This is a genomic window from Streptomyces sp. NPDC046900, from assembly GCF_040644975.1.
GTDB lineage: Bacteria > Actinomycetota > Actinomycetes > Streptomycetales > Streptomycetaceae > Streptomyces.
Window position 1 is genome coordinate 1 of the sequence record NZ_JBEYXD010000072.1, and the last position, 41,422, is coordinate 41,422.

A 41,422-nucleotide genomic window follows, 5' to 3' on the forward strand; every position below is an offset into this window, starting at 1 on the left:
CATGTGCGACTGAGGCGGGTTGCACGGGCACAGCCTGCGTGGGGACGGCGGGCAGACCCACGCCGACCGCAGTATCGGCGAGGACAGCACGGCGCACACGGTCGGACCCCGGCCCGTCCGATGCGGCGAACCCCAGGGACTCAAGGTCTTGACCCAGCAACCGGGTGAGCGCCTGGGCAACGTCTGGCTGCGGCCACGGCGGAGTGTCGGATTCCCACCTGCGGACCTGCCGAACCCCCACCTTAAGGGCGTCCGCGAGAGCCTGCTGCGAGTGGTAACCGGCCGCCATACGGGCCGACTTGAGCCGTGTGTTACCTGCGGGGCGTGCCACTGGTCTCACCTCCGTCTTGAGAACTGACACAAGTGTCAGCCGAGGCCCTCTATTTGACTAGCCATCACCATGGGAGACCACATAAAGTCCGCTTCTGCGTCGCAAAAGACCTATTGAAGTCCTCGGATCAGCTCTCGTAGAGGGCCATGGTGGTACGCACCCTGATCACCGTTGGTGCCGAGGAGCCGCACGATGCCGACCACACGATTCCCGACCGCTGGCCCGCGCGCAGTGACACCCAGCTGCCACCGGCGCGTGCCCACGCGTGGTAGGCACAGGTGGGCTCCCGCCTCGACGCCACCTCGTAGTGCACGCTCTGTCCCACCAGCACAGCACACCACCAGGGCCGGACTCTTATCCCCGTCGGCCAAAGGCGCCAACACCCGGAAAACCAACGGCATCCCCGCTCTTACACCGCGTATCCCTCCCCGAGCGTCTTGGAAGAAAGCAGAGCGCCACCGCCGCCTCCACCCGTGCTGGGGCACACGGCTGGTGCCACCGGCAGCCGTCGCACAGGCCGTCCGCCGCGTGCCCGGACCGCGCTGGGGATCGGAGAAGTCCCGGTGACCACAGCAGCCCTCACGCAGCCCGTCGACATCGACACCATGCGCCACAGCATCAGCCGCCTGATCGGGCCGGACACCGAATCACCGGAGGGCGAGGAACTGGCAGGGCTGACCGGTCTGCTGCGCGGCCACATGCAGTTGATCATCCCCGAAATCGAGCAGGCAGCCGGGAATCTGCCCATGGATGACGTGCCCCGGTACTGCGCCCTCGCCTGCATTGGCGAGGCCCGCGTCAAGCTCCGGGCCGCCGCCGGCGACGGGCCGCACCGGGCTGTGGCCCACGCCCGGAAACTCGCGCGCTCCCTTACGGCGTTGTGTGACCACTACGAGGCGCTGACCGGCGTGGAGATGTGCCTGGCCTGCGATCGGCCGATCAGAGACCGTGAGGACTCGGTTTCGTACGGGGATGTCAGTGCCTCCGGTGGAGCCGACTACGCAGGCCGCATCCACACCCGATGCGTCCACACGCTGCGCCGCCGCTGACGAAGACCCGTCGCCCCGGGTGAACACAGGCCGGAACCCCAGGGCGGCCGCGGCGGGGCAACGCCGTACCGGCACGCCCGCCCGCCGCAGGTCGCGGCACTGCCACGTCGGCGATCCCGCTGAGAGCGTCTCAAGCAGGGCCGCGACCGGCGGGCCCCCACACGCCCGCCCCAGATCCCCACGCCCCTGGACAGGTCAAGCCTGGGGCGGGCACCTCACCACACCCTTCACACACCCTCACGTCGATGGGAGTCGCCCGATGAGCGCGAGTACAGCCAACGCAGCGAACCCGGCCACGAGCCGGCTCGTGCCCTACATCACCAGCCGCGCCGGCGAGCGCCCCGACCTGCTGCTGTCGCTGCGCACCCAGCGCGGCCCCGACGGACGCCTGCAGTTGGGCTACTGGGATGAGCTCACCGAGGACCGCGACCTGCGGGGCGTGCTGTGGGGCCGCTGCTCCCAAACGATCGGCGCCGACGGCCTGCCCCTCGGGCGGCCGCGCTGGCGGATGGTCCACCCCTCCCGCCAGCGCGAGTGCATGGAGCAGCTGCGCTGCCAGGTGTGCGCCCAGCCCGCCCGCACCCGCCACGGCATGATCTTCCTCGCCGGACCGAGTGAGGTGCGGCCGCAGGAGGCGGTGGTGCGTACCGCGCAGCCCCCGGTCTGCCCCCAGCACGCCCGAGCAGCGGCGGAGCAGTGTCCGTACCTCGCTGGCCTGCCGACCGTGTTCCTCGTGCAGAGCGCACCGCTGTACGGAGTGATCGGTACCCCCTACCAGTACGGCGACGGCGGGCTCCAGGCGTTATCCACCACCGACGAGGCGCTGTCTTACGGGCATCCGGGACTGCGCTGGTTTCTCGCCTCGCAGATGGTGCGCAGGCTCCGTACGTACACCGTCATCACGCTCGACGACCTCCCCGGCCCCTGACCGCGCAGCTTCCTCAAGCCCCCGCCCTCTTGCCCTGGCAGCCCCCGGCCGGACGCAGGGGGCGGGCCCCCACCCCGGTGCCGGGCCACTCCCCCACCCCCACCCGGCCCGGCACCGGGGACTCCCCTATCCGACGCCCGGGGCTGCAGGAGTGCTTTCAGTGGTCGGCAGTGACCAGATCTTCGAGCTGGCGGGCGAGCTCCGCGCATGGCTGCGGAGTGGTGCCAAGACCCTCGACCTGGTCGACATCCAGGTCCTCGACTGCGTCCCGGACGGCGTCCTTCGGCACGGCCGCAGCCGCAACTGGCAGGGCAAGGCGGACTTCCACTCCACCGGGCCCGGCTGTGGCGTTGACGACCTCATGGGGCACCGGCGCGTACTGGCAGGGTTCGTCCTCGAGAGCTTCAACCTGTTTGGCCCAGTAGCGGGCGTCGCGCCATTCGCCGCGGCGTAAGTCCGCGTTCGCGTATGGCCTCCAGATGGCGGCCCCGGGCGATGAAGGTGACCTCGTGGCCCGCTGCGGCAAGCCTGGCGCCGAAGTAGCCCCCGACACCGCCTGCCTCCACGACGGCCAAGCGCATAGCGTGTTCCTTTCCCGTACGGGACATGGTGTGAATCGTGCCGGGTCCTGGCAGGACCGTTGGTTACTCGCCTGCTGGCGCAGCCGCGCCCCGTGTCGTCGACCTGCCGCAGGAATCAGGAGTGCCTACCAGAGTTGTCGCCGGGATCAGCGCGGCGACGACGCCGGCTTCGCAGAGAAACAGGACGGCGGGCGGCACCCAGCCCTTCACGGTAGTCACCAAATAGGGGGCCACAAATCCGAGGTACGTCAGGCAGTAGAACGCTGCTGCAGCGCCGACGAGCTCGTGCGGCGGACATGGCGAGGACCGCTCGAGTCATCCTGAGCCGTCCGTATCGCCGGGCGACCGGCACGGCCAGCAGCAGCGTCGGGATGAGGCCGATCGCGTAGGCCGCAAACGCCATGGTCACCACGGACTCCGAGACCGCTCCTCCGCGCCGGTAGACCAGCAGAAGCGGGAAGAACTAGTTGGCTCCCCAGGCCACGACGAACATCGCCAGGGTGACGCGCATCCATGACCTCACCTTCCTCTTAGTAACCTCATAATGGGTTACTATAGCCGTATGACCGAAGGAGTACAGGAGGGCCGCCGTACCCGGGTTACGGCACAACTCCGCGAACTGCGCTTCGACGCCGGAACCCCGTCGCTGAACCTCATCGCCACGATCGGGCGCCGCCCGAGTGCACCGATCGAGCGCATCGGTGACATCGACCGACTCAGGGCCTGGTGTGAGGGAGTAGGTCTCACCGTCCACCCGGATGAAGACCTGGCGGCGCTACTCGACGCTCTCCACGAACTGCGGGCCTGCGCGTACGACGTCACCGCTGGATACCTCCACCGCCACGCCCCCCAAGAGGAATCGGTGCGACTGCTCAACCAACTGGCCCGGGTGAATCCGCCAGCCCCCCAGCTCAAGACCGACGCCGACGGTCTTCCCGCCGCAGCAAGCACTCCAGGCCTGTCGACTCCCGCACTGCTCTCGCTGATCGCCCGGGACATGATCACGCTGATCTCGGATCCCAAGCAGCGGCAGAAGCTGCGCGAATGCGACTCCGAGCTCTGCAGGATGATCTACCTCGACGCCGCCCAGGGAAGGCCCCGGAAATGGTGCTCGATGCAGCGCTGCGGCAACAGCACCAAGGCAGCCAGGCACCGCCACCACCGCCAGAAGACCGGTGACCTCCCTCTGGCCTGAATCACCTCCCCTCCCGTGCGCTCCAGTCGGCAGTGGTTCAGGACACCGCACCCCTCACGGCCGAACACCCGGCAAACCTCATCCTGGGAGCACACACGTGGAATGAATCATGGACAGTTCTATGCAAACGGAAATCACTGCAGCTCAGACGGCATTCCACGCGATGGGCCTGGCGATAGCCCTGCTCGACGCGGAAGGCACGGTCGTGGGGTGGACGGAGTCTGCTCAGCGGCTTCTCGGCTACTCGGCCCAAGAGGTCGTGGGCCGGTCCGCTACGCTCCTGCTGGCAGCCGCCGAAGACCGGGCGACAGCCTCGGCGTTCTCGGAGGCCGACGGTGCCCCGCGTCACTGGTCCGGCTTCACCAAGGTCTCTCACCACGATGGCCACAGCGTCGATGTGCTCCTAGAGGCACAGTCGCTGGCCGGACCGGACGGCCGGGCCCAGTGGATCGTAGCGGCGACCGACAACGCCCTGCGACTGCCGCGCAACCTGCCGGTCGGTATCGTGATCCGCGACACCCGGCTGTGCTGTCCCTGGGTGAACGACACCCAGGGATCCAAGGATGGCATCCCTCTCCAGCAGCGGCTGGGCCGCACGCTGAGCGAGGCAGCGCCAGGCACGGAGGCCGAAACGCTCGAGGCGCTGATGCGCCAGGTACTGGAGAGCGGCGTCCCGGCGATCGACGCGGAATATCACCCTTTCGCGCCCACGCAGGTGCGAGCGGACCGTACGTTGAAGGCCTCCTACTTCCGCCTTGCCGACGCAGAGGGCTGCGCGCTGGGCCTGTGCGCCGTGAGTGTGGATGTCACCGACGGCCAGCGAGTGCGGGAGCGTCTGGTGATCCTCAGCGAGGCCCATACGCGGATCGGGACCACTTTGGATGTCATGCGGACCGGGCAGGAACTGGCCGACCTCTCGGTGCCGCTCCTCGCGGACTTCGCCACCGTGGACCTGACGGAATCGGTTCCGCTCGTTGAGCAGCCCCTGGCCTGTATCGGCCCGCAGGGCGGACACATCCCGGCCTTCCGCCGCGCAGGCTTGGCCTCGATCAACCAGGGGGCCCCGGAGTCCCTGTTCGCGCCGGAAGAACCAGTCCTCGTCTCACCGGCGTCGCCTTGGATCGAAGTCCTGCGCTCGGGAAAGTCCCACTTCGAGCCGATGCTGGACACCTCGCCCGGTACGTGGCTGGACCATTACCCGACGCGAGCGGAGAAGATCCACGAACACGCGATGCACTCGTTGATAGTCGTCCCGATCCATGCGCGGGGCGCTTTGCTGGGCGTGGCGGCGTTCGTACGGATGGGCGATTCTATGCCGTTCGAGGAGGACGACCTGCTGCTGGCCGAGGAGCTGGTCAGTTGGGCCGCGCTGTGTTTGGACAACGCCCGCCGGTACGCGTGCGAGCGCTCCGCGGCCCTGGCTCTGCAGCGTCACCTGCTGCCGCACCGTGCCACGGGCGGGAGCGCCGCCGACGTGGCTTGGCGCTACCTGCCGGCCGACGACCACCATGGCGTCGGGGGCGACTGGTTCGATGTGATCTCACTGCCCGGTGCCCGGGTGGCTCTTGTGGTCGGCGACGTGGTCGGACACGGCATCAACGCGGCGGCGACCATGGGCAGACTCCGCACCGCCGTGCGCGCCCTGGCCGGCATGGACATGCCCCCGGACGAACTGCTGGCCCACCTCGACGACCTGGTCATCAGCCTCGCCGAAGAAGACGCCGAACCGCGGGACCTGGCCAGTGCGACGATGGCCGCCACGTGCCTGTACGCGGTCTACGACCCGGTCACCCGGCGCTGCACGATGGCGCGGGCCGGCCACCTCCAGCCAGCGGTTGTCGACCCGCACGGCGGGGTCACCTTCCCCGATCTGCCCACCGGAGCCCCGCTCGGCCTCGGGCTGGTCAGCTTCGGGTCCGTGGAGCTGGAGCTGCCCGAGGGTACCGTGCTCGCCCTCTACACAGACGGTCTGATCGAGTCCCGCGACCAGGACATCGACGTCGGCATGGACCGCCTGGGCACCGCCCTGGCTCGCCCCGGACTGCCGTTGGAAGACCTCTGCTCCTCGGCAATGGACTCGTCTCCGGCCAAGGCGCCGAGCGACGATATCACCCTGCTCCTCGCACGGACCCGCGCGCTCGGCCCGAGCCAGACCACCTCCTGGAGGCTTCCGGCCGACCCGGCCGTTGTCAGCCGCGCCCGGGCCCAGGCCACCCGCCAACTGAACCAGTGGCAACTGCAGCACCTGGTCGAGACCACGGAACTGATCGTCAGCGAACTGGTCACCAACGCCGTCCGCCACGGCAACGGCAACGGCAACGGCAACGGCAACGGCAACGGCACGATCGGCCTGCGCCTCATCCGAGACAAGGTGCTGACCTGCGAGGTCTCCGACACCAGCAACAGCCGCCCCTGCCTGCGCCACCCCCGTACCACCGACGAGAACGGCCGCGGCCTCCTCCTCGTCTCCAAGCTCTCCCGCCGATGGGGATCCCGTTTCACGCCCGACGGCAAGCTCATCTGGGCCGAACAGCAACTGACACCCAGCCCCTCAGGTCCACCGCCCGAATCCACCGCACGCGTCAGTGCCCCGCACGCAGCCCACGTCCGTAAGGGCCTGCCGCCCGGACGAAGCCCGACATCAACCCAGGTTGAACACAAGCAATCATCAGGGAACCCTCTGTAGGAGCGCGGGACCGGCTCGATCCCCCATCCTCGATCCGTCGCCATTCGTCAACGAGGAAAGGCGCGTTCCCTGTCCGAGATCCCTGATGACCTGCGGTACACCTCCGGACATCTATGGACCCAGACCCAGGAGGGCGATCCCACTATCATCCGGGTCGGCATCACCGACTACGCCCAGGACCAGTTCGGCGACGTCATCTCGGTGACTTTGCCGGCGGTCGACACCCTTGTGGGGGCCGGTGAAACCTGCACGAACGTCGAGTCGACCAAGAGTGTGTCCGACATCGACGCGCCAGTCCCGGGCACCAACACCGCCCTGGAGGAGGCCCCGGAGACCATCAACGCCAGCCCCTATGGGGAGGGCTGGCTCTTCGAGATCAGCCTCGATGCGGAACCGGGCGCCGCCGCCCTCGAACGGACGGCGAGCTCGGCCTCCAGCTCCACGATCCGACTGCGGGCCGCGACCAGTTCGGCCTGCTCGTGGGTGGGCACACCGGTTACCTGCTCGCCCTTGCCCTGGCTCGGCTCCTGGTTTTCGGTACTCGGCGTGGCTGTGATCGCCGCGTTCGTTCGCTGTTACTGGCCGCCCATCGAAGGCGAGATCGAAAGGGCAAAGCGTCGTACTGGCCGTGGTTGTCAGGCGTGACTCCTGGTGTCCCTCCTGCCCGTCGGTGGCCTTTCACAAGCTGTATCGAGTGACTGGACCTTCGTGTGGAGGGGTGTGGCAGGCAGGGGTGCCGTGCCCGGGGGCGGGCCAATGGTTCTGTTTCTTTCCCGCGGCTGCTGCGGAGGTTTGGTGGGCAGGCCCGAGTGCCGGTGGATTTGCTCGCCGGTTAGAGATCGAGGACGACTGCGGTGGTGGGTTCGCTGCAGCAGACGAGGATGGTGCCGGGTTCAGGGGGAGCGAGGGGTGGGGTGGTGTAGGTGATGTCGCCGGCGACGAGTTGGGTAATGCAGGTGTGGCAGACGCCGGTGCGGCAGGACCAGCGGGTGGGGATGTCGCAGGCCTCGGCGAGCTCGAGGAGGGAGGCGTGAGCGGGAGACCAGGTGGTGGTGATGCCGCTGCGGGCGAAGGTGATGAGCGGGCCGGTGCCCGGGGGGCCGGGTGGCTGGTGCGGCCGGACCTCGGCCCTGGGCGTGATGCCGGGGTTGATGGCGGGAAGAGCGCTGAACTGTTCTGTATGGATCTGCTCGGGACGTAGGCCGAGATCGTGCAGGATGTCGCCGACGTTCTCCATGAAAGCAGTCGGTCCGCAGAGATAGGCCTCCGCGTCGGTGGGAATGCCCAAGGCCGTCAGCGATCGGGCGGTCGGCCGGCCACAGGTGATGTGGGGATCGTGGGGACGTGGGCCTTCGGCCGTGTAGTAGATGTGCTCGTGGGCGCCGGGGAGCTGCTTCAGAAGCGTGTGGGCCTCCTCCGCGAAGGCGTGGTGGGCGCGGTCGTGAGCAGTGTGGATCCACCACACGGGCCGTGGATCATGTGTGGCGGCGAGTTGGTGGAGCATCGCCAGCACGGGGGTGACGCCGATGCCCGCCGAGATGAGGACAACCGGGTTGGCGCCTTCTTTGAGTACGAAGGCCCCGCGGGGGCTTGCGATGTCCACGAGGTCGCCGGGGTGGAGGCTGGTGTGGAGGTAGCCACTGACCCGGCCGTGGGGCTCGTGCTTGACGCTGATGCGATAGGTGCCGGTTGTGGGTGCGGAGGAGAGTGAGTAGCTGCGCACGGCGGGGGCGGCTTCGCCGACATTCAGGCGGATGGACAGGTACTGGCCCGGCCGGGCTTCGGGTAGGGGTGTGGCGTCGGGGGTGTCGAGGTAGATCGAGGAGACGGTGGGGGTCTCGCGGACGATGCGGGCGATGCGCATGGTCCTGAAGCCTGACCATGGCGGTGCCTCTTTGGGTTGCTGGGCGCTGGCGCGTTCGCCTGGCCATCCCGGTTCCTGTGTGGGCTGCTGGGCGGCGGCGAGCTCGTGGAAGGACTGCTGCCATCCGGGACTGAGAGCGGGGATGTTCAGTGCCTTGCGTAGCTTTTCGGGGTCACGGTCGGGAAGGTAGAGCAGGGCGTCGATCTCGGCGACGCTGAGTTGTTCGGGACCCTTGCGGGTGAGGGCGATCTCGTCGCCGGCTTCGACGTGTCCCTCGGTGATGACGCGCAGGTAGAAGCCGGGCCGGTGGTGGGCGACCAGCAGGGAAGCCATGGTGGGTTCGCCCAGGCGCATGCCGACGCGGTAGCAGGTGACGCGGGGCTGGGTGACTTCGAATTCGGCGTCGCCGATGCGGTAGCGGTCGCCGATGCACACTTCGCTGTCGGGCAGGCCGTCGACGGTGAAATTCTCCCCGAAGATCCCGAAGGTCAGGTCGTCACGACCGAGCTGCTTTTGCCAGTACTGGTAGGACTGCAGTTGGTAGACGAGGACGGCCCGCATCTCACCGCCGTGCCCAGCCAGGTCGCCTTGGCCGTCGCCGTCGATGTTTAACCGCCGCACCATCCGGGGGCCGTCGACCGGGGCCTTCCACACTCCCGTATGGACGGTCCTTCCCTGCCAGGTGACGTCCTTGGGCATCCCAACGTTGACGGACAGCAGCGTCGCCATTGCGGACCTCCTGCGGGGACGGGCGGGGGCAGTCCCTCATGGCGCTGTAAAAGGGTGTGCTGGGCTTGATCCTAGTTCTTGGCCTGCGCCGCCCGCTATTCATCGATCATGAGCCTTTTGAGGCATGAGCCGAGATTTTCTGAATGCTCGAGAGGCGCGGGGATTTTGGCTGGTCATTCGCTTTTCCGTGTCTGATCATTCAGATCACGCATGATTGCGCGGGTGGCGGGGCGGTGCTGCGCTGGACCAGAATGATCACATGGAGTACCAGCTCGAGGTCGTCATCCTGCCCGTGAGCGATGTCAATCGTTCATTGGCCTTCTATCACGAGCAGCTCGGTTTCCACCTCGACGTGGATTTCGGACCCAGGCCCGATTTCCGGGTCGTGCAGCTGACGCCTCCTGGCTCCGCCTGCTCAGTCCAGATCGGGGTGGGCATCACCGATGCGCAGCCTGGTTCGGTGAAGGGCCTGTACCTGGTGGTTGCCGATCTCCAGGCTGCGTGCGCCGAGCTGGCGGGCCGCCGCGTCGACGTAGACGAGATCCGCCACAAGGCGCCGGTCGAGACGTGGCAGGGAGGTTTCGAGCCCGGCATCGACCCGGAGCGGCGGGACTATGCCAGTTTCGCAGAGTTCACCGACCCTGACGGCAACCTGTAGACGCTGCAGGAACGCGGTTTTCGTCCCGCGTGAGGGGAAGCCAGCGGTAACGGACCCTCTGTTCGTCTTGGATGTTCCGGGCCGCTGCCCACGCATTCCGGTCCGGTGACACGGCCGGGCGCACTCGCGTGATGATGAGGATGACGCATGGCCACATTGCGGTCGCTGGAGTGCCTAGTGGCGCTGGTAGACATATCCGGAGTTACGCAGATACAGGTTGAGGTTAAACTAACGGGCTTCCTCGGTCACCGCCAGGGTCCTCTCACACACCAGGGTGGTGGGCAGACCGGAACACGGGGCCGGTGGGCCGCCGATCGCTCGCGGGTGCTGGGAGTCACCGGCCTTTGACTTCGTCGACGTCCAGGTCGCGGTCGGCACCGTGAGGGACGACGTTCTGGCCGGGTTCGAGTTCGAGGCGTTTGCCGTCGAGATAGACCTCGACCCGGTCGGGCTCGAAGGACATCATGTCGTTGATGCGGTTGACCTCACGGTAGGCGTTGCGGTATGACCAGGCGGCGCGGTGGGTGTCGCCGATGTCGTAGTAGTCGCACAGGCCCTTGTAGGGGCAGAAGGTCTGGCCTTCGACGGGCTTGAGCTGGGTCTTGTCGATGTCGGCGCGGGGGACGTACCAGCGCGGGGCGAAGCCGGACTCGTAGAGCGCCTTGGGGTGCTCGGTGCGGGCGATGACCGTGTCGCCGAGGCGGACTTCGAGGGTGCGGGAGGTGTCGCGGATGTCGATGCGGTGGTACGGGTCGGAGGCGTGGCCGAGGATGCGTTCGTTCTCCTCGTAGAAGGCGTCCATCGCTCGCCAGGCGAAGGCCATGCGGCCCTGGAGGTCGGCGGCGTGCTTGGGCAGTGCGGTGTATTCCCAGGCGGCGCGTTCGGTGGTGCGGTCGCCGACCTGTACGGCGTACCAGGCGGTGTCGCCGAGGTCCTTGTGGTGGGTGGTCTTGTCGCTGGGGACCAGGGTCTGCTCGTCGACGTCTTCGCGGGGGAAGTAGGCGACGGGGTAGCGGCCCGGTTCGTGGAGCAGGATCACGTTCTCGCTGTCGGCGATCCAGGTGTCGTTGAACTTCACGCGCATGTGGCGGCGCAGCCGCTCGGCGAACAGGAGGCGTTCGGGCACGGGTTCGGGGGTGAGGAAGTGTCCGATCGCGCCGGTGGAGAGGGGGCCTTGCTGCCAGGACAGTCCCATGGTGTGTTCCCTTCCGGGTGCGGGGGTGCGGCGTGGAGCCTGCATCCCAAGGGGGGTGGGTGGGTGGTAGTTCGGCGCCGGTCAGGGCGTGCGGGAGCAGCGAGAGACGGCTGCTTCGGGCTGGCGGAAGCAGATCCAGACGACCATGCCGTCGTGGTCGGCATCGTCGGACTTCTGCACGCCCCGGTCATCCCAGAGCTCCCGGATGATGTGCATGCCTCGCCCTTCTTCAGCGCTCAAGGAGAGAACCGGAGTGCGGACGGCGGCGCGGCGGGCGCTGTCGCGGACTTCGTGGTAGACGCAGTGGGGGTGGCGGATGAGGCAGACCAGGCAGGGGTGGCCGTCTGGGCTTCCGTGTAGCAAGGCGTTGTCGGCCAGTTCGAGGTGTGGCATGGCGGGTCCCTTTGCTGGCTGCGGCGGGAAAAGGGATGGTCCGCGGCTGCTCCAGCCGGCCTGCGTGTCAGGCGAGGACGTGGTCGAGGAAGTCGCGGATGTGTTCGGTGATGGTGTCGAGGTGGCTCTCCAGGGCGAAGTGTCCGGACTCGATCAGGTGGATCTCGGCGTCGGGCAGGTCCTGGGCGAACGCCCGGGCGCCGTCGGGGCCGAAGATCTCGTCGTTGGCTCCCCACACCGCGAGCAGGGCGACCTGGGAGTCGCGGAAGTACTGGTGGACCCGCGGGTAGAGGTCGACGTTGGTGGGGTAGTCGCGGAAGAGCTTGAGCTGGATCTCGTCGTTGCCGGGCCGGTCGAGCAGCGCCTGGTCGTGGACCCAGTTGTCGGGGCTGACCAGGGTGGGGTCGGCGACGCCGTTCAGGTACTGCCAGCGGGTGATCTCGGGGGTGAGGGCGTCACGCAGGGGGGTCTCGGTGTCCGGTCCAGGTGCCTTGGCGTAGGCGAAGACGCCGTCCCAGAACGGCTTGACGAAGCCCTCTTCGTAGGCGTTGCCGTTCTGCGTGATGATCGCGGTGACCCGGTCCGGACTCCGCAGGGCCAGGCGCCAGCCGATGGGGGCGCCGTAGTCCTGCACGTACATCGCGAACCCGTCGACGCCCAGCTGCCGCAGCAGGCCCTCGGTGACGTCGGTGAGCGCGTCGAAGGTGTACGGGAAGTCCGCGAGGGCCGGCATCGCGGACTGGCCGAAGCCGATGTGGTCGGGCGCGATCACGTGGTACCGGTCGGCGAGCGCCGGGATCAGGTGGCGGAACATATGCGAGCTGGTCGGAAAGCCGTGCAGCAGCACGACTGCGGGCGCCTCAGGGTCGCCGGCCTCCCGATAGAAGACCTCCAGACCGTCGACGGTGACGGTGCGGTGGTGGACTGCGGGAGCCATATCCCTGACCCCTCTATCGAGCTTCGGTGCTGGTTCAGTCGAGCTAGCTAACCTGTCACGGAATCCTGATCGGTTGGATGCAGTTGCGGAGAGGGAGCCGCCGCGCCTGGGCGCGGGATGTCGGCCTCTTTTAAGCCTCCGTCAGTGGACGGTCATCAGCCAGCGCAGGCGACTGCGTTCGCCTGGCTCCACAGATCGAGTTCCCTACGCGCCCCAGGCCCACCAGCGCCACAGCCCTGTGCCTGCGTGCAATGCCTACCGGGTCATGGTGCGTAGCGGCCGACCGGCCACGTCGTTGGTCCCGCTCCTCAGAGACGTCACCCTCCGCCTGGAGCACCGGTGTGCAGTGGAGCAGATGATCCCGGCCGACTGCTGGTGTTCGATCGGCCGCGCCAGGGAACTCGATGACGAGGCGTCACGACAAGTACACCCGCGGCTCCCCCACCGAATGACACTCCCTTCAATTGTCTGGAAGCCGGTGAAGAGGCCGATCCACACGCCTCGCGGGAGGTGACGCCGGGGGCCAGCCATCGGCGGGTTACGTTCGGTGTCCACGGTGACGTCGACGCTGCACCGCGGCGATCTCGCCTGTGATGGGGAGCCAGTAGTAGAGGACGAAGGCGGCAATCACGGCGATGCCGAGCACGGGAAGCAGGGCGCCGAGCAGGGTTCCGGTGGCGAGCCAGACAAGGGCGAGCCGGAAGCGCCGGCTGATGGCTGCCACGTCGGCTGAATCGATGGTGGCGGTGAGCAGTCGGCGATTATGACGTACGTACCCCCAGATGAGATTGAACAGGATGGCCAGGAATTCGAAGGCTCCGCCGTGGAAGGCGACAGCGGTACGCTCCCCGTGACCGTCACGAAGCGCCGCGGCCAGCACGGAGGCGGCGAACGGGAGAAACGCGACGTCCATCAGCAGCACGGTGTTGAGGAAGAGCACCATTCGGTCGGCGCTGCGGATGTGGTCGAACATGATGTGATGGTTGGCCCACACTTGTCCGATCAACATGAAGGTAACGACGTAAGCCAGGTAGGACGGCCAGAGCGCGGTGAGGCTGCGCAACAGGTGACGGGTGTCGTGCGGCGGACGGATCTCCAGGACGAGCAGCGTGACGGCGATGGCGATGACGCCGTCACTGAATGCGACCAGTCGGGCAGGATCACGCTCCACGCCGAACGATGTCGCCCCGCCTCCTGGTCCATGGGGGCCGTGAACAGGCTCTGTCATTGCCCCAGCCTCCGCCACCGTAGGCTCCCACGCACCCGAGGAGCGTTTCACCGGGACCAACCGCTCCACCGCCGGCGTGCCCAGCCCCCTCGGCGTCCGGTGTATCTGGCGGGCCGCGCGATCGAACGTGCGGGGCTGCGGGCTCGTTGGACCGGCGCGGGGCAAGCGTGAGGCGGCCAGCGTAGGGGCGCGCCCCCGCGCCATGTCTTTCTGCCTGTTACAGGTGTTCCGCGTCGTTCGTAATCCACTGGGCTGAGCCCGCCCAAGGCCGAGTGTCTGCCTTGCCGGTTGTGGAAGATCTCCAGGCACCCGAACAGGGCAGTGGACCTCTGCAGGCGGGTGCGCCACTGGCCTGATCAAGCAGTTCCACCTGCACCGCGCCTCTTTGCCGACCGTGGAGTCCGTTCAGGCGCGTACCGGTACCGCGTCCCGCCGTATAACGATCATGGCCATGTCATCGTGCAGCCGGCCGCCAACGTGTTCCCGCACGTCCTCGGTCAGCCGTTGGACCAGCAGCCTCGGCGTCAGGTCCGCGCAGTCCATGGCACGTTCGGCGAGCGGATAGAAGACGCCGTCCGCGTCGCGAGCCTCGGTGATGCCGTCGGTGTACAGCATCAACCGGTCACCGGCGTCGAAGGGGAAGGTTGTCGGCACGTAGGTGCCCTCTCGCGTCACACCGATACCGACCGGCAGGGCGGGGTCGCACACCTGGAGGAGGGACGCGGTCGTGCCGTGCAGCAGGAGGGGCGGTGGGTGACCGCAGCTGATCACATGGACGACCGGCTTGTCGTCCGGGATGTCCAGCATCAAGGCGGTCACGAAACGCTCCGCGACGTCGTCGTCATCGCTCCCCGAGAACTCGGCGAGGACCGCGTCCTCCACGTAGGCGACCAGTTCCGGCAGCGGCATTGTGCGGTGGGCCGCTGCGCGGAACGCGCCCAGCACGATCGCCGTGTCGCCGATCGAGGCCAGGCCCTTGCCCCGGACGTCCCCGATGATCACTCGGGTGGAGTCGGCGGTACGGGCGACGGCGTAGAGGTCACCGCCGATCCAAGTGTCGGCCTCAGCGCTGCGGTAGGCGGAGGCGAACGACACCGACCCGGCTCGCTCCGGAAGGGGCCTCAGTACGACCCGCTGCGCCGTTTTGGAGACGAGGCGCGCCCTGGACAGTTCGCCCGCTCGCCGTTCCCGCATGCGGGTGAAGACCACCAGGAAGACAGCGAGCGCGGCGAGAGCGCACACCTCGACGACGACGCTTTCGGTGGTCAAGGTATAACGTTCCGCTCCGGCGGCAGTCAGGGACAGCACCGACAGACCACCAACCAGCGCGGTGACCCGGGGACCTGTACCGACGGCGGCGATCGCCAGACCCAGGACCAGCAGATGCCCGAGGTGGATGTCCGGTGGCAGGAACGCGTCCGCCACCGGAACGCCGGCGACCAGCAGCAGAGGGACCACCAGCCACCACGGCTGCGGCACCGTGCGGCGCAGAACTCGTACCCTCCGTGCTGTCGTAATGGTCGCAGCGCTCACATTTTGCTCCCTACTCGATGCCTGTCGCACCAGCAACAGCAAATCCTCCTGAGGCGTCCCCGTATCGCCAGGCGACCGGCACGGCCAGCAGCAGCGTCGGCACCCACGGTCCCATCAGTCCTTAATAACCTTCTAGAGGGTTACTATAGCCATATGACCGAAGGAGTACAGGAGGGCCGCCGTACCCGGGTTACGGCACAACTCCGCGAACTGCGCTTCGACGCCGGAACCCCGTCGCTGAACCTCATCGCCACGATCGGGCGCCGCCCGAGTGCACCGATCGAGCGCATCGGTGACATCGACCGACTCAGGGCCTGGTGTGAGGGAGTAGGTCTCACCGTCCACCCGGATGAAGACCTGGCGGCGCTACTCGACGCTCTCCACGAACTGCGGGCCTGCGCGTACGACGTCACCGCTGGATACCTCCACCGCCACGCCCCCCAAGAGGAATCGGTGCGACTGCTCAACCAACTGGCCCGGGTGAATCCGCCAGCCCCCCAGCTCAAGACCGACGCCGACGGTCTTCCCGCCGCAGCAAGCACTCCAGGCCTGTCGACTCCCGCACTGCTCTCGCTGATCGCCCGGGACATGATCACGCTGATCTCGGATCCCAAGCAGCGGCAGAAGCTGCGCGAATGCGACTCCGAGCTCTGCAGGATGATCTACCTCGACGCCGCCCAGGGAAGGCCCCGGAAATGGTGCTCGATGCAGCGCTGCGGCAACAGCACCAAGGCAGCCAGGCACCGCCACCACCGCCAGAAGACCGGTGACCTCCCTCTGGCCTGACTCGGAGTCAACCCGTCACGGCGGGGCGGTGACCCACTCCCACCAATCTGACGTTTGAAAATGGCCTGAGGCGCCCGCCCTCGTGCTGCTACACGGATTCCCGGCCAGCTCGCATATGTTCCGCCACCTGATCCCGACGCTCGCCGACCGCTACCACGTGATTGCCCCCGACCACATCGGGTTCGGCCAGTCCGCGGCAACTGCCGCGGTGAGCCGCTCGCCGAGGAACAGGACGGCGAGCGCTGCCACGCTGATCGGTTCGATGAGCATCACCGCCGACGCCGTGGTCGCTCCTCGTCGCGGCCATCAACGAGTGGCTGTGACCAGCACATTCGATACACGCCCGATCTGCGCGGGGTCGCCCGCAAGGGCGGTCCCTACCGCGACCGCCGGGGTCTGTGGTAGCCCAGGTGAGATTCCCCTGGGCTACCTGGCAGGGACACTGCGGGTGCCGGTAATTGCGTCCATGCAGTTCGAGCGGCATGCGCATGCTCATGTAGCACGCCGCTGAGTCGATCATGTCTGCGGATGTTGAGGGTGCAGCAGCGACAGGATCACCCGGGCATGATCTCAGCGAACGAGCCATGCCTTGTCCACCTGTGGCGACGACTTTTCGAGCGGCACAGCCGGCGACCACCCAGCAGTTCCCGAACCCGATCGGTTTGGGGCCCTTGACCGCTCCGTCGTGATGCCACGCTGCGCCCCGAACCGGGGTACTCACGCGGGACACGATCGGGGTTGGGGTCAGCTGTGCAGGGCGAGGTAGGACGCCAGAGCGAGGAGCGTGAGTATCAGGGCGCCCTTCAGGCGGCGGGTAGGCAGGACCCGGGCGATCTTCCAGCCGAGGAGCACGCCGGCCAGTTCGGGCGTGCCGACCAGTGCGGCCAGTCGCCAGTTGACGGTGCCGTGTGCCACGTAGCCGAGTGTGCCGATGGAGGCGATGACCACGGACTGGGGCTGCGCCGCGGCAAGAGCTTCCAGGACCGGAATACCGAGGGCGACCAGCAGCGGAACGGTGAGCATCGGGCCGCCGATGCCAACGATGCCGGCGGCAGTGGCCACGCCAAGTCCGAGTACGGTCACCACGGTCATGGGCGGATGAGTGGGCGACGCGGCGACCCGGCCGCGGCGTTCACGGCACTCGCGCCACCACACCAGGGCGGCGACCACGGCCACGAAGAGACCGAGGATCACGCCGAAGGCACCTTTGGACACCATGGAGTTGATCAGAACTCCAGCGGGCGTGCCGACCAGGGCGGTGACGGCAAGAGTCACTGCGGTCGGGCGCGTCGCGGACTCCCTGAGCTGTCCGGAACGGGTGTAGGCGGCCGAGCCCAGGGCGCCGGTGGCGATGTGGGTGACGATAGCGGTGCCGGCCACCTGCGCCGGAGACAGGCCGGTCAAGGCGAACAGCCCGATCGTCGGCAAGACACCGCCGGGGCCGATGGCCGTGATGCCGACCCCTCCCACCAGGCCGAACAGTCCCAGCCCCACGAGCAACGGTATCGTCGTTCCACTCATCGCGGGACCACCGTCCGGTGGACTCGGAGCGTCATCGGGCTGGCGAAATCCACAACAGCCTCCATACGGCGGGTCGGTCAGAGATAGGGCGTCAAAGGGGGCAGAACTCCACGATCGTTGCTTGAGTCAGGTCCCATCAGGACGCGCCGGGGCCAGGTCATCCGCCCCAGACCAGATGCGGTACATCAGGTGACAATTAGTCAGTTCATCCGATTCGACAGCGGGTCGGTTGGTCGGCGGCTGGCGGCTGGCGGCTGGCGGCTGGCGGCTGGCGGCTGGCGGCTGGCGGCTGGCGGCTGGCGGCTGGCGGTACACCGTGGCCTGCAGTGCGAGCTGGTCGGCGCGGATGTGAATCGACTCCGCGTCCACCGGGCGCCTGTCCGACAGGCGGGTGAGCCGTTCGATGGCGAACACCGGCGCCCCCACCTCGATCTCCAGCAGTGCGGCGGTATCGACGTCGGCGGCTACCGCGTGCACGGTCACCTCCGCGCTGCCCAGCAAGCAGCCCGTGGCCTGCTCGATCAGTGCGAACACGTCCGTACCAGCCAGGTCACCGCGCAGTACGTGGCGTCCGATGTCGAGAGGGAGGTAGCTGGTATCGAGTGACAGCGGCGATCCGTTGGCCCGGCGCAGCCGCTCGATACGAACCGCGCCCGCGTCGTTGGCCAGTTGCAGTCGTTCGGCGATGGCCGGTGGGGGGTGCGTGACCACTTCGGCGACACGCACGTCGTTGGTGACCGTGCCGTAGCCGGTCAGCATCTCAGCCAGGCCGGCGAGCCGGTCCAGGCCGTGGCCATACTTGGGCATCACGATCATGGTGCCCACCCCGCGTCGTCGCATAATCAAGCCCTCGGAGCGCAGCAGGTCCAGCGCCTCCCGGACCGCGTTGCGCGACGCCCCCAGCTGTGCCCCGAGGGCCCCCTCGTCGGGCAGCAGCCCGTCGCCCAGAGCGCCGGAGGTGATCCGTTGCCGTAGGACGTCGGCTGCCTGCCGTGCCCGCTGTGACCGTGACCGTGAGGTCGCCTGGCAGATCGGTGGACCGTCGGCCTGCGTATGCGTCATCTCGGCCTCCTTCCCGCGGGCTCTCCAGTGGTATCCCGGCTGTCTCGGCCGCTGAGGAAAGGTACGCCGGAAAGGTTACGCCAGAGTTACGCCACCCGCGCTGACCAGCAGAAACGCGCTACCAGGGAGATTGCGTGGCCGCGTGGCGGCTTCGCCGGTGCCATGTGCATCTACGGCGCCAAGGCCCCTGCGGTATTGGTGGCCGACAGGCAACCTTGTGGGGATAGGAGCGTGTCTCAGTAAGTGGTAGGCCGTCCCTGTGGCCATGGGTCGCGGGGGACGGCAGTGGTCAGGGTGTTGGGGCCCTTTGGGTCGACCAGCCGTGCGCAACTCATTGCCTTGACCCTGTTGGTGATCTTGTGTGGGGTGCTGACGGTGGGTTCGCGCGATGCTTCGCTGGAGGAGTGCGGGGCGGCCTCGGGTTTTGGGGTCTGGGTGCGGTGTCATTACGGTCGAGGAGCTTCCAGCGGATTCCGGTGAGGATGGTGTGCACGGTATGGGCGGCGTGCCCAAAGGGGACGCTGGCGGTGCGGGACCGGCTGGATGTGCTGTTCGAAAACGAGGAGTTCGCGGAGTTGTACCCGTCCGATGGCCGTCCGAGGCTCTCACCGGGGCAGTTGGCGCTGGTGTCGGTGCTGCAGTTCGCGGAGAACCTGTCGGATCGCGCCGCGGCGGGCGCCGTGCGCACGAGGAACGATTTCAAATACGCGCTGGGCCTCCCCGTATGACCCCGATGCGCACTACTGCTTCAAACGGGACATCGCCTGGAGCAGCTATCGGGTAACACAACAGCGGGAGCGCCGTGCCACAGGCGGGCTTTGCCCGCCGCCGCGATGGGCTCGCGGAGCGCGGCGGTGAACCACGCCAGCGCCCGATCCCAGGCGCCGGACCCGTCACGAGCGAGCAGGGCGTACGTACAGCATCGCCACATCGAGGTGGCTGCTTGAGAGCGACTGCCCGTCCCAGCGGGGGCTGTCGAGCCCATGGGTGCGCAGCCAGACAGTCCCTGCACACACCCCGGCCCAGAACAGCGAGCCAGCGCAATCACGCCTGCGCGGCCACTGCGCAGACCAGGTCAGAAGCCAACCCGGTCGGCTGCACATGCCCGCACGAGCGAGCGCGATTCGCTGAGGTGCCATTCTCCGCCATACCGTGAGCAGTTCGCGGAGGACCGGCCATGGGGAAAGGTCCCGACCACAGCAGGTCACAGCGTTGCGCAGCGCATCCGGCCAGATTGCGCAGCCCAAACGTCTCCGCTTCTGGCGGCTCCCCGCCCCTGGACCGTCGTATGTCTCCTACCGGTGATCTTTAACGAGCCGTTCTCACGGGTCTCTCTGTCCTTCACTACGCTCCGAAGGGCAGGATCGGCGCATGAGGATTCTTGTCATCGGCGGCACGTGGTTCCTGGGCAAAACCATCGCTGAGCGCGCACTGTCGAGAGGGTGGACGGTCACCACCTTCAACCGCGGCCGGTCAGGGGCTGATGTGCCGGGCGTAGAGGCCGTGCACGGCGATCGCACGGTGCACGAGGACCTGGTGAAGCTGGCACAGTTCGGCCCATGGGATGCCGTAATTGACACGTCCAGTTCGGAACTCTCCCCGCGGGACGTGCTCTTGTCCGCGACGTCCCTGCAGGACCGGGCCGCTCGCTGGGTGCACATCTCCACCGTCTCCGTCTACGCAGGGTGGCCGCACGAGCCGCTGACCGAGGAATCGCCTTTGCTGGACTGCCCTGCCAATGCCGACGAATCATTGGGATACACGGGCGAGGACGGCAGCCCCACCAAGTACGGCTTCCAGAAGGCCGGCGGGGAGCGTGCCGTGACGGAAGCCTTTGGAGACGCCGCGGTGTTCCTCCGGCCCGGCGTGATCCTGGGCCCCGGCGAGTACGTCGGCCGTCTGCCCTGGTGGCTGGAGCGGGCCAAGCGGGGCGGGCGTATCCTCGCGCCGGCGCCGGCCGAACAGCGGATCCAGCCCGTCGACGTCCGCGACGTCGCGGAGTTCACTCTCCTTCAGGCCGCCGGCTCAAGTAGCGGGGGCTTCAACGTGGCACACCCCGACGGCATCTCGTTCAGCGGGTTCCTGGACGAGTGCCTGGCCGCGACGGGCGGCGACGGCACCCCCATCTGGGCGGACCCCAGGGTGCTGTCCCAGCACGGCGTGAAGCAGTGGACCGAGCTACCGCTGTGGCGCACGCATGCCGGGGTGTGGGCAGTCGACTCTCAGCGCGCCATGGAGACAGGTCTGCGGTGTCGGCCGATCGCCGAGACCATCCGGGACACGTGGCGATGGTGGGCTGCTGACGGGCGCCCCGTGGACCACCCAAGGCGGGCGGCACACGGGATCGCTGCGGAGAAAGAGGCGAGCATTCTCACCTCGCTGTGATCAGGCCTCGATCGCCAGCAGGCCCACGTGCGGGCCGATCCGGTAGGGCGGGGAGACGCGGGTGAAGTCCTCGATCCGCTCGCGCAGTTCACGGGGAAGCTGTGCCCCGTGGTACGGAGGCTGCGATAGATGTCGCCTGATGCGGGCGGCCCGCACGACGATGCCGGTCTTGCGCTGGTCGACGGGAACCTCCCAGACCGGCGCAAGTGCTTCGGCTGCGCCGTCGACGTCGTCGGCCAGGAGGCGGGCATGTGCGAGATCCGCGGCCGCGCCCGCCCGCACGTGCGCCGACTGCTGCCCGTGCGGCTTGTGTGCGAGGAGCGCCAGGGCGCGACGGGCCGCAGTTTCAGCCTGCCCGGCGTCCCCGATGAGCAGCGCCGTGGTGCTGGTGGACATGGCCAAGCGCTCCGCGGAGAACCCGAACTCTCCACCGACCACGTCGTGCAGCACGTCGCGGAGGTCTTGATCGGATTGTCCGGAGAGCTGGATGGCGCGCTGTGACGCTGCGACATCGCCGAGGTGTGCGTAAGCGCGGGCCTGGATGGAGTAGAGGCGCTGGTGGGCGACGTCGCCGACCCCTCCGTGGGACAAAGCGCGGTTGGCCTTTGCCACGGCTTCGGTCGCGTCCCCGGTGTGATAGGCGATGTAGGCCAAGGTGCCGTCGGCGAACGCCTGCAGAGGTGCGAACCGTGAGGTCTCACCGTAGAGCGCGGCCGTACGCGCCAGGGACCGGGCGCTGGGGAAGTAGCCGAGGTCGAAGGCGGCAACCGCCAACAGGGCGGCCGTCTGCCCGTTGAGGATCATCAGTTCCTGCTGTTGGAAGGGGACTTGTGTCCTGTCCCGGTGGCTCTCGATGTCCTGGCGGAGCCTGTCGGCGTCCTCGTAGGCCTGCGCCGGCGGCCTTGTGTGATAGGTCCGGGCAAGGATCACCACCTGGTCGCGTAGTTCGTCGATGGTGTTGTCGGAGATGGACGCCGCGGCGGTCGCGTCGGCGCCGTCATGGGCTTCACGTGCAGTCATGCGGACTCGCTCTTCCAGGTCGAACGCGGGTGCCTGGGGATCGGTTTCCGGCGGCGGGCCGAACAGCTGCTCCGCGGTGTGGCCGGGCCACATGGCCTCGAGAACCTGGCAGGTGTCGGGGCCGGGCAAGCCCACGAGCTTGCCGCCCGTCCAGCGCCGGAACTGTGTCTCGCCGCAGGTGGGGTTGTTGGGGTCCCGACCGAAGAGACGTTCTGCTGTCTCGGTGAATCTCTTCTCGAACCGGCCGTAGGGAAGCCTGTCCCGGTCGCACAGCCATGCGAGCAGTGTTTTCGGAGCACTTCTCATGTCGCCCCCAGTCCCCGGCGCCACGGTTGCGTGGTGAGCCTGCGGATCGATCCCTTCTGTCGGGAAGGGGATACCGCTGCGCCCAACCGCGGCAACTCGCCTTGATTACAAGCCACTTCAAAGCTACCCCGCGGCCACATTCGTCGCTCACAAGAGGTGCAGAGGACACCCTTCACGTCATGGCGGAGCCACGGGGACTGGGTGAACGCTGATCGCCAAGCCCTCGCTGAGGGTGCAGGCCGAGCTCACCCGTGGACCAGGGAGTCCCCCATGCCCCCCAGAGATGTCGGATCGACCAGCCTGTTAGAGGCGCTCCCGCGTCCCATCGGGGAGGTGCCGACGGCTGTGCTGCCGGCCTTCGGCCTAGCCATCCGGCCCGAGCCGTGGAGCGTGGAAGTGGCCCGACGCGTCACGAGGGCGTGGATCCGCTGCCACTGCCGGATGCCGGAAGACCGCGTCGATGCCGTCCTCGTCGTGGTCTCGGAGCTGTGCACCAACGCGGTACAGCACGGTCGATGCGGGTCGATGGGTGTGCGGGGCTGGATGCCAGCGTGTGACGAACTGCGCCTTGAGGTGCACGACGGGTCGCCCTCGGCCGTCCCTGAGCCGCAATACGTTGGCCCCGAGTCGGAAAGCGGGCGCGGCCTGCGCCTCGTCGACCTCCTGATCACTGAGCTCGGCGGCACCTGGGGCTTCAACGAGGACGGAACCCTCGCTTGGTGCGACCTGCCACTCGCTCCGAAGGAGCCGATGCCTGCTCCATTGCATGCCAATCAAGCACCTGCCTCGGAGTTCTCCCGATGACTGCGCCTGCAGTGCCGATCCCAACGCGTAGGCACGACTCGACGGTGATGGCCGAGCAGCCCGCAAGGCTGATCAGTACATCGATGAGGACGGCCCAATGAGCGCATCCAGCCCGACCACCCGCCGACTCGTGCCGTACATCACCAGCCGCGAGGGCGAGCACCCCCACTACCTTTCATCACTGCGCGGCTCGTACGGTTCTGACGGGCGCCTGCAGCTCGGCTACTGGAACGAACTGCACGAAGACCGCGACCTGCGCGGTGTCCTGTGGGGTCGCTGCTCCCAAACGATCGGCGTCGACGGCCTGCCCACCGGCCGACCGCGGTGGCGGATGGTCCACCCCTCCCGCCAGCGCGAATGTATGGAGCAGCTGCGCTGCCAGGTCTGCGCCCGGAGCGCCCGCACCCACCACGGCATCATCTTCCTCGCCGGACCGAATGAGGTGCGGTCCGAGGATGTGGTGGTGCGTACCGCGCAGCCGCCGGTGTGTCTGAAGCACGCGCGAGCGGCGGCGGAGCAGTGCCCTCATCTCGCCGGTCGGCCGACCGTGTTCTTGGTGCAGAGCCGGCCGCTGTACGGAGTGATCGGCACCCCCTACCAGTACGGCGATGGAGGGCTGCAGGCCCTGCCCGCTACCGACGAGGCGCTGCCCTACGGGCATCCGGGGCTGCGCTGGTACCTCGCCTCCCAAATGGTCCGCAGACTCCGTGCCTACACCGTCATCGCCTTGGATGATCTCCCCGACCGCTAACGGCCAACACCAAGCTCCCGCCCCTTTCCCGACGCGTATGAGGCTTGGGGAAGGGCGGGCCTCAACCCGGTGCCGGGCCGCCTTCCACTCCCCCGGTGGCCCGGCACCGGGGCATCCGTCACCATCCGACTCACCCAATTGGGGGTACGTCGTGGAGGCCTTACTCCCCTCCTTCGTCGATCAGCTACTTGAACACGGGCCAGACCCTGGCGAGATCCCCGAGATCTCCGCTACTGGCAGCACGGGATGGCTCACGGCCCTTGCTTCCAGAGTCCTCAGCGTCCTCAGCAGCGAGACCCACGGTTCGGCCGACGCGTTCCTGGCTCACGGTTATGCCTACCTGCCGGTGTCGGTACCGGACCGTCACGCGGTCTATCTGCGGGTCGCGGCCCAGTCTGCTATGACGCTGTGGCTGGTGGACAGTCCCGCGGTCGTCCTCACAGCTGCGGGCACCGTGGCGCTGGAGATGTACCAGGAGCCCAGCGACATGCAGGTTGGGCGCCCGCAGTACGCGCGCAGCTTCGGGCCCGAGCAGGTGTTCGCTGTGCATCCTGGCACGCTGTGCGCGACGCAGAGCAGCGACGACGGCCTGCAGGTACTCGCCGCCCATACCACGCTCGATACCGGTGAACGGCTGTCCGGCGATGAATACGCGGCCGCTGCCTGGCGTGCTCGCTGGGTCCTCGAAGAGCTTGCCAGTGCCCCGGCGGGTGGCCGCTGATGAGGACGGCGACCACATGGCTCGACGCTGTGCCGTCACTGGATTCGCGTGACCTGCGCGACGTGCAGCGCATCAGCTGCACCCTGCTGGACCGTCTCGCCGGGGACCGAGACCTGCTGACCCGGCTGGTCAGTGAGGTGCTGCACGATCCGGATCGTTTGGCCGCCAGCCGCGTCACGCTGCTGCTGAACCGGCTGTCGCTATATCAGGCTGCGGACCGAGGCTTCGAGATCCGTCTGAACATGAACCCGCGGCCCGGTAACCAGCGCGTGGCGCACGACCACTGCTATGCATTCGCCACCCGGATCTTCGCCGGCGGCTACGTGCATGTGGTGCGTCGCCGCACGAACGGCTGGGACGGCCCGTTCACCGGGGCCGACCTCGAGCCGGGAATCGTGACCATCGAGCGGCCGGGCAGCGCGTACACGCTCGGTGAGGCGATGGTGCACCAGGCGGTGATGGAGCCGGACACCGTCACCCTGTTCGTGCGCGGCCCGCGCCGAAAGCAGCGCTCCCACGCGGCCCAGGAGCTGATGCCCGGGAAAGAGACCTGGCCGGCCCCTGCCCAGCCCGGTGAGCAGGCGGTGGAGTCGCGGCCGGTGACCGTCGATGAGTACATGCGGATGCGCGACTACCTCATCCAGCGCCGGCTCATCAACTGACGCCTTCCCGGTTTTCCCGCGCCCGCGCGCGTCGAACTCCCGTGGTGCGAGAGGCTACGGCGAACCGACCGTGCAACGTGAGGAGCATCCGATGACCAGCGTTCTGACGACCGATCACCCTGCCTGGCACACGTTCGACAACGGGGCACGCGCGCGTGCCGTTCGTACGGCCTCCGGCATCTGGGCCCTGTCCCACGACGAAGGCGGCCTGCATGTGGCCTGTGTGCACGGCACCGAGGACGTGAAGCCCACGGTCGTCACCACGGATCCCGCCCGCCTTCCCGCCGCAGCCCCCGCCGCGCTCCGCACCGCTCTGCAGGCGCTCGGCGTCTCACAGCGGCCGGCGAACCCGTGGCTGTGGGACGCGATCACCACCGCCATCCTGCGCCAAGTCGTGCGGGCCGACCAAGCCCGCAAGCTCTACCGCACCTGGTGCCGCACCTTCGGCACCACCGTCGACGGCCCGTTCGGCACGCTCGCCCTCGCGCCCACGCACGAGGAGGTCCTCGCCCTGGCCGATGACGAATTCGCCGGCGTCGGTGCGAAGTTCCACCGCTCTGCGCTGCAAGCAGCGGCCACCCACTACGGGCAGCACCACGGCGAATGGGAGGGCATGGACGGCGCCGGCCTCGTCACCGCGCTGACGCGGATCCCCCGCATCGGGCCATGGACTGCTGCTGCGGCGGCCACCGACTTCACCGGCGACTTCAGCATCTACCCGCACGACGATCTCGCCGTGCGGACCTGGGCCGCCCAGATCGCGCCCGACCACCCGTGGCCCGGCAAGAAAGACAAGGCGTTCGGCCCGATGTGGACCGGCTGGGCCGGCACCGACCGTACCGCCCTGCACACCCTGACCCTCTCCACCCTCACCTGGGGCTCACATGCCCGATGACCTGGAGGACCCATGCCGCAGTTACCGCTGATCAACGGCGCCGACGCCAGGCGCTCGCTCGACGCCTTGTTCGTGAATGCGCCGCTGCGCGACTACACCCTGCGGCCGCGCACCAACGACTACACGCTCCCCGTGCTCGGCATGGCCTACATCGCCACCTACGCGAAGCAGGCCGGTTTCAACGTCGGGCTGCTCGACGCTGAAGCGCACGGGCTGGGCCTGGAGGAGACAGCGCAGATCTGCAACGCGGCCGCGCCTCGGTGGGCGGCGATGAACCTCCTGGCGCCCACCTACGAGATGTCCGCGCGGATCGCCGCCCAGCTCGATCCGCACATCGCTTTGATGGTGGGTGGGCATCACGCCAAGGCGATGCCCGACCGCATCCTGGCCGATCCCCGCATGGCCAACCTGCAAGCCCTCGTCCTCGGTGAAGGCGAACTGCGGGTCGCCGCGCTCTTGGAGGACCAGCAGCGACGGCGGGAACTGCCCGGTGTCCTGTGGCGGGATCGATTGCTGGGCACGCGTGCAGCCGGCGTCACGGACCCCAAGACGAGCGCGACGCTGCTGGGACCCGACATCAACGCCCTGCCCTACGTCGACCGCGCTTTCCTCCCCCAAGATCCATACCGGGCAGCGCCCACTGCCGCCGACCGGCGACTCGCCGACCGCGGCCATGCCGACTGGCGTGCGGCGGCCGTCCGGGACGGGCACATCGAGGCGAACATCGTCGGCAGCCGCGGCTGCCCGTACAACTGCACGTTCTGCGGCGCCGCCGCCAGCGCCAACCCCGACGTCGCCATCCGGGTGAGGACCCCGGAGAACATCATCGGTGAGCTCGACCAACTCCACGCCGAACACGGTGTGACCGCCTTTCGCTTCGTCGACGACCTGTTCCTCGGCGTCGGCCGCGTCATTGACGAACAGATGGCGGCGTTTTCCCGACACCGGATCGGCGAGAAGTACGTGTGGGACGCCACCGGCCGCATCAACGTCCTCGACCGGCTCTCCGACCGCGACCTCGAACGCCTGGTCTCCAATGGCCTGCGGGAAGTGGCCCTGGGAATCGAATCCGGCAGCGACCGCATCCTCCAAGCGATGGACAAGCGGATCAACGCCGAGATGACCGAACGCGTTGCCCGCCGCCTGGTCTTGCACGGCATCGGCGTCAAGGGCTACTTCATCCTCGGCTTCCCCGGCGAGACCCAGGGCGACCTGGACGCGACGGTCCGCCACATCCGAAACCTCTGGGCCATCTCCGACCGGCACGGCGGCGACGTGCGCGCCAGCGTCTTCGAGTTCCGCCCCTACCCGGGCACGCCCGTGTGGCACACCTTGATCGAGGCTGGCCACACCCCGGACGCCCTCCTGGCCTACGGCGACGTCGACCTCACCGGCGACGGAGCGCACGAGTCGATGCGGCAGCGCGACGAGTTCAACTTCTCCGTCGGCATACAGTTCGGCGACGTCCCCCTGCAGCGGATCCGAGCAACGCTCGCAACGCTCACCCGCGAACAGCACGAACGGAACGAGGGCGGGCGGGCGGCCGCCGCATGACGAGCGGCCGCACAGGGTGGTTCGTCACCATCGACGGGCCCAGCGGCGTCGGGAAGTCGACCACCGTCCAGACCCTCCACGACCACCTCGCCGCACAGGGCCGCCCCGCCCGGCGTACCGTCGAGCCGACCACCAGCGACCTGGGACAGTTCACCCGCAGCCACGCCAATCAGATCCACGGCCTGGCGCTCGCCTGCCTGGTGGCCGCCAACCGCTACGAGCACATCGACACCGAGATAGAGCCCGCGCTGCAGGCCGGCCAGCTGATCATCAGCGACCGCTACCTGCCCTCCACCCTCGTCCTGCAGCAACTCGACGGCGTCCCACTGGACTTCCTGCTCGTCCTCAACCGCCACGTGCTGCTGCCGGACCTGGCCGTCATCCTCACCGCCGACCCCGGCCTCATCGCCCAGCGCATCGCCACCCGGGGCATCACCCACCGCTGGCACCTCGACCCCACCGGACCGAGCAGGGAAGCCGACCTCTACGCCGAGGCCGCATCCTACCTCCTTGCCATGGGAGTGGAAGTGCTGCTCCTCGACACCAGCAACGCCACACCATCGGACGTCGCACGCCGAATCGCCGACGCCATCCCGGCTCTGCCGCTAGCGTCGAACGCCTCCCCCACCCGTCCAACCCCCCAGGAAACATGAGCGGACAACCGGCACAGCCCGTCATCGACACCCACGTCATCCTCCGCGACGGCGACAAGATCCTCTTCTCGCAACGGGGCGGCCCCTACGGTCACGGCAGATGGCACATGCCGTCCGGCAAACTCGACCACGGCGAACCCCTGACCGACGGCGCCGCCCGCGAACTGTTCGAAGAGACCGGCATTACCGTCGACCCCGCCCACCTTCTCCTCGTGCAGGTCGTGCACCACCGGCAGGACGCCCAGGTGGAGAGAATCGGCTTCTTCTTCGAGGCCACCACGTGGGAAGGCATCCCGGTCAACAAGGAACCAGACAAGTGCCTGGCACTCGAATGGTTCACCGTGCACGACCTGCCAGACGACATCATCGAATACCCGCAAGCCGGCCTGCTCGGCTACCTCAACGACACCGGAACCCTGGCCGAGCACAACTGGAAGTAGCACGGTGCAGTCCGCCCCGCAGCCCTGACCGGCCCCGGTCGAGTGGCTTCAGCGAGCCCACATTCTTCCTGGGACAGAACAGCACCTGATCGTTGTGTCCACGTCCAGGTGCCGCCGCTGCCCCAAACACCCACGCCCGTGAGGCGTCACCTCCGAAAACGTGATCGAAGTGCGTCGCCCGCAACCGGAAGTGCCGTGGATCCGGACTGATCACGCAGGCGGGAGCGGTGTGTTGAGGCATCGGCGGCATACCCACCCGTGGGTGCCATCCGTTCCGCGTGATGTGTCATCGGGAACATGTCACAAAGCGAGGGACGTGACATATCAGCAGGCCAACAGCTATTTCCCGGTTTGCCGGAGGGGCCTTCGGGCACTCGGAGCGTAAACGAGCGTCACGACTGGCCGGAGCAGCTTCCTCACTCAATCGCTTCGACCAGGTCTGCCAACAAGACGTCAGCCACCAGCTCCTCGACTACGGCGGTGTCGAGTTCGGCCATGGCATGGGTCAGCTCGGGGTCCCAGGGAGCCTCGGTGAGTCGGCCGGGCTTGGGGCCGTGCGATGTGCGGGCTGCGGCGGCACGGTAGTCCACCGCCGTCATGCGCCAGGGGCGGGCCGGCGTCTTGTCCAGGAGATAGGCGGCGATGCGGATGCCTTCGCCATCGAAGTCGCCGTGGTAGCGGAGGATGGCGCCCTGATCCGCGAGAAGGCGGAGGAGGTGGATGGCCGCGCTGTTGGGCCAGCCGGATGTGCACACAAGCGGCGGACAGTCCGGGCCGAAGTGGTGTACGGCCAGAGCCAGGATGCTTGGGTTCTCAACGGCGTGGACGACAGGTGTCGGATCGGAGGCGAGGGTGAACTCGCCCGGGGCCCGCAGTTGGGCGAGGGTCAGACTGGCAGACTGACCAGCCTCGGCACAAACACGGGCCACACGGGCGAGCGGGCCTTCACCGGCCGGGCGTAGTCCACCGACGAGAACGGTGGCCGACAGGTCGTCGTCGGCGAGGCCCGCGCGAGTCCACAGGGCGCGCCGGTCCGCCGCGGACTCCGGCGCGGCGGTGTCGTGAAGGGTCGCCAGAGCACGAAGGACGAGTGTGGACAGGCGGGTACCGTCGTCGAGTGCGTGGGAGTCGCCCTTCAGGACCCGGGCAGCGAAGACGGGCAGGGGCTCGGCCTGGGCCGGGAGTTCCGCGAGCACTGTCAACGCGTCTGCGAGCAGGTTTCGGGTCAGTTCCGGTGAGCCACCGACCAGGCCGTTGGCTCGGCACGAGGCGGTCCAGCCGGCAAGCGCGGGCTGGGCCCGCACGGTGGCATGGCCGTCCAACCATGCCCACAGCTCGGCACGTTCGTCTTCCTTACGGCGTCGTTCTGTCGCGCGATCATCGAGGGGGCCTACGAGTTCGGTGACGGTTTCACGCACCGAAAAGCCGGACAGCTCGGTGACGGCCTCTTCCAGGTGGGCCAGCGAGACGGAGGGGTGAGGATCCGGCAGGCGGTCCAGACCCAGAAGGTCGGCGAGAGCCTCACGCTGAGCTTCGTCAAGCGGTCCGAGGCGCACCCGTGTGACGGGGCGGCCGGAGGACAGTCGGCTGTGGACCGTGTGCCAGAGCGGGCGGAGCTCGGGACGGCGCAGGGTGCGTTCACCCGGGGCCGGTTCGGTGTGGGTCATCCCGCCTCCAAATCGGTGCCGTTCCAGACGAAGCGAGCGCTGGTGACAGCGTCATCGTCCCCGTCGGTGAGGAGTTGGTGGACAGCGATGCCGGGTAGTTCGCCGTAGGTGCACCACTCGTGGTCGGAGGTGACCATGAGATCAAGGTCGAGTGCGGTGAGCAGGGCGAAGACCTGTCCGCGGTTGACCGCGTCCACGCCGACGAAGACCTCGTCGAGCAGGATGGGGCGGGGTGCCAGCGGCAGGGCCTCGTAGTGGGCGGCGACGGCGGCAAACAGCGGCAGGTGCAGGGCGATGGCCTTCTCTCCGCCGGAGAGTGCGCCGTGCAGCTTCTTGGTCAGCGGCTGCCAGCCGGTTCCGTTCGCCCGATCGAGGCGCACGGTGAAGCGGTGCCAGGCGGTGTAGTCGAGCACCTCGCCCAGCTGCTCCTCCCAGCTCGCGGCCGTGTCACTGCCCTTGGCCTCCTCGATACGGGCGCGGAAGAAAGCGTGCAGGGCTTCCCGGTCGGTCTCGTCGACCCGGCCGGGATCCTTGAGCAGCAGCTGACGGGCGGTGCGGGTACCCTCCGGGAGATCCGGACGCACGTCCCAGACAAGCTGGACGGCGACGTTGGAGGCAGTACGAACCCGCTCCAGATGCCCATTCATACGGTGGACGAGTTCGCCGGCCTGACGGATGCGGGCGGCGAGGTGACGGCGGATGTCGCCGGTGAGGATCTGGTCGAAGAGGCTCCGCTCGGCGGTGCTGATGTCGTCACTACTGCGGTCGCGCTCCTGGGTGAGCGTGGTGAGCAGGCCCGTCGCCCCCACCCGCATGCCGTCCAGGGTGGCGGTGAACAGCTGGATGTCGTCGTCGGGCTCCAGATCCAGGTCGACACGGGCACCGAGGCGCTGGCGGGCTTCGTGGACCGCTTCGGAAAGGCGGGTCGCGGCATCGCCCAGGTTGCGTGGGGCGTGCGGGATGCCGGGCCACTTCGCCGCTGTGGCACGGGCGGCCTCCAGAGTGGCCTTCGCGCCGTCTCCGGCGTCGAGTTCCGGTGTGATATTCGCATCCTCCGCGAGCCCCACCAGACACAGATGCCGGAACCGGTGCGCCGCACGGTCCCGGGCGGCGACGGCTCGCTCCCGTCTTTCGGCATCCTGACCACTGGTTGCTCGCAGACCTCCGATACGGCCTTCCAGGCGCAGGAGGAGATCGGCCGCCCGGCCGGCCTCCTCACGACAGCGCCGCAGTTCGGCGCGCGCCTCGGCGACGCGCGCGACGATCTTCCGGTAGTCCTCGCCAACGGTGGCCTCCACCGCCTCCAGGCGCGCCTTCAGTCCCGCCGCCTCGGCTTCGGCGGCAGCGGCGTTCTCGCCCTGATCCTCGGCAGCTCGGCGCGAGCGGTCTGCCTGCGCGGTGATCTGACGTGCCCTGTCCGCGGCGGCGGTCGCGGTGAGACGGGCGTCCACCCAACTGTCGGCGGTGTCCCTGAACCTGTCGATGTCGGAGGAGAGCTCATGCAACCGGTCGCGATCGGTGGGCAGTCCATGTTCAGCCGCCTGACGGCTGAGCGTGCGCAGAGCACCTGCCACCTTGGTCTCGCACCGGGCCAGATGGGCAGCCGCGTCGCGCACGGCATCGTCCCGGGCAGCCACCTTCTCCTCGGCTCGATCCCAGTCACGCCGACGGGCGTCGAGTTCCCGGTGGTCGGGTCGAGCCGCGCGGTCTGCGTCCAGCCGGGCGCGGCGAGCGCCGAGGCCGCGCAGTTGGTCGTCGAGCGCGGCGAGGGAGGCGTTCATCTCGCTGATGCGCTCGGCCAGTTCACCGATCCTGCGCTGCCGGGCCCGTTGCCGCGCGAGGGCACCGATGTAAGCGGGTTCCGGCTTGCTCCACGTTCCGGTGGCGAGCGCGAGACGCCAGGCACCGTCGGCGGAGACGGCCGCGGGGTGACCGCCGGGCAGTGAAGTGCCGTACGCGACACCGGCGAGGATGCGGGTCACGGTGTCGACCGGGACGGGGGTGTCCTCCTCGGGTTTCAGCACCTCCAGCAGACTGGGCCCCGAGGCGGTCACGGCCAGGGCCGCCTCGGCTCGGGTGTCGTGCCCTGGCAGGGCGATCCCGTCGTAGGGGCTGACCCAGGCATCCAGGAGGCCCGATGCCTCCAGTGCCGCCTCCACCGCGGCCTGCACGGGGAGCGGAACACCTTCGTGGAAGGCGACCAGTCGCCACAGGGGTGCGCCCGCCGTCGCAGTGCGGACGGTGGTGCGGGTGGGAGGGGGCAAAGGCGGCAGGTCGGTCTCGTCGCTCAGCCGTCGAACTTCCTCCTCAAGTCGGCTCCGCTCGTCCCGCAGCTTCAGACGCGCCGCTCGCGCGGTGGCCTCCGCTGTGGCGATCTCTTGTTCCAGCGGGCGTGCGGCGGCGTCGACCAGCGCCGTCACCTCGGCCTCGGTCGCGGCTCTGGCCGCCAGTTCCCCGGCGTCGGCAATGCGCAGTTCCGCGCAGTCGCCAGCCCAGGCGAGCAGCCGTTCCGCCTGTACGGCAAGGGCACCGTCCCAGGCTTCGGACGCCTCGTCCCGCCGCGCGATCGCCTCCGCGAGCCGGCTACGGGCGTCCTCCAGCAGGCTCTCGGCGACACCCCGGTCGCGTACCGCGCGATCGTGCTCGTCCATCGCCTCGGTGATGAGGACGACCTGCTGGCGTCGGGCGGTGACCGCACCCCGCAGCAGCCTGCGGGCCTGTCGTGCCCCGTGCTCGCCCGACGTGTGTGCACCGGCCGAACCCAAGGGCCGACGGCCACCGGCCTCGTGCCCCGGTCTGTCTGCGAGGTTCACTACGGAATCCGTGTCGAGAAGCGTCTTCACTTCATGATGGATCGACTCCATACCCGCCGCCCGGGCCGACCGGCGTGCTTCCTCGGCGGCTTCGCGCGCGTGCTCGTCGAAGGTGCGGGCCTGGGCCGCCGCCTCGTCGGCGTACCTCTGGTCCTCCTCCGCACTGATCTGAGTGGCCTGTGCAGTGGCACGCTGTCGCCCGGCGACGGCTGCCGCTTCTTCCGTACGACGGCGGAGCCGGTCGAGTTCCTCGCCCTGCTTGTACGCGTCGCTCTCGCGCAGCCCCTCGACGGTCTCCTCTAGGGCGTGCGCGCGCAGTTCCTGTTCCTCGCGCCGGGCCTGAGCGAACTCCCGTTCTTTCAGCGCCTGTTCGAGTTCCTCGGCGCTCTGGCGGGCGGCGCGGGTGAGGTCGTCCATCTCCGTGGTCGCCGAAATCAGCGCGGCCGAGCTGGCACGCAGGACACGTCGTGCGTAGGCGCGCTGCCGGGATGCGACGGTCTCTGCCGCTGTCACCTCGTCGTCGAGCCGTTTGAGGTGTTCGCGCTGGCGGTCCAGCCGCTCGAAGCCTTCGGCGAGTTCAGCGATCTCGCTTTCGCCCAGTGGGGGAAGGGCGCGGGACAACAGGGTGGAGAGCAGGGACGGATCGAGCCGTTCGGACAGTTTGGGCTGGCGCAACTGGAGCAGGGCGGACAACAGCGACTCATAACGCTGCTCCCCCATGCCGGCGAACAATTCACGTCTTACGGCCGTGCGGTAGTCGGTGGCCGAGGTATGGACGTCGCCGCGGTCGCGCACGGCCTCGACCAGCGCTGCGCGTGTCAGCGGCTGTCCCGCCTCGTTGACGAGGAGCACGCCGGCGGGGTGGGCGATCCTGGAGCCGGTGGTGAAGTAGTCGGTATGTACCCCGCTGGTGTGCACGCTCGCCTGCAGACGCGCACCACAGCCGAACCACCGCTCGGCGCCATCGTCGCCGACGCGGCGGAACTCCATCCACACATACCCGACACGGGTCTTGCCGGCGGCGCCTTCGCCGAGCAGGTTCCAGTGCATGGTGCGTTCCGAACCGCCGAACGTGGACAGGCGGTTGGGGCGCAGGCTGGCGTCGAAGAGGAAGGGCAGCAGAAGCTCAAGGGCCTTGGACTTGCCCGAACCGTTCTGGCCGCGGAGCAGCAGGCGGCCCTGATGGAAGGTGAAGGTCTCGTCGTAGTAGCGCCAGACGTTGAGGATGCCCGCGCGGTGCGGCTGCCAGCGGCTGCGGGCCGCATCCACCGCCGTTGCCTGTGTCGTAGGCGACTCGGCGGACTGGGGCCGCCGAGGGACCGGAAGCTCTGTCACACTCACTGCTGATCCCCTTCTGCCGCAGCGCCACTGGAAACCACGGCGCCTGCTCTCTCGCGCTGGCTCACGTCCCACCCCGGTCCGAGCTCGTCATCCGGATCCGGACTCGTCGTCTCCGTCAGGCGATAGCGGTACGCGGCCGGGCATGCGATGACACGCCCCCCGGCCGCGCGGACGAGCCCGACATCACGCAGGACGCGTACCGCGTCGTCGGAAAGCCGGACCGCGCCGTCCTCGGACTGATACGCCTTGGCCCAGCGCGGGAAGCGGCGCAGTAGACCCGCTCCGGCCTCGGCAAGCTGTTCGGGCAGCATTCCGGCGGGCGTGGCGCAGAGCGGCTCCAGAAGGAGCAGTGCGGCAACCCTGGCAGTGGAGGTGTCGTCGGGGAAGCGGACATCGGTGGCGATCCCATCCGGGTCCACGAGCAGGAAGCCCTCCGCGCGTTCCTCCAGGAGGAAGCCGGCCTGTTCGACCGAGCGACGCAGGATCTGACGTCCAGTCAGAGACGAGATGTAGGCCAGCTCGTCCTCGGCGAGGTCCGCCCGGTGCAGCACGGGGTCGTCGAAGAGGCGACGCAGGACCGAGTGGCGCAGCCTCAGATTGCGTTGTGCATCAGTGGCGGCGCTCTCGCTGTGCGTCTCGTCGGCCGTGCCGTCGACGACCGCGCCGCCGTAGCGGCGCTCCCGCACCAGGCCGGTGAGGAGTTCCTCGAACCGCGCGGGCACCTCGTCCGGGGGCACGGCGAGTCGGGAGGCGCCGACGGGCGCGGCGGGCAACCGCATCAGCAGGGTGGTGTCCACGCGGTAGAGGACCTTGGCTTCCGCGGACTCGACGTACGCCTCGGTCGTACCATCCACCGCGCGCAGCACGTCGTACGACTCCAGCAGCTTCAGGACATCGACGAATGCCATCCGCTCCGGCTTGTGGACCGGGTCGAACGCGGCCAGTGCCCGGTCGGCCGCCGTGGCCTGGACGACGCGGTCGGCGAGCATGCCAATAGTTGTCATCGGCATCGACAGCAACTCGGCCGCGGTCACGCACAGCAGCACGTAACGCAGACGGTCGAACGGGGCCCGGCCTGAACGCGCCCTGCGAGCTGGGCGGGAGCCGTCCGGGTTGGCGCGCACCTTGGTGAGGCGGGCGTAACCTCGGCGGGGCTCCACCACCAAGCTCCAGCCGCAGGTGTAGTCGAACCACTGGGCAAGCGACTCGCGACGGCGTCGTACCAGTTCGAAGCCAGTCGGGTCGGCGGTCTCGGTAAGCAGGGGGCGGGCCAGGAGGAGACGGATGGCGCGCGCGAGGTCCTCCCGTTCCGCGGCGGCCAGTTGGTTGGCGAGGGTGCTCATCCTGCGGCCTCCTGCGGCGTGGCACGGAGGGCCGAGAAGACGCTCGCTCCACCAGCCGCTGTGATGTGGACGACGTAGTCCGGTCCGGTCAATGAGCCCTTCGCGGTGTGCAGTACGGCGGTACGCTTATCGGAAGGCGGTGCCAGGGCGATCTCCACCCGGCCGTCTCCCGTCGTGGCGCGCCTCAAGCCGCTCGCGTCCGGCCGGGCGGCCAGGGCACGGCCAAACAGGTCGAGCAAACGGTCGAAGACAGCGGGATCCAACGTACCGAAGGAGGACAGACGAACAGGTCCGTCTGTCTCCAGCACCTGCCAGGCGAGTGCGAGTTCCGCTCGCTCCGCGCGAGCCCGCTCGGCACGCTCCGCCCTGACGGCCGCAACGTCCCGCACCTTGGCCGTGCGAGTGAACCGCTCCGTCCGTCCACTGGTCCGCAGCAGCGCCGACACCTCCACCGGTGGGGCCTCGGACCAGGAATGGGACGACGGGATCAGCTCGGGGTCGGAGTGGGCGAGATGAGCATGGCGGGCCGAACCGAGCCCGAAGGCCGCCGACCACAACCGGTGCAGGTCCTCTTCCGCGGGGGCCGCCGCGAACCAGCGTGCCAGCTCCCGGAAGTCCTGCACGGCGCTGGAGGAGCGGCGCCGTGACTCGTTGATCCGTTCCAGAACCTGCAAGAGCGAGACGATGGCTCGCCGGGCTATGTCGTGCAATTGCTCGATCCGAGGTCGGGCACCGTCGTCCGCCAGGAACCACGTACGCAGGCCCGCCCAGCGCGCCCGCCTGCTCTCCAGCCAGCCGGCTGCGGGATCCTCACCGGCCACCGGCGGGAGCTCTGCCCCGCGCAGGGCCCGCTCGCGCAGTACGGCGGTCCCCCGCTCCTCCGCCCGGGCCACGGCAGCGGCGACCGCCTGCCCGCGCCGGTCGAGGTTGACCAGGAACTCCTGCAGATACGCGACGGTGGCGGCCTTGACCTCGCGGAACACCTCCAGATCCGCGCCCTCGGCGCGCAGGAGGCGTTGCAGTTCGCCGTTGAACGCCTTGGTGTTCTCCACCAGAGCGTCCAGATGCCCCTCCAGCTCCCGCAGCGTGCTGAAGATCCGCCGATCGGCCGACGCGGGTTCACCGGAGAGCAGGCACAGCTCGCCGAGCCGGTCGGCGATCGCCTCCAGCACGGCCGTCTGCAGCGCGCCCGTGGAGGCGAGAACCTCAAGCGCGTGCCGCACTCCGGCAAGAGCAGCCTCGCCCCGGCGGGTCAGCGAATACTGCAGGTTGCGCCGTTCGTACTCCTCGGCCGTGCGGTAGTTCTCCGCGTGGTTGTGCACCACATCCAGGAGCTCCCACTGCACGAGCTTCCTGAGCGCCTCATGCAGATCCTCATCCTCGACCGCCGCCACCCAGCCGACCCCGCGCAGCCGCTCTCGCACCGCGTCGAGCCCCAGCGCCGTCTCCAGGTGTTCACCGGCCACGCCGAAGACGTCCAGCACGGCCCCATACAAATCGGACCTCTCCACCGTCGTGAACCGGAACATCTCAGGTGGAACCCTACGCACGCCTGTCGCCCCTCCCCGTTGCCCCGACGGCATCCGGATCTCCACCGTAGAGGGAGGCACCGACATTCAAGGGGCGAGTCACAGAACAGCGGATTCAACCGGCGACAATCGGGCGGTCTCGTGGCACGGAGCGCTCAGACTCGACGGCGAACATGGCCCGCTCCTTGTCTCCATGCAGGAGCAGGGACCAACCCATGAGTCGGTCGACACCGCTGGTCTTCCAACGATGCGCGTCGGTGCAGTGTGCGGGTATCCGGGGGGCATCCTCTCTGTATGGCAGACGCGTCACCGTCATCAAGATCCGACACACAAGACAGCGTCGGACAGTCCCTCTCGCTGACGTTCCGGCTCCCCGCAAGGGACACCGGGTCAGGCAGCAGCTCTACGGTTCTTGTCGCTTCCTGCGAGGCGACTGCGTAGCGCCAGAACTCATGCTCCTCCGCGACCGCGTCATCGGAGCGGCGGCCGGAGAGCTCCTGACTGCGGTGAGTGGCCTTAGCTTGATGTTTAACCTCGCACGTCACCCGACCTGCCGAGATCTCCCATTTCCAGCGGTATGCGAGACGGCCGTCCTCCACGCTTCGAGATGTCGAGTAACGCAGCGTGAAGGAGCGGCCGTTGAGGATGAGTCTTCCTGCCGAAGTCCCCGCCGTCGAGGCGTTGGGGGTCTTGTCCCGCTTTCGAGTTGAGTTCTACGACTGCCTCTACACTCGCGCGGATGCGCTCTTCGAGCTGACCGACGCGGTGCTGTGTGCTGATGGCCCGGTCAAGTCGCTGGTCGAGCTGACACTCACGGCCGAGCACCGGCGCGGGCACGGGGCGATGTACGACGCATTGAACAGCGGCTGGCTGGAGCCTCGCCGCCTGCGCAGGCTGCTTGCCTCCACACCACTGCCGCGTGCGGCCGACGGGCGGATCGTGCTCGCTGTCGACGTGTCGAACTGGCTGCGTCCCGATGCCCCCACCAGCCCGGACCTGCTCTTCTGTCACGTCTACGGCAGGGGCCGCAGCGCGGATCAGTTCATCCCCGGCTGGCCCTACTCCTTCGTCGCCGCCCTGGAGACGGGTCGCACATCCTGGACCGCCGTGCTGGACGCGATTCGGCTGGGGCCGGCCGACGACGCCACCGCGGTGACCGCCACCCAGCTACGCGAGGTCGTCACCCGGCTCGTGCAGGCAGGGCAGTGGCGACCGGGCGACGCGGACATCCTCGTCGTGATGGACACCGGCTACGACGTCACCCGCCTTGCCTACGTCCTGTCCGACCTGCCCGTCGAGCTGGTCGGCCGGCTGCGCTCGGACCGGGTCATGCTCCGCGACGCCGGACCGCGCCGCTCCACACCACGCGGCGGGCAGCCCCGCAAGCACGGCGGGGTCCTCACCTTCTCCAAGCCGGACTCCTGGCACACTCCCGACCAGGCCACCACCTGCGACACCAGCCGCTACGGCCGGGCCGAAGCCCTCGCCTGGGACCGGATGCACCCCCGTCTGCAGGCCCGAGGTCCGTGGCTTGACCATGAAGGTGAACTCCCCCTGATCCACGGCACGTTGATTCGGTTGAAGGTCGAGTACCTGCCCGGCGACCGCGACCCGAAACCGGTGTGGCTGTGGTCTTCGCGCACCGGCATGACAGCCCAGGACGTCGACCTGCGCTGGCAGGCGTTCCTTCGCAGATTCGATCTTGAACATACCTTCCGGCTGTTCAAGCAGACCCTGGGCTGGACCGTCCCCAAGGTCCGCGACCCCGCGACCGCCGACCTGTGGACCTGGCTGATCATCGCCGCCCACACCCAGCTCCGCCTCGCCCGCCCGCTCGCCGAGGATCTGCGCCGCCCCTGGGAGCGGCCCGCCGAGCCCCGCCGCCTCACCCCCGCCCGGGTCCGCCGGGGGTTCCGCCACCTCCGCGTGAAGACCGCGAGGCTGTCGCACGACCTACTCCTTTCGGGAGTCAAGAGCGATTCGATGTTCGCTCCCAGTTGTTGCGGGGACGTTGGCAGTCTGGACCGGTGGGGCGGAACTTCCTGCTGTGCGACCGCGAACGTGATTTTGAGATGCCGAGGAGTGCTCGGGAGTGGCTGCCGCTGGGGCACTTGTGTTGGAGAGTGCTTGAGGTGGTCGAAGAGCTCGATCTCTCAGCGTTCGAGGACGGCTATCGTGCCGATGGGCAGGGCGGCGCCGCCTACCCACCGGCCGCCATGGTGGCGCTGATCTTCTACTGCTACAGCAAGGGCATACGCTCCTCGCGCGGCATCGAGCGGGCCTGCTGGGACGATCTGGGGTGCCGGATCATCACCGCGAACCGCGCAGTGGACCATTCCACCGTCGCGCGGTTCGTCCAGCGTCACCGCGACGCGCTGACCCAGCTGTTCGTGCAGGTGCTGGCCCTGTGCGGCAGCCGGGGGCTGGTCGATCTGTCGGCGGTCGCGGTGGACGGCTCGCCGATGGACGCGAACGCTTCCCGTGACTCCAACAAGCAGTTGCCACGTCTCGAAGCCGTCATCGTCCGGTGCGAGGACGAGATCAGCGCGCTCATGGACGACGCGCGCGACCATGCCCGGCGCGTCGAGACCGGCGACACCACGGACGCTGACGACGAGCCGCCGCGTGACGACTGGCCGAGGCTGTCACGCCTGTGTGATCTGCTCGTCCGGGCCCGCACGGCCCGGGACCGGCTCCATCAGCGGGCCCTGCCGTCTGCCAACGAGATAAGGATCAAGGTCGAGGCCGCTGAACGCATCGTGGCCCGCGCGGAGAACCGGCTGGCCGCCGAAACGGCGGCCCATCAGGAGAAACTGAGGAAGTACCAGGCCCGGACCGAGGCCGACCGGGCAGCGGGCCGTCGGGCCGCCAACGGCCGACCGCCTGTGCCCATGGAGAACAAGACGGTCCTGGTCCGGCAGCGGGCCCGACTGGCGAAGGCACTCGCTCACCTGGAGCGGGCACGCAGCCCTGAGCCGGTGCCCTCCCCAACCGCCGTCGCCAGCCTGAGCGATCCGGACTCACGGCTACAACTGGGCAAACGAGGCGGCTACCTACAGGGATACAACCTGCAGATCGTATGCGCACGCTGCCAGATACTGCTGGCCGTCGACCTGCACGACAACCCGTCGGACCGGACGGCACTGATCCCGATGGTCAGGAAGACCCAGGAGAACCAGCACGCGGCAGGTCTTCCGGGCGACATCCTGCTCTGGCTCGCGGACAGCGGATACGCCAGCGCCGCCTCCTTCGAAGAACTCGCCGACCTGCCTCTACTGGTTTCGGTCACCAGCGAGGCTGACCAGGCAGGACTCCCCGCAAAGCGCCAGACCGCCCCCGCCGGCCAACAGGCCATGGCCGACCGCCTAGCGACCCCGACCGGCCGGGCCCAGTACCGCCAGCGCAGCGCGCTCGTCGAGCCGGGCTTCGCCCAGCTCTTCCAGCGATTCGGCCGACACCTCAACTACCGCGGGCGCCGGGCCGTCGACACCGAGATCAAGCTCCTCGGCACCGTCCACAACCTCAGCAAGCTCCTCGCTGGCACCGCAAAATCGCGCCCTTGACTCCCGAAAGGAGTAGGCCGTGCGACAGCCTCCCGCCCGACCCGCCGGCGTGCCCCAACCCTCCCGGCCCGGCCCCGGACGCCCACCCGGCTCGAAGAACCGCAGGCCAGCACCACGACACGAACCCGGGAAGACCGTGAAACGAGTCGAAACCCTCACCGAACATCTCCGCCTGAAACAGCAGCAAGGTTAAACATCAAGCTTAGAAGTTGTTGTCTTTCCGGACGTGAGGACTGCGTTTTCGCTGGTGGGGCATAGGGCCGGCGATCTGGTGGGAGTGACGGCTTGTCATGTCGTCG

General features: G+C 68.4%; 33 protein-coding genes and 5 pseudogenes. 22 read left to right on the forward strand and 16 right to left on the reverse strand.

Features of this window, described 5'->3' with window-relative positions; translation table 11 throughout:
• Nucleotides 1–331 (reverse strand): helix-turn-helix transcriptional regulator (locus tag ABZ904_RS39300; protein WP_361828898.1); only part of this gene is annotated, 331 nt, incomplete at its 3' end.
• A gap of 146 nt (nt 332–477) precedes the next feature.
• Between ABZ904_RS39300 and ABZ904_RS39305 the strand changes: the two genes are divergently transcribed.
• The 4 genes from ABZ904_RS39305 (at nt 478) to ABZ904_RS39320 (ending at nt 2,762) form a co-directional block, all read left to right on the forward strand.
• Nucleotides 478–603, forward strand: a complete 126-nt coding sequence (locus ABZ904_RS39305) for a hypothetical protein (RefSeq protein WP_361828900.1) — start codon at nt 478–480, stop codon at nt 601–603.
• 291 nt (nt 604–894) lie between these two features.
• On the forward strand, nt 895–1,380 hold the full coding sequence (locus tag ABZ904_RS39310) for a DUF6415 family natural product biosynthesis protein (protein WP_361828902.1): 486 nt from the start codon (nt 895–897) through the stop codon (nt 1,378–1,380).
• Nucleotides 1,381–1,639: 259 nt separating this feature from the next.
• Entirely contained in the window at nt 1,640–2,308 is a 669-nt protein-coding gene (locus tag ABZ904_RS39315; RefSeq protein ID WP_361828904.1) for a hypothetical protein, read from the forward strand.
• Nucleotides 2,309–2,468: 160 nt separating this feature from the next.
• Nucleotides 2,469–2,762 (forward strand): hypothetical protein, encoded by a 294-nt coding sequence (locus ABZ904_RS39320; RefSeq protein WP_361828905.1) that lies wholly within the window; start codon nt 2,469–2,471, stop codon nt 2,760–2,762.
• Here ABZ904_RS39320 and ABZ904_RS39325 read toward each other — a convergent pair.
• Nucleotides 2,761–2,889: pseudogene (locus tag ABZ904_RS39325) on the reverse strand (2-dehydropantoate 2-reductase N-terminal domain-containing protein); the annotation flags it as partial. The gene ABZ904_RS39320 and the pseudogene ABZ904_RS39325 overlap by 2 nt on opposite strands.
• Nucleotides 2,890–3,451: 562 nt before the next feature.
• On the opposite strand from ABZ904_RS39325, the gene ABZ904_RS39330 reads away from it, so the two are divergent.
• The 3 genes from ABZ904_RS39330 to ABZ904_RS39340 all read left to right on the forward strand — a co-directional run bounded on the left by ABZ904_RS39330 (nt 3,452) and on the right by ABZ904_RS39340 (nt 7,415).
• Nucleotides 3,452–4,084 (forward strand): CGNR zinc finger domain-containing protein, encoded by a 633-nt coding sequence (locus tag ABZ904_RS39330; RefSeq protein WP_361828907.1) that lies wholly within the window; start codon nt 3,452–3,454, stop codon nt 4,082–4,084.
• A gap of 121 nt (nt 4,085–4,205) precedes the next feature.
• Nucleotides 4,206–6,770, forward strand: coding sequence for a SpoIIE family protein phosphatase (locus tag ABZ904_RS39335; RefSeq protein WP_361828909.1), 2,565 nt, complete (start codon nt 4,206–4,208; stop codon nt 6,768–6,770).
• A 90-nt stretch (nt 6,771–6,860) separates the two neighbouring features.
• Nucleotides 6,861–7,415, forward strand: a complete 555-nt coding sequence (locus tag ABZ904_RS39340) for a hypothetical protein (protein WP_361828950.1) — start codon at nt 6,861–6,863, stop codon at nt 7,413–7,415.
• 187 nt (nt 7,416–7,602) lie between these two features.
• Here ABZ904_RS39340 and ABZ904_RS39345 read toward each other — a convergent pair whose 3' ends face one another.
• Nucleotides 7,603–9,363 carry an MOSC and FAD-binding oxidoreductase domain-containing protein gene (locus ABZ904_RS39345; RefSeq protein WP_361828911.1) on the reverse strand — a complete coding sequence of 587 codons (1,761 nt, stop codon included), beginning with the start codon at nt 9,361–9,363 and terminating at the stop codon, nt 7,603–7,605.
• A gap of 259 nt (nt 9,364–9,622) precedes the next feature.
• Here ABZ904_RS39345 and ABZ904_RS39350 point away from each other — a divergent pair, with 259 nt between their 5' ends.
• A complete protein-coding gene (locus tag ABZ904_RS39350; protein WP_361828913.1) occupies nt 9,623–10,021 on the forward strand; it encodes a VOC family protein in 399 nt (132 codons plus the stop codon).
• Nucleotides 10,022–10,355: 334 nt separating this feature from the next.
• On the opposite strand, the gene ABZ904_RS39355 is transcribed toward ABZ904_RS39350, so the two are convergent.
• The 5 genes from ABZ904_RS39355 to ABZ904_RS39375 form a co-directional block, all read right to left on the reverse strand.
• Nucleotides 10,356–11,216 (reverse strand): DUF427 domain-containing protein, encoded by an 861-nt coding sequence (locus tag ABZ904_RS39355; protein WP_361828915.1) that lies wholly within the window; start codon nt 11,214–11,216, stop codon nt 10,356–10,358.
• An 81-nt stretch (nt 11,217–11,297) separates the two neighbouring features.
• Nucleotides 11,298–11,609 carry a hypothetical protein gene (locus ABZ904_RS39360; protein ID WP_361828917.1) on the reverse strand — a complete coding sequence of 104 codons (312 nt, stop codon included), beginning with the start codon at nt 11,607–11,609 and terminating at the stop codon, nt 11,298–11,300.
• Nucleotides 11,610–11,676: 67 nt separating this feature from the next.
• Complete coding sequence (locus ABZ904_RS39365; RefSeq protein WP_361828919.1) at nt 11,677–12,546, reverse strand: alpha/beta fold hydrolase; 870 nt, start codon at nt 12,544–12,546, stop codon at nt 11,677–11,679.
• A 538-nt stretch (nt 12,547–13,084) separates the two neighbouring features.
• Entirely contained in the window at nt 13,085–13,792 is a 708-nt protein-coding gene (locus tag ABZ904_RS39370) for a TMEM175 family protein (protein WP_361828921.1), read from the reverse strand.
• Nucleotides 13,793–14,179: 387 nt separating this feature from the next.
• Complete coding sequence (locus tag ABZ904_RS39375; protein ID WP_361828923.1) at nt 14,180–15,307, reverse strand: PP2C family protein-serine/threonine phosphatase; 1,128 nt, start codon at nt 15,305–15,307, stop codon at nt 14,180–14,182.
• Nucleotides 15,308–15,460: 153 nt separating this feature from the next.
• On the opposite strand from ABZ904_RS39375, the gene ABZ904_RS39380 reads away from it, so the two are divergent.
• Together ABZ904_RS39380 and ABZ904_RS39385 are read left to right on the forward strand one after the other, a co-directional pair.
• Nucleotides 15,461–16,093 carry a CGNR zinc finger domain-containing protein gene (locus ABZ904_RS39380; RefSeq protein WP_361828907.1) on the forward strand — a complete coding sequence of 211 codons (633 nt, stop codon included), beginning with the start codon at nt 15,461–15,463 and terminating at the stop codon, nt 16,091–16,093.
• A gap of 64 nt (nt 16,094–16,157) precedes the next feature.
• Nucleotides 16,158–16,292 (forward strand): annotated as a pseudogene (locus tag ABZ904_RS39385) (alpha/beta fold hydrolase); the annotation flags it as partial.
• Here ABZ904_RS39385 and ABZ904_RS39390 read toward each other — a convergent pair.
• The 3 genes and pseudogenes from ABZ904_RS39390 to ABZ904_RS39400 form a co-directional block, all read right to left on the reverse strand.
• A pseudogene (locus tag ABZ904_RS39390) lies at nt 16,289–16,384 on the reverse strand (EamA/RhaT family transporter); the annotation flags it as partial. The pseudogenes ABZ904_RS39385 and ABZ904_RS39390 overlap by 4 nt on opposite strands.
• 453 nt (nt 16,385–16,837) lie before the next feature.
• A complete protein-coding gene (locus tag ABZ904_RS39395) occupies nt 16,838–17,614 on the reverse strand; it encodes a sulfite exporter TauE/SafE family protein (protein ID WP_361828925.1) in 777 nt (258 codons plus the stop codon).
• Between the two features lie 126 nt (nt 17,615–17,740).
• Nucleotides 17,741–18,676, reverse strand: coding sequence for a GntR family transcriptional regulator (locus tag ABZ904_RS39400; RefSeq protein WP_361828927.1), 936 nt, complete (start codon nt 18,674–18,676; stop codon nt 17,741–17,743).
• A gap of 482 nt (nt 18,677–19,158) precedes the next feature.
• Here ABZ904_RS39400 and ABZ904_RS39405 point away from each other — a divergent pair.
• Both ABZ904_RS39405 and ABZ904_RS39410 read left to right on the forward strand, forming a co-directional pair.
• A pseudogene (locus ABZ904_RS39405) lies at nt 19,159–19,395 on the forward strand (transposase); the annotation flags it as partial.
• Between the two features lie 652 nt (nt 19,396–20,047).
• Nucleotides 20,048–21,061, forward strand: coding sequence for an NAD-dependent epimerase/dehydratase family protein (locus tag ABZ904_RS39410; RefSeq protein ID WP_361828929.1), 1,014 nt, complete (start codon nt 20,048–20,050; stop codon nt 21,059–21,061).
• Here the strand turns inward: ABZ904_RS39410 and ABZ904_RS39415 are convergent, their stop codons facing one another.
• Entirely contained in the window at nt 21,062–22,387 is a 1,326-nt protein-coding gene (locus ABZ904_RS39415; protein ID WP_361828931.1) for a DNA-binding protein, read from the reverse strand. It lies immediately after the preceding gene.
• Nucleotides 22,388–22,720: 333 nt separating this feature from the next.
• Between ABZ904_RS39415 and ABZ904_RS39420 the strand changes: the two genes are divergently transcribed.
• The 8 genes from ABZ904_RS39420 to ABZ904_RS39455 all read left to right on the forward strand — a co-directional run bounded on the left by ABZ904_RS39420 (nt 22,721) and on the right by ABZ904_RS39455 (nt 28,867).
• Nucleotides 22,721–23,191 carry an ATP-binding protein gene (locus tag ABZ904_RS39420; protein WP_361828933.1) on the forward strand — a complete coding sequence of 157 codons (471 nt, stop codon included), beginning with the start codon at nt 22,721–22,723 and terminating at the stop codon, nt 23,189–23,191.
• A gap of 97 nt (nt 23,192–23,288) precedes the next feature.
• Nucleotides 23,289–23,942, forward strand: a complete 654-nt coding sequence (locus tag ABZ904_RS39425) for a hypothetical protein (protein WP_361828935.1) — start codon at nt 23,289–23,291, stop codon at nt 23,940–23,942.
• Between the two features lie 151 nt (nt 23,943–24,093).
• Entirely contained in the window at nt 24,094–24,663 is a 570-nt protein-coding gene (locus ABZ904_RS39430; protein WP_361828937.1) for a hypothetical protein, read from the forward strand.
• A complete protein-coding gene (locus ABZ904_RS39435; RefSeq protein WP_361828939.1) occupies nt 24,663–25,325 on the forward strand; it encodes a hypothetical protein in 663 nt (220 codons plus the stop codon). The genes ABZ904_RS39430 and ABZ904_RS39435 overlap by 1 nt, the downstream gene beginning before the upstream one ends.
• A 91-nt stretch (nt 25,326–25,416) precedes the next feature.
• Nucleotides 25,417–26,220: a hypothetical protein gene (locus tag ABZ904_RS39440; RefSeq protein WP_361828941.1), complete on the forward strand. Its 804-nt coding sequence runs from the start codon at nt 25,417–25,419 to the stop codon at nt 26,218–26,220.
• 12 nt (nt 26,221–26,232) lie between these two features.
• Nucleotides 26,233–27,774 carry a radical SAM protein gene (locus tag ABZ904_RS39445; protein WP_361828943.1) on the forward strand — a complete coding sequence of 514 codons (1,542 nt, stop codon included), beginning with the start codon at nt 26,233–26,235 and terminating at the stop codon, nt 27,772–27,774.
• A complete protein-coding gene (gene tmk / locus ABZ904_RS39450) occupies nt 27,771–28,427 on the forward strand; it encodes a dTMP kinase (RefSeq protein ID WP_361828945.1) in 657 nt (218 codons plus the stop codon). The genes ABZ904_RS39445 and tmk overlap by 4 nt, the downstream gene beginning before the upstream one ends.
• Nucleotides 28,424–28,867: an NUDIX domain-containing protein gene (locus tag ABZ904_RS39455; protein ID WP_361004378.1), complete on the forward strand. Its 444-nt coding sequence runs from the start codon at nt 28,424–28,426 to the stop codon at nt 28,865–28,867. Before tmk ends, ABZ904_RS39455 begins: the two co-directional genes overlap by 4 nt.
• Nucleotides 28,868–29,283: 416 nt before the next feature.
• Here ABZ904_RS39455 and ABZ904_RS39460 read toward each other — a convergent pair whose 3' ends face one another.
• Genes ABZ904_RS39460 through ABZ904_RS39475 form a run of 4 tightly spaced genes read right to left on the reverse strand, consistent with a single transcriptional unit; the run spans nt 29,284 to nt 37,560 of the window.
• Nucleotides 29,284–30,534, reverse strand: coding sequence for a TIGR02679 family protein (locus ABZ904_RS39460; protein ID WP_361004375.1), 1,251 nt, complete (start codon nt 30,532–30,534; stop codon nt 29,284–29,286).
• A complete protein-coding gene (locus tag ABZ904_RS39465; protein WP_361828948.1) occupies nt 30,531–34,688 on the reverse strand; it encodes a TIGR02680 family protein in 4,158 nt (1,385 codons plus the stop codon). Before ABZ904_RS39465 ends, ABZ904_RS39460 begins: the two co-directional genes overlap by 4 nt.
• Nucleotides 34,685–36,031 (reverse strand): TIGR02678 family protein, encoded by a 1,347-nt coding sequence (locus ABZ904_RS39470; protein WP_361004369.1) that lies wholly within the window; start codon nt 36,029–36,031, stop codon nt 34,685–34,687. Before ABZ904_RS39470 ends, ABZ904_RS39465 begins: the two co-directional genes overlap by 4 nt.
• A complete protein-coding gene (locus tag ABZ904_RS39475; protein WP_361004366.1) occupies nt 36,028–37,560 on the reverse strand; it encodes a TIGR02677 family protein in 1,533 nt (510 codons plus the stop codon). The genes ABZ904_RS39470 and ABZ904_RS39475 overlap by 4 nt, the downstream gene beginning before the upstream one ends.
• A 645-nt stretch (nt 37,561–38,205) precedes the next feature.
• On the opposite strand from ABZ904_RS39475, the pseudogene ABZ904_RS39480 reads away from it, so the two are divergent.
• Together ABZ904_RS39480 and ABZ904_RS39485 are read left to right on the forward strand one after the other, a co-directional pair.
• Nucleotides 38,206–39,486 (forward strand): annotated as a pseudogene (locus ABZ904_RS39480) (NF041680 family putative transposase); the annotation flags it as partial.
• A gap of 206 nt (nt 39,487–39,692) precedes the next feature.
• Nucleotides 39,693–41,123, forward strand: coding sequence for a transposase (locus tag ABZ904_RS39485; RefSeq protein ID WP_361005060.1), 1,431 nt, complete (start codon nt 39,693–39,695; stop codon nt 41,121–41,123).
• The last annotated feature ends 299 nt before the right edge of the window (nt 41,124–41,422 follow it).

Coding starts and splice junctions, on each gene's coding strand:
- ABZ904_RS39305 (WP_361828900.1), top strand. CDS start 478: ATGGTGGTACGCACCCTGATCACCGTTGGTGCCGAGGAGCCGCACGAT.
- ABZ904_RS39315 (WP_361828904.1), top strand. CDS start 1,640: ATGAGCGCGAGTACAGCCAACGCAGCGAACCCGGCCACGAGCCGGCTC.
- ABZ904_RS39330 (WP_361828907.1), top strand. CDS start 3,452: ATGACCGAAGGAGTACAGGAGGGCCGCCGTACCCGGGTTACGGCACAA.
- ABZ904_RS39335 (WP_361828909.1), top strand. CDS start 4,206: ATGCAAACGGAAATCACTGCAGCTCAGACGGCATTCCACGCGATGGGC.
- ABZ904_RS39345 (WP_361828911.1), bottom strand. CDS start 9,363: ATGGCGACGCTGCTGTCCGTCAACGTTGGGATGCCCAAGGACGTCACC.
- ABZ904_RS39350 (WP_361828913.1), top strand. CDS start 9,623: ATGGAGTACCAGCTCGAGGTCGTCATCCTGCCCGTGAGCGATGTCAAT.
- ABZ904_RS39355 (WP_361828915.1), bottom strand. CDS start 11,216: ATGGGACTGTCCTGGCAGCAAGGCCCCCTCTCCACCGGCGCGATCGGA.
- ABZ904_RS39360 (WP_361828917.1), bottom strand. CDS start 11,609: ATGCCACACCTCGAACTGGCCGACAACGCCTTGCTACACGGAAGCCCA.
- ABZ904_RS39365 (WP_361828919.1), bottom strand. CDS start 12,546: ATGGCTCCCGCAGTCCACCACCGCACCGTCACCGTCGACGGTCTGGAG.
- ABZ904_RS39380 (WP_361828907.1), top strand. CDS start 15,461: ATGACCGAAGGAGTACAGGAGGGCCGCCGTACCCGGGTTACGGCACAA.
- ABZ904_RS39395 (WP_361828925.1), bottom strand. CDS start 17,614: ATGAGTGGAACGACGATACCGTTGCTCGTGGGGCTGGGACTGTTCGGC.
- ABZ904_RS39400 (WP_361828927.1), bottom strand. CDS start 18,676: ATGACGCATACGCAGGCCGACGGTCCACCGATCTGCCAGGCGACCTCA.
- ABZ904_RS39410 (WP_361828929.1), top strand. CDS start 20,048: ATGAGGATTCTTGTCATCGGCGGCACGTGGTTCCTGGGCAAAACCATC.
- ABZ904_RS39415 (WP_361828931.1), bottom strand. CDS start 22,387: ATGAGAAGTGCTCCGAAAACACTGCTCGCATGGCTGTGCGACCGGGAC.
- ABZ904_RS39425 (WP_361828935.1), top strand. CDS start 23,289: ATGAGCGCATCCAGCCCGACCACCCGCCGACTCGTGCCGTACATCACC.
- ABZ904_RS39435 (WP_361828939.1), top strand. CDS start 24,663: ATGAGGACGGCGACCACATGGCTCGACGCTGTGCCGTCACTGGATTCG.
- ABZ904_RS39440 (WP_361828941.1), top strand. CDS start 25,417: ATGACCAGCGTTCTGACGACCGATCACCCTGCCTGGCACACGTTCGAC.
- ABZ904_RS39445 (WP_361828943.1), top strand. CDS start 26,233: ATGCCGCAGTTACCGCTGATCAACGGCGCCGACGCCAGGCGCTCGCTC.
- tmk (WP_361828945.1), top strand. CDS start 27,771: ATGACGAGCGGCCGCACAGGGTGGTTCGTCACCATCGACGGGCCCAGC.
- ABZ904_RS39455 (WP_361004378.1), top strand. CDS start 28,424: ATGAGCGGACAACCGGCACAGCCCGTCATCGACACCCACGTCATCCTC.
- ABZ904_RS39460 (WP_361004375.1), bottom strand. CDS start 30,534: ATGACCCACACCGAACCGGCCCCGGGTGAACGCACCCTGCGCCGTCCC.
- ABZ904_RS39470 (WP_361004369.1), bottom strand. CDS start 36,031: ATGAGCACCCTCGCCAACCAACTGGCCGCCGCGGAACGGGAGGACCTC.
- ABZ904_RS39475 (WP_361004366.1), bottom strand. CDS start 37,560: ATGTTCCGGTTCACGACGGTGGAGAGGTCCGATTTGTATGGGGCCGTG.